Annotated in this window: 57 protein-coding genes (1 of these 57 cut by a window edge); 41 read left to right on the top strand and 16 right to left on the bottom strand. The window is 49.5% G+C overall.

Features of this window, described 5'->3' with window-relative positions:
* The 9 genes from EHW58_RS15820 to EHW58_RS06015 form a co-directional block, all read left to right on the top strand.
* On the top strand, nucleotides 1–100 hold a 100-nt coding region (locus EHW58_RS15820; protein WP_152795353.1), incomplete at its 5' end, for a glycosyl transferase.
* On the top strand, nucleotides 97–366 hold the full coding sequence (locus EHW58_RS06050; protein WP_152795351.1) for a DUF6161 domain-containing protein: 270 nt from the start codon (nucleotides 97–99) through the stop codon (nucleotides 364–366). The genes EHW58_RS15820 and EHW58_RS06050, both read left to right, overlap by 4 nt.
* Before the next feature lie 140 nt (nucleotides 367–506).
* Nucleotides 507–998 (top strand): hypothetical protein, encoded by a 492-nt coding sequence (locus EHW58_RS06045; RefSeq protein WP_077650276.1) that lies wholly within the window; start codon nucleotides 507–509, stop codon nucleotides 996–998.
* Nucleotides 999–1,363: 365 nt separating this feature from the next.
* Nucleotides 1,364–1,843 (top strand): lecithin retinol acyltransferase family protein, encoded by a 480-nt coding sequence (locus tag EHW58_RS06040; protein WP_152795349.1) that lies wholly within the window; start codon nucleotides 1,364–1,366, stop codon nucleotides 1,841–1,843.
* 202 nt (nucleotides 1,844–2,045) lie between these two features.
* Nucleotides 2,046–2,762 (top strand): class I SAM-dependent methyltransferase, encoded by a 717-nt coding sequence (locus EHW58_RS06035; protein ID WP_152795347.1) that lies wholly within the window; start codon nucleotides 2,046–2,048, stop codon nucleotides 2,760–2,762.
* 143 nt (nucleotides 2,763–2,905) lie between these two features.
* On the top strand, nucleotides 2,906–4,045 hold the full coding sequence (locus EHW58_RS06030; protein WP_370517831.1) for a YbfB/YjiJ family MFS transporter: 1,140 nt from the start codon (nucleotides 2,906–2,908) through the stop codon (nucleotides 4,043–4,045).
* Nucleotide 4,046: 1 nt separating this feature from the next.
* Nucleotides 4,047–4,649, top strand: coding sequence for a glutathione S-transferase family protein (locus EHW58_RS06025; RefSeq protein WP_152795343.1), 603 nt, complete (start codon nucleotides 4,047–4,049; stop codon nucleotides 4,647–4,649).
* Between the two features lie 13 nt (nucleotides 4,650–4,662).
* Complete coding sequence (locus tag EHW58_RS06020) at nucleotides 4,663–5,142, top strand: GNAT family N-acetyltransferase (protein WP_152795373.1); 480 nt, start codon at nucleotides 4,663–4,665, stop codon at nucleotides 5,140–5,142.
* A 62-nt stretch (nucleotides 5,143–5,204) separates the two neighbouring features.
* Nucleotides 5,205–5,714, top strand: coding sequence for a GNAT family N-acetyltransferase (locus tag EHW58_RS06015; protein ID WP_152795341.1), 510 nt, complete (start codon nucleotides 5,205–5,207; stop codon nucleotides 5,712–5,714).
* 13 nt (nucleotides 5,715–5,727) lie between these two features.
* Here EHW58_RS06015 and EHW58_RS06010 read toward each other — a convergent pair whose 3' ends face one another.
* Nucleotides 5,728–6,555, bottom strand: a complete 828-nt coding sequence (locus EHW58_RS06010) for a TauD/TfdA family dioxygenase (protein ID WP_152795339.1) — start codon at nucleotides 6,553–6,555, stop codon at nucleotides 5,728–5,730.
* Nucleotides 6,552–6,803 (bottom strand): hypothetical protein, encoded by a 252-nt coding sequence (locus EHW58_RS06005; RefSeq protein ID WP_025739952.1) that lies wholly within the window; start codon nucleotides 6,801–6,803, stop codon nucleotides 6,552–6,554. The genes EHW58_RS06010 and EHW58_RS06005 overlap by 4 nt, the downstream gene beginning before the upstream one ends.
* Nucleotides 6,804–6,987: 184 nt before the next feature.
* On the opposite strand from EHW58_RS06005, the gene EHW58_RS06000 reads away from it, so the two are divergent.
* Nucleotides 6,988–7,308, top strand: a complete 321-nt coding sequence (locus EHW58_RS06000; protein ID WP_152795337.1) for a HigA family addiction module antitoxin — start codon at nucleotides 6,988–6,990, stop codon at nucleotides 7,306–7,308.
* A 57-nt stretch (nucleotides 7,309–7,365) separates the two neighbouring features.
* Here the strand turns inward: EHW58_RS06000 and EHW58_RS05995 are convergent, their stop codons facing one another.
* Nucleotides 7,366–7,602, bottom strand: a complete 237-nt coding sequence (locus EHW58_RS05995) for an RNA recognition motif containing protein (protein ID WP_074212824.1) — start codon at nucleotides 7,600–7,602, stop codon at nucleotides 7,366–7,368.
* A gap of 117 nt (nucleotides 7,603–7,719) precedes the next feature.
* Entirely contained in the window at nucleotides 7,720–8,163 is a 444-nt protein-coding gene (locus EHW58_RS05990; RefSeq protein WP_152795335.1) for a MarR family winged helix-turn-helix transcriptional regulator, read from the bottom strand.
* A 181-nt stretch (nucleotides 8,164–8,344) separates the two neighbouring features.
* Here EHW58_RS05990 and EHW58_RS05985 point away from each other — a divergent pair, with 181 nt between their 5' ends.
* Nucleotides 8,345–8,773 (top strand): organic hydroperoxide resistance protein, encoded by a 429-nt coding sequence (locus tag EHW58_RS05985; RefSeq protein ID WP_069361329.1) that lies wholly within the window; start codon nucleotides 8,345–8,347, stop codon nucleotides 8,771–8,773.
* Nucleotides 8,774–8,978: 205 nt separating this feature from the next.
* Nucleotides 8,979–9,476 carry a GNAT family N-acetyltransferase gene (locus tag EHW58_RS05980; protein WP_152795333.1) on the top strand — a complete coding sequence of 166 codons (498 nt, stop codon included), beginning with the start codon at nucleotides 8,979–8,981 and terminating at the stop codon, nucleotides 9,474–9,476.
* Between the two features lie 11 nt (nucleotides 9,477–9,487).
* On the opposite strand, the gene EHW58_RS05975 is transcribed toward EHW58_RS05980, so the two are convergent.
* Nucleotides 9,488–11,647: a sensor histidine kinase gene (locus tag EHW58_RS05975; RefSeq protein WP_152795331.1), complete on the bottom strand. Its 2,160-nt coding sequence runs from the start codon at nucleotides 11,645–11,647 to the stop codon at nucleotides 9,488–9,490.
* 144 nt (nucleotides 11,648–11,791) lie between these two features.
* Between EHW58_RS05975 and EHW58_RS05970 the strand changes: the two genes are divergently transcribed.
* The 4 genes from EHW58_RS05970 (at nucleotide 11,792) to lhgO (ending at nucleotide 17,926) form a co-directional block, all read left to right on the top strand.
* Complete coding sequence (locus tag EHW58_RS05970; protein ID WP_152795329.1) at nucleotides 11,792–13,141, top strand: sigma-54 dependent transcriptional regulator; 1,350 nt, start codon at nucleotides 11,792–11,794, stop codon at nucleotides 13,139–13,141.
* A 294-nt stretch (nucleotides 13,142–13,435) separates the two neighbouring features.
* Complete coding sequence (locus tag EHW58_RS05965; RefSeq protein ID WP_152795327.1) at nucleotides 13,436–14,446, top strand: TAXI family TRAP transporter solute-binding subunit; 1,011 nt, start codon at nucleotides 13,436–13,438, stop codon at nucleotides 14,444–14,446.
* An 83-nt stretch (nucleotides 14,447–14,529) separates the two neighbouring features.
* Nucleotides 14,530–16,683, top strand: coding sequence for a TRAP transporter permease (locus tag EHW58_RS05960; protein WP_077666338.1), 2,154 nt, complete (start codon nucleotides 14,530–14,532; stop codon nucleotides 16,681–16,683).
* Between the two features lie 7 nt (nucleotides 16,684–16,690).
* Complete coding sequence (lhgO, locus tag EHW58_RS05955) at nucleotides 16,691–17,926, top strand: L-2-hydroxyglutarate oxidase (RefSeq protein WP_152795325.1); 1,236 nt, start codon at nucleotides 16,691–16,693, stop codon at nucleotides 17,924–17,926.
* Between the two features lie 59 nt (nucleotides 17,927–17,985).
* On the opposite strand, the gene EHW58_RS05950 is transcribed toward lhgO, so the two are convergent.
* On the bottom strand, nucleotides 17,986–18,630 hold the full coding sequence (locus EHW58_RS05950; protein ID WP_152795323.1) for an NAD(P)-dependent oxidoreductase: 645 nt from the start codon (nucleotides 18,628–18,630) through the stop codon (nucleotides 17,986–17,988).
* A 210-nt stretch (nucleotides 18,631–18,840) separates the two neighbouring features.
* Here EHW58_RS05950 and EHW58_RS05945 point away from each other — a divergent pair, with 210 nt between their 5' ends.
* The 8 genes from EHW58_RS05945 to EHW58_RS05910 all read left to right on the top strand — a co-directional run bounded on the left by EHW58_RS05945 (nucleotide 18,841) and on the right by EHW58_RS05910 (nucleotide 23,252).
* On the top strand, nucleotides 18,841–19,428 hold the full coding sequence (locus EHW58_RS05945) for a GNAT family N-acetyltransferase (RefSeq protein ID WP_152795321.1): 588 nt from the start codon (nucleotides 18,841–18,843) through the stop codon (nucleotides 19,426–19,428).
* A gap of 19 nt (nucleotides 19,429–19,447) precedes the next feature.
* Nucleotides 19,448–19,984 (top strand): GNAT family N-acetyltransferase, encoded by a 537-nt coding sequence (locus EHW58_RS05940; protein WP_152795319.1) that lies wholly within the window; start codon nucleotides 19,448–19,450, stop codon nucleotides 19,982–19,984.
* Entirely contained in the window at nucleotides 19,984–20,532 is a 549-nt protein-coding gene (locus tag EHW58_RS05935; protein ID WP_152795371.1) for a hypothetical protein, read from the top strand. Before EHW58_RS05940 ends, EHW58_RS05935 begins: the two co-directional genes overlap by 1 nt.
* 140 nt (nucleotides 20,533–20,672) lie before the next feature.
* A complete protein-coding gene (locus tag EHW58_RS05930) occupies nucleotides 20,673–21,194 on the top strand; it encodes a GNAT family N-acetyltransferase (protein ID WP_152795317.1) in 522 nt (173 codons plus the stop codon).
* On the top strand, nucleotides 21,187–21,762 hold the full coding sequence (locus EHW58_RS05925) for a GNAT family N-acetyltransferase (RefSeq protein ID WP_227486468.1): 576 nt from the start codon (nucleotides 21,187–21,189) through the stop codon (nucleotides 21,760–21,762). The genes EHW58_RS05930 and EHW58_RS05925 overlap by 8 nt, the downstream gene beginning before the upstream one ends.
* The gene (locus EHW58_RS05920) at nucleotides 21,762–22,226 is read left to right on the top strand and encodes an NUDIX pyrophosphatase (RefSeq protein ID WP_152795315.1); all 465 of its coding nucleotides are present in this window, start codon (nucleotides 21,762–21,764) and stop codon (nucleotides 22,224–22,226) included. Before EHW58_RS05925 ends, EHW58_RS05920 begins: the two co-directional genes overlap by 1 nt.
* Before the next feature lie 188 nt (nucleotides 22,227–22,414).
* On the top strand, nucleotides 22,415–22,630 hold the full coding sequence (locus EHW58_RS05915) for a VF530 family DNA-binding protein (protein ID WP_046073336.1): 216 nt from the start codon (nucleotides 22,415–22,417) through the stop codon (nucleotides 22,628–22,630).
* Nucleotides 22,631–22,778: 148 nt separating this feature from the next.
* Nucleotides 22,779–23,252, top strand: a complete 474-nt coding sequence (locus tag EHW58_RS05910; protein ID WP_152795313.1) for a 2TM domain-containing protein — start codon at nucleotides 22,779–22,781, stop codon at nucleotides 23,250–23,252.
* A gap of 67 nt (nucleotides 23,253–23,319) precedes the next feature.
* On the opposite strand, the gene EHW58_RS05905 is transcribed toward EHW58_RS05910, so the two are convergent.
* From EHW58_RS05905 to EHW58_RS05890, 4 genes are all read right to left on the bottom strand, one after another.
* Nucleotides 23,320–24,018: a gamma-glutamyl-gamma-aminobutyrate hydrolase family protein gene (locus EHW58_RS05905; RefSeq protein ID WP_152795311.1), complete on the bottom strand. Its 699-nt coding sequence runs from the start codon at nucleotides 24,016–24,018 to the stop codon at nucleotides 23,320–23,322.
* On the bottom strand, nucleotides 23,994–25,001 hold the full coding sequence (locus EHW58_RS05900; RefSeq protein WP_152795309.1) for an amidoligase family protein: 1,008 nt from the start codon (nucleotides 24,999–25,001) through the stop codon (nucleotides 23,994–23,996). Before EHW58_RS05900 ends, EHW58_RS05905 begins: the two co-directional genes overlap by 25 nt.
* 129 nt (nucleotides 25,002–25,130) lie before the next feature.
* Nucleotides 25,131–27,110 (bottom strand): hypothetical protein, encoded by a 1,980-nt coding sequence (locus EHW58_RS05895; RefSeq protein ID WP_152795307.1) that lies wholly within the window; start codon nucleotides 27,108–27,110, stop codon nucleotides 25,131–25,133.
* Nucleotides 27,103–28,329, bottom strand: a complete 1,227-nt coding sequence (locus EHW58_RS05890; RefSeq protein ID WP_046073332.1) for an acetyl-CoA carboxylase biotin carboxylase subunit family protein — start codon at nucleotides 28,327–28,329, stop codon at nucleotides 27,103–27,105. The genes EHW58_RS05895 and EHW58_RS05890 overlap by 8 nt, the downstream gene beginning before the upstream one ends.
* A gap of 325 nt (nucleotides 28,330–28,654) precedes the next feature.
* Here EHW58_RS05890 and EHW58_RS05885 point away from each other — a divergent pair, with 325 nt between their 5' ends.
* On the top strand, nucleotides 28,655–29,902 hold the full coding sequence (locus EHW58_RS05885; protein ID WP_077606264.1) for an FAD-binding oxidoreductase: 1,248 nt from the start codon (nucleotides 28,655–28,657) through the stop codon (nucleotides 29,900–29,902).
* An 87-nt stretch (nucleotides 29,903–29,989) separates the two neighbouring features.
* Here the strand turns inward: EHW58_RS05885 and EHW58_RS05880 are convergent, their stop codons facing one another.
* Nucleotides 29,990–30,919 (bottom strand): DMT family transporter, encoded by a 930-nt coding sequence (locus EHW58_RS05880; RefSeq protein WP_152795305.1) that lies wholly within the window; start codon nucleotides 30,917–30,919, stop codon nucleotides 29,990–29,992.
* A 90-nt stretch (nucleotides 30,920–31,009) separates the two neighbouring features.
* On the opposite strand from EHW58_RS05880, the gene EHW58_RS05875 reads away from it, so the two are divergent.
* The gene (locus EHW58_RS05875) at nucleotides 31,010–31,903 is read left to right on the top strand and encodes a LysR family transcriptional regulator (protein ID WP_152795303.1); all 894 of its coding nucleotides are present in this window, start codon (nucleotides 31,010–31,012) and stop codon (nucleotides 31,901–31,903) included.
* Between the two features lie 81 nt (nucleotides 31,904–31,984).
* Here EHW58_RS05875 and EHW58_RS05870 read toward each other — a convergent pair whose 3' ends face one another.
* Both EHW58_RS05870 and EHW58_RS05865 read right to left on the bottom strand, forming a co-directional pair.
* Nucleotides 31,985–35,077 (bottom strand): efflux RND transporter permease subunit, encoded by a 3,093-nt coding sequence (locus tag EHW58_RS05870; protein WP_152795301.1) that lies wholly within the window; start codon nucleotides 35,075–35,077, stop codon nucleotides 31,985–31,987.
* A gap of 10 nt (nucleotides 35,078–35,087) precedes the next feature.
* Nucleotides 35,088–36,122 carry an efflux RND transporter periplasmic adaptor subunit gene (locus tag EHW58_RS05865; protein WP_227486467.1) on the bottom strand — a complete coding sequence of 345 codons (1,035 nt, stop codon included), beginning with the start codon at nucleotides 36,120–36,122 and terminating at the stop codon, nucleotides 35,088–35,090.
* Between the two features lie 292 nt (nucleotides 36,123–36,414).
* Here EHW58_RS05865 and EHW58_RS05860 point away from each other — a divergent pair, with 292 nt between their 5' ends.
* From EHW58_RS05860 to EHW58_RS05840, 5 genes are all read left to right on the top strand, one after another.
* On the top strand, nucleotides 36,415–36,999 hold the full coding sequence (locus EHW58_RS05860; RefSeq protein ID WP_152795297.1) for a nucleoside deaminase: 585 nt from the start codon (nucleotides 36,415–36,417) through the stop codon (nucleotides 36,997–36,999).
* A gap of 12 nt (nucleotides 37,000–37,011) precedes the next feature.
* On the top strand, nucleotides 37,012–37,452 hold the full coding sequence (locus tag EHW58_RS05855; protein WP_152795295.1) for an N-acetyltransferase: 441 nt from the start codon (nucleotides 37,012–37,014) through the stop codon (nucleotides 37,450–37,452).
* 556 nt (nucleotides 37,453–38,008) lie between these two features.
* Nucleotides 38,009–38,521, top strand: coding sequence for a prolyl-tRNA synthetase associated domain-containing protein (locus EHW58_RS05850; RefSeq protein WP_152795293.1), 513 nt, complete (start codon nucleotides 38,009–38,011; stop codon nucleotides 38,519–38,521).
* Nucleotides 38,522–38,674: 153 nt separating this feature from the next.
* Complete coding sequence (locus tag EHW58_RS05845; protein WP_152795290.1) at nucleotides 38,675–40,762, top strand: TonB-dependent siderophore receptor; 2,088 nt, start codon at nucleotides 38,675–38,677, stop codon at nucleotides 40,760–40,762.
* A gap of 144 nt (nucleotides 40,763–40,906) precedes the next feature.
* A complete protein-coding gene (locus EHW58_RS05840; RefSeq protein WP_152795288.1) occupies nucleotides 40,907–42,541 on the top strand; it encodes an acyl-CoA synthetase in 1,635 nt (544 codons plus the stop codon).
* A gap of 42 nt (nucleotides 42,542–42,583) precedes the next feature.
* Here EHW58_RS05840 and EHW58_RS05835 read toward each other — a convergent pair whose 3' ends face one another.
* The gene (locus tag EHW58_RS05835; RefSeq protein ID WP_152795286.1) at nucleotides 42,584–43,057 is read right to left on the bottom strand and encodes a peroxiredoxin; all 474 of its coding nucleotides are present in this window, start codon (nucleotides 43,055–43,057) and stop codon (nucleotides 42,584–42,586) included.
* A gap of 293 nt (nucleotides 43,058–43,350) precedes the next feature.
* Between EHW58_RS05835 and EHW58_RS05830 the strand changes: the two genes are divergently transcribed.
* From EHW58_RS05830 to EHW58_RS05815, 4 genes are all read left to right on the top strand, one after another.
* Complete coding sequence (locus tag EHW58_RS05830; protein ID WP_172969936.1) at nucleotides 43,351–44,592, top strand: outer membrane protein transport protein; 1,242 nt, start codon at nucleotides 43,351–43,353, stop codon at nucleotides 44,590–44,592.
* A 13-nt stretch (nucleotides 44,593–44,605) separates the two neighbouring features.
* Nucleotides 44,606–47,047, top strand: a complete 2,442-nt coding sequence (locus tag EHW58_RS05825) for a VolA/Pla-1 family phospholipase (RefSeq protein WP_152795369.1) — start codon at nucleotides 44,606–44,608, stop codon at nucleotides 47,045–47,047.
* 182 nt (nucleotides 47,048–47,229) lie between these two features.
* Entirely contained in the window at nucleotides 47,230–47,592 is a 363-nt protein-coding gene (locus EHW58_RS05820) for a DOPA 4,5-dioxygenase family protein (RefSeq protein ID WP_152795285.1), read from the top strand.
* Nucleotides 47,589–47,915 (top strand): DUF4144 family protein, encoded by a 327-nt coding sequence (locus EHW58_RS05815; RefSeq protein ID WP_152795283.1) that lies wholly within the window; start codon nucleotides 47,589–47,591, stop codon nucleotides 47,913–47,915. Before EHW58_RS05820 ends, EHW58_RS05815 begins: the two co-directional genes overlap by 4 nt.
* On the opposite strand, the gene EHW58_RS05810 is transcribed toward EHW58_RS05815, so the two are convergent.
* A complete protein-coding gene (locus EHW58_RS05810) occupies nucleotides 47,912–48,691 on the bottom strand; it encodes a TerC family protein (protein ID WP_152795281.1) in 780 nt (259 codons plus the stop codon). The genes EHW58_RS05815 and EHW58_RS05810 overlap by 4 nt on opposite strands.
* A gap of 241 nt (nucleotides 48,692–48,932) precedes the next feature.
* On the opposite strand from EHW58_RS05810, the gene EHW58_RS05805 reads away from it, so the two are divergent.
* From EHW58_RS05805 to EHW58_RS05785, 5 genes are all read left to right on the top strand, one after another.
* A complete protein-coding gene (locus EHW58_RS05805; protein ID WP_370517135.1) occupies nucleotides 48,933–49,466 on the top strand; it encodes a lipocalin family protein in 534 nt (177 codons plus the stop codon).
* A gap of 12 nt (nucleotides 49,467–49,478) precedes the next feature.
* Nucleotides 49,479–49,772 (top strand): hypothetical protein, encoded by a 294-nt coding sequence (locus tag EHW58_RS05800; protein WP_077577859.1) that lies wholly within the window; start codon nucleotides 49,479–49,481, stop codon nucleotides 49,770–49,772.
* Between the two features lie 72 nt (nucleotides 49,773–49,844).
* Nucleotides 49,845–50,555, top strand: coding sequence for a DUF4336 domain-containing protein (locus EHW58_RS05795; protein ID WP_370517830.1), 711 nt, complete (start codon nucleotides 49,845–49,847; stop codon nucleotides 50,553–50,555).
* A gap of 16 nt (nucleotides 50,556–50,571) precedes the next feature.
* Complete coding sequence (locus EHW58_RS05790; protein WP_152795277.1) at nucleotides 50,572–51,003, top strand: VOC family protein; 432 nt, start codon at nucleotides 50,572–50,574, stop codon at nucleotides 51,001–51,003.
* A 72-nt stretch (nucleotides 51,004–51,075) separates the two neighbouring features.
* On the top strand, nucleotides 51,076–52,737 hold the full coding sequence (locus tag EHW58_RS05785; protein ID WP_152795275.1) for an acyl-CoA dehydrogenase family protein: 1,662 nt from the start codon (nucleotides 51,076–51,078) through the stop codon (nucleotides 52,735–52,737).
* A gap of 60 nt (nucleotides 52,738–52,797) precedes the next feature.
* Here EHW58_RS05785 and punC read toward each other — a convergent pair whose 3' ends face one another.
* The gene (punC, locus tag EHW58_RS05780) at nucleotides 52,798–54,003 is read right to left on the bottom strand and encodes a purine nucleoside transporter PunC (RefSeq protein ID WP_152795273.1); all 1,206 of its coding nucleotides are present in this window, start codon (nucleotides 54,001–54,003) and stop codon (nucleotides 52,798–52,800) included.
* Between the two features lie 106 nt (nucleotides 54,004–54,109).
* Here punC and punR point away from each other — a divergent pair, with 106 nt between their 5' ends.
* Nucleotides 54,110–54,119 carry the beginning of a DNA-binding transcriptional activator PunR gene (gene punR / locus EHW58_RS05775; RefSeq protein ID WP_152795271.1) on the top strand. 890 nt of this gene lie beyond the right edge of the window, so only the first 10 of its 900 coding nucleotides appear in the window; the start codon lies at nucleotides 54,110–54,112; its stop codon lies off the right edge, out of view.

Genomic DNA, 54,119 nt, shown 5'->3' with positions numbered 1-54,119 from the left:
AAAGCAAGAGAAGAGTTTCAAAGCCGGCATTCAACGCAAGCGAATGATGTGCGCGATGGACCAAGAGTACCTCGCGACCGTGCTGGGAAGCCTTTCATGACGGGGATGTTCATGCGTTTTCCGTGGGTAACAAGGCTTTCCGCCAAAATTTTTATTTCCAATCTTCATCTGCGTACGGACGCGGATGAACGTGTGACAATGATTCAGACATATTTAGCGCTATTGAGAGAGGGATCAGGGCCTATGGACGAAGAAAGGCAGTTGATTCTGCAGACCCTATTTAGGCCAAGTTCAACCGGCTTTATCAAGGATGATGGACCGAGTTCATTTCATGAATTAGTCACCAATGTCTTGAACAAAAAATAGATATAACAAGGCCTTCCAGCGGAAGCAGTCGCTAGCGCGGCTGCTCCGCTGAAGGCAGCGTTAGGTTTTTTATCAGGACTTGGTGCAAACTTCAAAAAATATTTTAGTCTTTTTGCTTATCCGTAATAAGGAGGTTGTGTGTGAGTAATTTAATAGGTCTAGTCTTGGGTTTTGTGTTGGTAATGCCATTGGCCGTGCTACTTCATGAGTTAGGACATGCAACTCCTCAATTAATGACAGGTCAGTCGGTAGAAATTCGATTGGGAAGTGGAAGTAATGCTAAGGAATTTCGGGTTGGTAAATTAAAGTTATTAATCACACCATTGTCGATGAATGTTGGCTTTGCTTCAATAGAAAGAGATGTGAGCAAAAATTTGCAAGTTGTTTCGTTGTTAATGGGACCTGTTGTATCTCTAATTTTATGTATCGGGTTATATTTACTTAGTCGCTATGAATTACCGTATCTAGCTCAATATTTGGTAAATTTTGGACTGTACTTTTCACTGTTTCAATTTTTATTTACAGCAATGCCCATATACTATCCAAGTTACTTTGGTGCGTATGAGGGTATGCCTAGCGATGGGAGGCAAGTGCTAGAGTTACTTGGCTTAATGAAAGGTCAAGGGGCATAAACCTAACAAATATGAATAAGTATCGCGCAGCCGACACTTTATTTGGGTGCTGAATAAGCCCGTTGCTTTATTAAGTAAATAGCTCGAATGCGCATAGGTAGGCGCTGCGTCTGGCACTTTTTTCAGCGCGAACGCAGCCAAGAAACAAGCGGATACATTGTTATTTAAAAAGTGATGCTTGGTGAAATAAACACTACAAAATAATTGATTAGACATGGTTACCTCCGCTATTAAAGAGCGCAACTAAGTGTGGCAGATCCTAGACAGGGGGGATCTATGTTATTAGTTATATCTATGCAACTACTTGAAGCGATAAAATATTCATACATATTGATGTCGTCAATTAATTAAATATAGGATTACATATGTCAATTCAAAACCTAAATGCTGGCGATATTGTCGTCAGCAACTTCGGTGTTTATCAGCACTGGTCTTTAGTTTCAGACGCTTTGTGTGAAAAGGGTCTGCCTATGCTCATTTCTGCAACTCAGCGAAATGGTACCGTTCAAGAAGAAAACTGGGATGTAGTAACCCAAGGTAAACATACCTATCCAGCTAAAGTTACTTACGACCGCCCAGTATCAGAGGTGCTCGAACTCGCTCGTTCTCAAATTGGACAGTGGAAATACTCATTAACAGACCGAAACTGTGAGCATTTCGCTAAATGGGCAACAGGATTAAAAATGTCTTCGACTCAAGTTGTTGCTGGTGCAACTGGTGCTGTTTTGGGTGCAAGTTTAATTGGTTTATACTCAGAAAATCCGAAGTTTGCTAAATTTCTCGGTGGTTCATTAGCTCTGGGTGGTTTAGCCGTTTTAGCTACTAAAGCCGTTGAGGAAAAATAGGTAAGACAAACGGCTATTTCGCCAATCACTAGAGGATGGCGAGGCTTTTACCCCACATCATTCCTCCTCTGAGCATTGAGCCTAAGCTCACGTTCATCATACGTACAAAGGCAACAATGGCGAATATTGCTCATCTTCGTTAGGCGTTAGTGACGCTAACACTTATATCAATTTTTAATTAAAAACACTATGGAAAGTAATAATGAAATATAACAACCCCATCAACCCAAGTTGTATAGATAACTTGCTGGGTGAACTATGGCTCAATGAGGACTCTTTAGTCTTAGATGTTGGTTGTGGTAACGGCGAATTAATTAAAAGCGTTTTAGAAAAGTTTAACTGTCGGGCGGTAGTCATTGAAATTGATGAAAGGGAGATTGCTAAAGCCAAGGAAAACTTGGAGCCTTATTTAGATAAAGTCACCTTTCATAATGCAGCATTCAAAGATGTGGAACTGCCTAGGGGCGTATTTGATGCGTGCTTTAGCTTAGGCTCTACTCATGCTTTTGGCGATGTTGGTGAAGCTTTAGACCATGCATTGTCTGACATGAAGGCTCTCATAGCGTCTAATGGCTTAATTGTACTTGGGGATGCGTATTGGCGAAAAGAACCAGATAAAGAGTACTTACTCGCAACAGGTATTGACCCGATAGAGTTACGCTCAAACCTTCAAAACATAGAAGCAGGAAATCAACTAGGCCTTGAATGCGCTTATGTCGTTCATTCTTCTTATCAAGATTGGGATACGTTTGAAAGCTCGTTTTGGCTAGCTGCTGAACGCGAGTTGTTGCTAGATCCTGAAAATATCGAGCTATTGGATAAAGTAAAAACGAGACGACATTGGAAAGATGCGTATTTGAGGTGGGGGCGAGAAACAATGGGGTTTGCTCTATACCTATTCATTCACGCTACACCCTAAAGCATCTAAAAAATGAGTCTGAGGCTCTCGCAGTCTGAATAAGGCTATGAGCCTGGCACACTCAGCGCCATGGAGGGCATAACAATTTGAGACCGAGCAGATTCAATCTCTCTGCGTTGCTCGTTGGGGCGATGGCAACATTTGTGGGAATAGGCGTAGCGCGATTCGCCTACACACCAATTATTCCTGCACTCGTAGAAGCCAACTGGTTTACGGCCACGGAAGCGGCATACTTGGGGGCCGCGAATCTGCTCGGCTATCTCGGTGGAGCGATTGGCGCGCACACCCTCTCTGAGCGATACAAACTCCGTTATATGCTTGGCGGCGCTTATATCGCAGTCGCGTTAAGCTTCTTTCTTTGTCTGAGCCCGATCGGCTTCGCGTGGTTCTTTATCTGGCGATTTGTGTCTGGTTTTGCCGGTGCAACCTTGATGGTTGTCGGTCCGTCTCTGGCTCTCTCAAGTACGCCAGCGTCACAACGACCAGCTACTGGAGCGATGGTTTTTACCGGTATCGGAATTGGGGCTTTTTTGTCGGCCACCGCGATTCCGTTATTGTTAAATGTAGGGCTTGTTTTAGCCTGGGTTGGGCTCGGCGTACTTGCTGCTGCGGCTGGTCTTGTCGCTGATAGGGCGCTCGCAGGCTTGAACGCTTTACCAGCAACTCCCCCGTCAGGGAATGGGGCAGAGAGCTTAACCGCTGCACAGAAATGGAGCATCGGAATAGTCATGGTGGCGTATGCGATGGATGGAGTCGGCTTTGTTCCCCATACGGTTTTTTGGGTAGATTATCTTGCACGTGAAGTCGGTATGGGGCAGACCATCGCGAGTTTCCAATGGGCTGTTCTGGGTGTCGGTGCTGTTTTCGGACCTTTCATTGTCGGGAGGGCGGCTAAAAAGCTCGGTTGGCACGGGGCTCTGCTGTCAGGGTTTCTGGCAAAGTCCATCGCTACGGCATTACCGGTTATATCGGTATCGATGGCTAGTATTACCGTTTCATCCTTTGTCGTCGGAGCCATGATCCCCGGCATTGTTGCGCTCACAGCAGGACGGCTTTCAGAGATTATGGGGCCTGCTGGTCACAAAAAGATATGGGGTATGGCCACAGCCATGTTCGCTGCATTTCAAGCAGCAGGTGGGTACGCTCTGGCATTTGTCTACGGCTTTCTTGGTACCTATGAACCTTTATTCAGCATTGGTGCCGTTATTCTGGCGAGCGGCGTCCTCTTGCTATCAACCCGATATCTTATCGTTCGAAAAGCCACACAGATGGAGAACAATTGATATGGAACTGTATCTGAACACAACGTCGCCTTATGCAAGAGTTGTCCGAACCTGCGCGATTGAAAAGCAGTTAGATGATGTGAAGCTCATCTGGGTAGATCCTTGGGCGGATGACAATGCGTTGCTCACCGTCAATCCCAACGGAAAAATTCCCGTGCTTGTAACGGATAGGGGAGAGGCTTTATCAGAATCCCTTCTCATCGCGTCATACTTGGACGGGCTTTCTTCGACGAACAGCTTGCTTGGTGCACCCAACTATACCGATGTCCTTGCTCTCTCGGGGCTTAGTCAGGGCCTTACCGATGCAGCTTTTATGACGGTTATTAATCGGAAGCACTTTGGGAAAGAGAGCGATAGTACAGTACTCGGAGTTCGTCGACAGAATGCCATTGTTAGGTGCCTTCAGACGCTGGAGGATAGGGTGAATACTGATGTTATGCAGTCCGACATTAACCTTGGCCAGATTGTTACTGGCGTTGCGCTGAGCTATATCGATTTTCGATTACCGGAGTTGCAATGGGGTGAAAGCCAGCCACTCCTCGCTGACTGGTTAACGAGATTTTTAGAGCGTTCAAGTGTCAAAGAAACGGCCTTCGCGGTTTAATCCGCATACACCCATGCACCTGACTTTCCGTCCCATCAATCTTGAAACCGATTTTGCTTATTGCGTAGCTGCACGTCGGGACGCTTTTGTGTGTAGCTTTGGCTCCGATGAGGGGTTTGAAGACTTTCTAACTGGCTATTATGAACGGGTGAGTGAACGCATGAATCAGCCCGAGTGGTTTTATCGGCATATTTTTGTCGATGGAGAATGGGCTGGGCAGCTTGAATTTCGCAGCACGTCGCCGGAGCCTGAGACGGGTTATGTGCATCTAATCTACCTTACACCTGTTTTTCGTGGTCGAGGGTTTGCCCCTTTGCTGCAGCACTATATCGAAACCACCTTAACAAACGCGGGGTGCCGCCGAGCAATGCTTTCTGTAAGCCGTGATAACCATCGTGCGTTAACCTTTTATCGCCAGCACGGCTGGGAATTTGTTCGCGCCAACCCCAAACATGCGAAGACCGATTTTTATCAGTGTTGGTTGCCGGCGTAGATACTTATTCGCGCCAATATGCGATTATGGCGCGATAGAAGGTTTCAGTAGGCGAGTGGTTTATGACACTGATATGCCAGTCAAAAAGGCTCAATGTGCGACAGTTTACACTCGACGATGCGCCATTTATTGTTGAGCTGCTTAATGAGGCGTCGTTTATACGCTATATCGCAGATAAAAAGGTGCGTACTGAACAAGATGCAGTAGAGTATCTCCGTCACGGGCCGCTCGCGAGTTATCAAGCACATGGCTTCGGTTTAAATCTGGTGGAACGGCGGGAAGATGGTGAGCCCATCGGTATGTGCGGTGTGCTTAAGCGCGATGAGTTGGCATATCCAGATTTAGGCTACGCGTTTTTATCGCGTTCTACCGGGCAAGGATACGCCACAGAAGCCGCCGAGGCGGTGCTTGAAGCAACCCTGTTAGCGAGCGGACTAAGTACTGTTCAGGCGGTTACCTTACCGGACAACCAACCCTCAAACCGCTTGCTTGAAAAGTTAGGGTTTCGGCTGCAAAGCCAAATCATGCTTTATGGGCATCGCAACAATCTGTATCAATATACCCGCGTCTGAGCGCCATGAGATGTTACTGAGCACTGTCACCCTGAACGGTGACGCGGTGCAATCGTCTGGGCGCGTCACCATAATCGGTTATCGCGTAGTGCTGGGTAGCGCGATTATCCCAGATTGCCACCGAGTGCTTTTGCCAGCGAAAGCGAACGTGATATTTCGATTGGCGTGCTTGACTAAACAGTGTCGCAAGCCGTTGTTGGCTAGCCGCCACTGGCCAATCGGCAATCGCGCGAGTAAATTGCTCGTTAATAAATAGCACGTCTTGGCCGGTTTCAGGGTGGGTTTGCACCATGGCACGGCGAATGGGCGGGTAGTCTTGAGCGCGTTTCGAGACAACACTCTGGCCGTCGGCGTCTTGATGATCGTAACGGCTGCCTTCAAAGGCGTGTAGCGCGTGAATGGTGTCGAGCTGGCGTAGCTCGGTTTTTTCTTCGTCGGTTAGATCGGCCCATACTGCTGCCATGTCACACCAAATCGTATCCCCGCCATGTTCTGGTACATATTGGGCGTGTAAAACCGAGCACTTGGGCGGCACCGCTTGCCATGTCATGTCGGTGTGCCAATAGCTTTGGCTGGGTGGATTACCGCGGCTGGTTTCAATCACGACCACTTGCTCGTTGTCGGGCAGGTGCGGAAAAAACGGGTGAGGTGGCTCAAGCTCGCCGAAGCGTTTTGCCAGTGCGACATGGTCGTCGGTCGAGAGAGGCTGCTCGCGAAAGAAAAGCACTTTGTAGCGTAAAAATGCTTGATACAGCGCCGCAAACTCAGCCTCGGAAAGCTGGGGTAGGTCGATATTATCGACTTGCGCCCCTAACGTGTCGCCTAACGGGGTTATCTTCATTTGAACCATACCTTACCGCCAATGAATTTGTAGGCTGGTGTGCCTCGCACCAGGGTGTCACGCGCAAAGGGCTGTTCGCACTGAGGGCAGTGACACGGCGTGGTGGTGGCATCCTCAACAATCCTTTCTTTAAAGCACTTCACCAATGCACCTTTGCCGCCTTTGCGGTATTTAAACAGTGGCGCATTACAGCGTTTACAGAAAATATCGATGGTTTTGGTGGGGCCTTTTTTATTCGGTTTTGCCATTTTTACTGCTCGAGCGTCATTACATGCCGAAAACTTGATAGTGACGAGTCGGGCGTAGGCTGTCAATCAGCTATCGTTTGATGACGCTTTACGTTATTAACGCAATGCGTTACTATTGGAGGGATGATTCGATCGTTTAAGTGCAAAGATGTCGAAATCGTTGATTATCACTAGGAGGTCGCTCATGCGTACTGTAGAAGCTGTCACACCGGGCGAGTTGCTAAAAGAGGAATTCCTGACTCCCATGGGGATTTCGCAATATCGTTTGGCTAAAGAAATCGGAGTGCCCGCACAGCGTATTGGTCAAATTATTGCTGGTAAACGGGCTATAACGGCTGATACAGACCTGCGTTTATGCCGTTTTTTTGGATTATCGAAGGGCTATTGGCTGCGTGCTCAAATCGCCTATGATACTGAAATTACTGAACATGAGCTCGAAGATCAGCTGAATAGTATTCGCCCATGGACAGAAGTCTCGATCATAAACAAAAGCCAGCACGTATGATCGTGTTGGCTATCGTTCCCGCCCCATAGCCGATGTAAGTGCAAGGGGGCTTTTTGCTTAGTTCGCGATTTTCACGCGGATTTTGCTTTTCGCAACACTGGTGAGGTTTAAGGCGGCCATTGCGGCTTTGGCTTGTGTCTCGTCAGGCATGGTCACAAAAGCAAAGCCTTTGGATTCGCCAGTCTCTTGGTCCAGCACCAGAGTGCATTCGGTGACATCGCCGTGTTCAGAAAACAGCTGACGGAGTTGGTGTTCGGTGGTGGTGCGTGCAAGGTTGCGAGCTAAAAGTTTCATTGTTGTCCGTTTATATCGAGGTAACAGCGCCGATTGTGTCAGTAAAGAGGGCCACGACCAAGCAATAGTTTGCCTTTGTTGCCGATGCGTCTTGCGCAGGCGCCGTTTTCCTGACGGTTATGCGTCACTTTCTCCTAAGTCGTGGTTAATCTTATCCAGCAGCGCAATCAGGTGCTGGGCTTGCTCATCATCAATGCTGGGAAACTTGCAGCGGATTTTCTCAGGGATAGCAGCGGCTTGGTGCTGCAGCTCAATGCCTTTGCCCGTGAGGGTGACCCATCGCTTTCGCTTATCGTCTTCGTCTTTCACGATGGTGAGCAAGCCTTTATCGCTCATCTTTTTCAAAATCTGCGTCATTGCGCCACCGTCGATCCCCGTCTTCTCGACTAACGTGGCGATCGATAGTTGATTTTCTTCCCACAGCGCCATCATCACCACATATTGCGGATAGGTGAGATCAAGCTCGCTCAACCAGGTTCGGTAGGCGCGCGAAATCCCATTAGAGGCTTTATACAAGCGGTGGCAAATTTGGCTATTGAGCTGTAATTGGGGATAGGTCATGGCTTGTCATTGTCTGTGTGTCTAATGAGCATTTTATTTTGTACGCAAAGTATTTGCAATGCTGGGTCATGCGATCTAGTATTTTGCATGCAAAATAAATAAACCTGATGCAAGCGGCTTCACCGCACCTGCTGGGTGCGAAGCAGTGAGCCGCAAGCGGACTGGAACACAGGAGAGTGAAATGAAAGAGCTACAAAGTGTTGCCTATACAGCAAAAGCGACCGCTACGGGAGGCCGCGAAGGGTCTGCAAAATCCGATGATGGGCGTTTAGATGTTGCGCTTTCAACCCCCAAGGGGCTCGGCGGGAACGATGGTGAAGGCACCAACCCTGAGCAGCTCTTTGCTGCCGGCTATGCGGCCTGTTTTATTGGCGCGCTTCGTCTAGTAGCGGGTAAAGCAGGCGTCACCTTGCCGGAAGACACCCACATTAACTCAGAAGTGTCGATTGGTCCCATTGATGGCGGTTTTGGTATTGCGGTGAAATTGGCGGTATCGGTTGGCGATCTGGATAAAGAGACCGCGCAGTCATTGGTCGAGCAAGCACACCAAGTATGCCCGTATTCCAATGCCACGCGTGGCAATATTAAGGTTGAATTGTCAGTGATTTAACCTAACTGGCACGCTATGATAGGGAGCGCTGTGTAGCAGGGCTCCCTTTTTTATGCCCGCTTTTTTATGGAAGCAGCACGTTGTTCGGTGCTCCCTAACTTCGAGTGCTCAGCATTGACCGCAAAGGCTATTGACCACGAAGACTATTGACCACGAAGACTAACGCGCAAGCCCTATACCAATAACAAGGATGATGAAAGTTAACATGCCAGACGCCACCACCAGTAAGCTTATCGAGATAAGTGTCGCCCCGCTAACGAATGAAGACACAGAGGGAGTTCGCCAGATATCGTTACCTGACCAACAAGTAAAGTTTGCAGGGACTGCAGACGAATTTCTTGCCGAGGACAGTGAGACCATTCACCGCCATGTGATCAAGCGAGCGGGCAAGACGGTAGGCTTTTTTAAACTCGATATCGACTATGCGTCTCAGTATGACTTTTGCCCGCCAAAGACGCTGGGTCTGCGCATGTTTGTGGTGGATGCGCGGTATCAAGGGCAGGGATTAGGTACCGGTGCGGTTAAAGCCTTGCTGGCGTATTTACCCTTTGCTTATGGTGATTTCAATTGGGTATATCTGACCGTTAACTGTCGAAACCCGGCCGCTAAAGCCTGTTACCAAAAAGGTGGCTTCACCGATACAGGCGAGCTGTATTGGGGCGGTGCGGCTGGCCCTCAGCATATTATGTCGGCCGCACTGTAATTGCGCGCGGTTTAGTGACCAGGGATGACTGACTGAAAAGTAAGTGTGAAGGTCAGTCCACTCTGGGCATTAGGGGCGACGCTTATCTGTCCATTTATATCTCGCACGTTATTGGCGGTAATCGCGAGCCCCAAACCCAGTCCGTCGCCGATTTTTTTAGAAGTGACAAACGGCTCGAACATGGTCTCAAGAACGTCTGTTGAGGCACCACAGCCGTTGTCACTGACCGTCAGCTCGACTGTCCTTTCGGCAGGCGTGACCACAAACACCAAGGTCGGCGCCGCGGTATTTGCCATCGCATCGCACGCGTTAGACACCAAGTTCCCCAATATTTGTAATAGTCGTTGTCCTTCACCCTCAATCAGGGGCGTGTCGTGAGGCATCCGCACTCGCACATCAATGTCTGCCAACTGAGCTTGATACACACGCAAGGTCTCATTGAGGGCATCAGCCAGCGACACGGGATGGAGATGCTGTGGTTTGCTGTAGGCAAAGGTTTTTAATTGGCTAGTCATATTGGTCATACGATCAATCAGCTTTTGCACCAGCTGGTTGTTGGCTTTAACTTTTTCTGTCTCGCCGCGCTCAGCAAGCAAGGTGTTGGTGGTGAGTAAGGTACGAAGGCCGGTAAGTGGCTGATTAAGCTCATGAGTAATGGCGCTCGACATTCTCCCTAAGGCGGCCATTTTGCTGGTTTCAATCAGTTGCGCTTGTGCTTGTTGCAGCGCTTGGGTGCGCTCTTCCACGCGTTCGGTAAGTGCTTGGTTCATCTGCTGCAGTGACTGTTCGGCTTTTTTACGTTTGCTAATGTCAATCAACGTCGCCAGGTAGTATTGCTCATCATGCCAAGGAAAGCGGGTGAGCGAGAAAAGCGCTGGAAAGACGCTCCCGTCGCTGCGACGCGCCATGGTTTCAACCGCATTGAGCTCGGCCAGTTCATTGTGCTGATCGAGGTTTTTGAGCAAGGTGAGGGTGGTGGAATGGGGATTGCCGGTATCAAATAATTCCCAAGCAAAAATGCGGTGATGATTGTTTTCTGGCAAGCCAAATAACCGCTTGGCCATCGGGTTGAGATCAAACAGCGCTCCTTGCTGATCAATTAACAGTAACCCGACTTGTGTTTTATCGATCATTTGTTTAAGTCGGCGCTGCGACTCTTGCAATAAGCTTTGAATACGCTGCTGGTGACGGTGTTTTTGCCGGCGTTGTTGACCGATAATCAACAGCAGAATGACCACGAGCAGTGCGGCGGCCACTCCCCATGCGAACAGGCTTGCCGCGCCTTTGATAGGCTTGTAGGGCGTAAGGTAGCTCACTGACCACTTTAGATCGTCCAGTTTTACCGTGTGGCCAAGAAAGGAGGTGGCATTCAGCCGCCACTGACTGGTGGCGGTACTGTTGTAGAGATAACGCGTTTCCCTGTTAACCGTCTGTGTCTTATCGTGTTCTGGCGTTTGTGTCGCGTTCTGTTGAAGTGCGTTCTGTTGAACTGCGTTCAGCTGGGCTGCATTCAGCCAGTCTGCGTTGTACTCGCTGCTGCTTGAAAGGAAAAAGCGCTGTTGTCGATTTTGCAGCAGAATGATGTCTTGACTGGTAATGGGTTGTTCGGTGAGAAAACTCAGGTCAATCTGCACCACCACGATAGCGGCGATGTTAAGCCCCTCAAAAACCGGGGCGGATAAATAGTAGAGTGGGCCATAGCCTTTGGTTTTATTTACCAATGATACGCCTTCACCTTGGTGCAATACTTGCTCGACGATCGCCAATCGATCGGGGCGGCTAAAGCGTTCATCAATCAAGCTCGACGCCAGCACATCGCCTGATGTGGAGAGCAGTGTCCAGCCTTCGGTATTGGCCGCTTTGTCGAGCTGTGTGAGTTTTGCTTGGAAGGCGGCGGGGTCATGCTGCTCGCCCTTTACAATCGCCAGTGTGTCAGGATGGTTGGTCAGCAAATAAGGCAGATGATAGAAGCGTCTTAATGCACGGCGGACCTCACCGATGTAGTCCAAAAGCTTGTTCTGCACCTCAGTATGATGTTGTACGCTTAACCACTGATAAGCCGCTTCACGGCTGATGCCATATGAGAAAATCACCAGTATGCCGACGAATACTAATCGAGCCCATGTCGTCTTGATGCTGGTTTCTTGGTGGCTGTGGTGATCCTGATGCATAACACACTCTCATTCTTATTCTGTTTTAGACTGCGGTGCGCCGAAAAAATGTTAAAGCAGTGTGATGAGAAAGTGAGAGCTAGCTCCTTTTCTGATCGGTGGCTTTTGCTACCGTAATGAAAAACGTATCACGGATGAACCCTCATGATTGCTGAAACACCCCCACGCATTGCCTTGATTGAAGATGACGATATTGTTCGCCAGACCACCTGCCAGTGGCTAGAGCTGGCAGGGTTTGAGGTGGCAGCATTTAGTCATGGGAAAGCCGGGTTGGATGCCGTGCTACAGCACCCGTTTGATGCGGTGGTCAGCGACGTCAAACTCCCTGATGTTGATGGATTATCGATCCTGAGTGAGCTTGAGCAGCACCAGGTGGCCACGCCTGTGTTGTTTATTACCGGACACGGTGATGTTGATATGGCCGTGGGGGCGTTGCAAAACGGGGCGTTTGATTTTATCGAAAAACCTTTTGAGCCCGAGCGTTTGTCTCAGCGTGTTACCGAGGCGGTTGATACTTATCGCCAGCAAGCATCGACGCAAGAGCGGCAAGCGTATTTAGCACGCATCAGCGGGTTAGAAAAGGTATTGATTGGGCAAAGTCGTGTGATGCAACAGTTACGTGAGCAAGTGGCAAAACTGGCACGCATTGACACGAATGTGATCATTTATGGGGAAACAGGCTGTGGCAAAGAGCTGGTGGCGACCAGCTTGCATAATGAGAGTGTACGTCGTGGACAACGCTTGGTGCCGATTAACTGCGGCGCGATCCCAGAAAACTTGTTTGAAAGTGAGCTGTTTGGCCATGAAGCGGGGGCGTTTACCGGTGCCAATCAGCGTCGGATTGGTAAGCTCGAATACGCGCACAAAGGCACCTTGTTTTTTGATGAAGTAGAGAGCATGCCGATGAGCATGCAAGTAAAGGTTTTACGTGTGCTTCAGGAGCAAAGGGTTGAGCGAGTGGGAGGAAATCAGTCAATAGCGATCGACACGCGGGTGATTGCGGCAGCGAAAGAAGATCTCAGTGGTCATGAAACCTTTCGGCAAGATTTGTACTACCGCTTAAACGTGGCACAAATTCATATTCCGCCCTTGAGAGAGCGTGACGATGATGCGTTAATCTTGTTTGAACACTTTACCCGTCAGACCAATCCGGAGACACGCTTGGGCAGTGAAGCCGATCGGCACGCCATTTTGTCTTATTCATGGCCGGGTAATATTCGCGAGCTGCGCAATGTAGCAGTGCGGTTTGCCTTGGATGACAGTATTTCAGTGATGGAAATCTTATCGAATCGTCCCTCATCGACCATGGAAACCATCCAGTCGGATGTCCCGCTTTTAATCCAATTGCATAATTTTGAGCGCAAGGTATTGCATGAGTGCTTGGTCGCCCATCGAGGGCGAATTCATGAAGTGATGGTAGCTCTCGATTTGCCTCGCCGTACCTTGAACCAAAAAATGAAAAAGTTTGGCTTACACCGTGCTGATTATACCTAGATGAATCGGCAAAAAATTGCTCAAGGCGAAACGCGCCGCGTTTAAGCGTTGATCACACTTTGGTTACATTTTGTGATGACTGACTGCCTAGTGAGGCGCTATCATCAGCAAGATTTTGCTTATTGGCCCAGCCATAAATGAGAAAAATCTTGCTGATTATCCATGGCCTCTTCTTATATTTCCTTTTATAACAGGGACATAAGATTTGGCACTCCCTTTGCTATCCATGCTTTGCTGTTAACAAATCGTTTTATTTGTGTAAACCAATAATACAGCCCTACATGGAGAGTAAAGATGAAGATCAATCAGCTATTTAAAGCACTGACGTTTGCCGCGGCCTCGTTTAGCCTCGCCTCGACCGCTGTCGCAGAAGACCGAAGCTATATCCTCGCAACGGCTTCAACCGGTGGCACCTACTATCCCGTTGGTGTCGCCTTGGCGACGCTGAGTAAGGTCAAGCTGGCGCCTAAGCACCATTTTTCGTTGTCGGCAATCAGCTCCGCTGGCTCCGGCGAGAATGTGAAGCTACTGAACGAAGATGAAGCGCAATTTGCGATCTTGCAGGGCTTATATGGCGCATGGGCCTGGTCCGGCGAGGGGCCATATGCTGAAAGTGGCCGCCAAGATCAACTGCGCTCTGTGTCTATGCTTTGGCAAAACGTTGAGCACTTTATTGTGCGCAGTGAGCTGGCAGAAACGGGCACCGTGAGTGATTTGAGTAACCTTGAAGGTGAAAAATTTTCGATTGGTAAGAAGAATTCAGGTACCGAAAACTCAGGTCGCCAAATTATGAAGGGACTCGGCGTGGATCCGGAATCCTTTAATTTGGCTTACATGGGTTATGGTGGCAGTGCCAGCGCACTACAAAATGGCACCATTGATGGCATGAATACCCCAGCGGGGGTGCCAGTTGGCGCGGTTACCCAAGCGTTCGCTGCACTGGGAAATGATATCTCTATCCTGTCTTTTACTGACGAGCAAATCAAAGCGGCTAACGGTAAATACAACCTTTGGACCAAGTACGAAATTCCTGCTAATACCTATCCTGAGCTGGATAAGCCGGTCACCACCATTGCTCAACCTAACTTCTTGGCCGTGCGTAAAGATCTTTCCGATGAGGATGTGTATCAGCTCACCAAGGCTATTTACGAGAACTTGTCTTTCCTTCAAGGCATTCATAAAGCCACCAAAGCGATGGCGATTGAAAAAGCGATCGCTGGTTTGCCTGTGCCGCTACATCCAGGTGCAGTACGCTATTACCAGGAAGTTGGTATCGATATCCCGTCTGAACTGGTAATGGAATAAGGCGATAGCGCTCCGGGATAGCTCGGAGCGCCTATCGAGATCAAATACTGCATGGAAACGCGGATACTGCTTGGAGTAAAGGGATGAGCGAGCCAAGAGAGCACGAGCCTGTTGAGCAAGGGCCTGATGAAACAGCGCTGGAGAAATTTGAATTACCCACGCGCGATGATTTTCCGTGGGTGACCACCACCATCACTGTGCTGGGCGTGGTGTTGTCTGTATTGCATATTTGGTTCAATACGTTATCTACACTACCGGAGTTATGGATTTCGGCGACCCACTTTGCGGGGTTTGCGGTGATTTGTGCACTTTGGTACCCGGCACATATCTCTTTGAAGCGGAATAAAATAGCGCTGGCGGTCGATATTTTTATTGCGTTAGGTGCAGTGGCTTGTCTGTTGTATATCCCTTATGCCGAGGACGCGTTGTACGCGCGTGGGGTAAAATTTGTCACTGCCGATTGGGTGTTCGCCAGCTTAGCGATCATCATCGTGGTGGAGCTGATTCGTCGTACCATGGGATGGTTTATTCCCATTCTGATTATGGTGTGTTTGAGCTATGTCGTGCTGTGGGGCGAGTGGGCGTCGGGGATTTTTCACTTTCCCGGATTGAGCCTTGAAACCCTTTTATATCGCAGTTACTACTCCTCGGAAGGCATGTTTGGCGCGATTACCCGGATTAGCTGGACGTTCGTGTTTATGTTCATTTTATTTGGCGCCTTTCTTGTCCGCTCTGGGGTTGGAGATTATATCATCAACGTGGCCCGTGCGGCCGCGGGTAAGATTATTGGCGGGCCGGGTTTTATTGCGGTGATTGGCTCTGGGTTAATGGGGTCAGTGTCAGGCTCGAGCGTAGCGAATACCGTATCGACCGGGGTGATCAGTATTCCTTTAATGCAAAAAGCCGGTTTTCCGTCGCGCTTTGCTGCTGGGGTCGAAGCATCGGCTTCAACTGGGGGGCAATTAATGCCGCCCGTAATGGGGGCGGGGGCGTTTATCATGGCCTCGTACACCCAAATTCCTTACGTTGACATTATTGCTGTATCACTGGTTCCTGCGCTGATCTACTTTCTCTCTGTGAGCTTTTTTGTGCGCATTGAAGCAAAGCGCAGTGGCGTGCAAAAGATTGTCACCACCGAGGACTCTTTATTGATGGTGCTTCTCCGCGGTTGGCATAACCTTATCCCGCTTGCGGTGCTTGTCACCTTGCTGATTAAAGGTTTCACACCCACCTATGCTGCCGGCATTTCGATTATTTCTGTGATTTTCGCTTCCTGGTTTTCCAAAGAGCACCGGATGGGGCCGAAAGCGATCATCGAGGCCTTGGCGCAAGGGGCAAAAAATATGGCCACCACTGCCATCTTACTCGTGGGCATTGGTTTGGTGGTGAATGTGATCAGCACCACGGGTATCGGCAATACTTTCTCGCTGATGATTGATGGTTGGGCGAACGGTGATCTGTTTATGATGCTGGTGCTAATTGCTATTGCCTCGTTAGTGTTAGGGATGGGATTACCAGTGACCGCTGCCTATATCGTACTGGGCACCTTGTCGGCACCTGCTCTGTATAAGCTTATCGCTGAAAACCAATTGTTGGAGCTGCTGGTATCAGGCCAGCTTCCCGAGCAAGCCAAGGCGATATTTATGTTGGCTGCCCCAGACAAACTCGATCTTTTAAATGCGCCAATGACCATGGAAACCGCGCAGCAAATGGTTGCCTTAGTGCCGGCTGACTTTATGGAAACCTTGTTAGAGCAAAGCTTAGGGCTGGAGGCCGTCAGTTTGGCCCTGCTCGCCGCCCACTTAATTATTTTTTGGTTATCGCAAGACAGTAACGTGACCCCGCCGTTTTGTTTGACGGCATTTGCCGCGGCCACCATTGCTAAAACCCCACCGATGCGCACGGGGCTGATGGCGTGGAAAATTGCCAAAGGCTTGTATCTCGTGCCTTTGCTCATTGCTTATACCAGCCTGGTCAGCTGGGATATCGTCTCGGTGTTAGAGGTCGGCTTTTTTGCCATTATTGGCACGTATGCCTTAATTGGCGCGATTGAAGGGTATCTTGAAGGCCCGATTAACTGGCTAAGCCGCCTTTGCTTATTAATGATTGGTGCTTTGTTAGTGTGGCACGATATCCCGTTGTGGCTTCGCTTAGTGAGCGTCGTTGGGTTTGTGGGCCTGTTTATATACAGTGGGCGCAAGTATCAGTTGCAACAATCTCAACTGCCAGTGTCATGAGGCGTATATGAAATCTGTTTATGATTATGTGATTGTCGGTGGTGGTATTGTTGGCGCATCCACAGCCTGGCAATTAAAGCAGCGATACCCAGATTGCTCCGTATTGCTGGTGGAAAAAGAGGCAAGCGTTGCCCAGCATCAAACCGGGCATAACAGTGGTGTGATCCACGCGGGTGTCTATTATCCACCAGGCAGTTTAAAAGCCGATTTCTGTAAACGAGGAGCGGCGCTGACCGTTGAATTTTGTGCCAAACACGATATTGCAGTGGAGAACTGTGGCAAGCTATTGGTCGCCACCAACGAGCAAGAGATGGCTCGGATGCGGGCGCTCTATGAGCGATGCTTAACCAATGATATCGACGTGCGCTGGCTGGATGCGGCGGAGCTTCATGCTGAAGAGCCCAATGTTAAAGGCTTAGGTGCCATTGCGGTGCGCGCGACCAGCATTGTTGACTATCGGCGGGTGACAGAGCAAATGGTGTGTGAGTTTGAAGCGCTCGGCGGTGTCACCCAACTCAGTACAGAAGTGATTGGGGCCAGTGAAGCGGCTGAACAAGTCACTCTCCATTGCCGAGCAAGCGGGGAGCCGCTAACGATTCATTGTCAGTTTGTGGTGACATGCAGTGGGTTGATGGCAGATAGAATGACCAACATGATGGGGATCCCAACTGCGTTTCAAATTATCCCTTACCGCGGGGAATACTATCAACTTGCGAGCCAGTACCAAGGCTTTGTTAATCACCTTATCTATCCGATTCCCGATCCCGATTTACCTTTTTTAGGCGTTCATCTCACGCGGATGATAGACGGCTCCATTACGGTTGGACCTAACGCGGTGCAAGGCTGGAAGCGTGAAGGCTATGGCAAGGTGAATGTCAGTCTAAAAGATACCTGGCAAATGCTGACCTTTGCTGGGTTTTGGAAAGTCACCATCAATAATCTAAAAGCCGGCTTGGTTGAGCTGAAAAATTCCTGGTGGAAGCCGGGTTATGTCAAGCAGGTGAACAAGTATTGCCCAGCGATAAAAGCTAAGGATTTGACTCCGTATCCAGCGGGGATCCGTGCTCAAGCCGTGTTAAATGACGGCACCTTGGTCCATGACTTTCTGTTTGCTGAGAGTGCGCGGAGTTTACACGTGTGTAATGCGCCATCGCCAGCCGCCACCTCTGCGATGCCGATTGGTGAATACATTTGTGACAAGGTGACGCAAAAACAGCAGTGGCTCAGCAATGATGCTGATTAGCGCTACATATCGGAAAGTGAAAGCCAGCGCCTACACTCGGCCGCTGGCTTTTGCTTTGATTACTGATAACCGACTGTGAATGCTTGCTGCAGATGCTTAGGTGTTTCGGCTTCATCAAGCATAGCGACCGCGAAGTCTTCCATCGAAATGCGAGATTGTCCGTCACTATCTGTCACTAAGGTGTCTGTCCCCAATGTGTACTGACCGGTGCGAGTACCAGGTGCGATCATGGCGGCAGGCGAGAGGTAGCTCCAAATCACATCTTGGCTGGCTAAACATTGCTCATATTGCACTTGGCACGCGCGTGCAATCTCAACGGCTGAGGCGGGGAGAAAGCCCTTTGCGTTTAACACGGTTTCACCGTCAGTGCCCGGAATCATCAGTCGAGCGGCACCGCCGACAATCAGAACGCGCATTTGATGATGTGCTGCGCCTTGGACGACGGCTTGGGTTAACACGGGTAACTGTGCTTCTTCGCCTGTCGGTGGGCGTAACGCCGTAATGGCAAGATCATGATCAGCCATTACCGATGCCACCTTGTCCGCATCGTTCAAATTGACGGCGACAGGCGTTACGCCGTCGGGTAGCTTGCTGAATGCTGCCTCGTTACGTGTCACTGCCGTGACCTTATGCCCGCGTTGCAACGCTTCTGCCACAATTCGACTGCCAATATCGCCCGTGGCACCAAATACGATTATATTCATTGTGTTAGTTTCCATGTCATGACTCCTGTGTGTCCTTGTGCCGCGCGATAACCAGTAAAAGGATGCGGCTGTCATACGGTTGTGGTTAAACCATGCTGAACTGATTAAGTTATCATTAATTATTTATCTTAATATAAAGATAAATACCATTAATCTTTACGTCAAGATAAATGTGTGGTTTTTTTATCTAGGAAAAAACTGGGGGATCCAATGGATATAGCGATCCAGCAAGGATGGCCGCTTGAGCAAGCACAAAAAGTGGCTGAGCTCTATGAGCAGGCGTTTGGGATGAAGTTCGCACGGGCAATCCCTAATCAGGCAGCGCGCGTGGCGATGCTATCCCGATGTTTTGTCCCAGACTTTTCGTTTGCTGCTATGCAAAACGGCAAGGTGGTGGGGTTGGCCGGGTTTCAAACCCAAGCCGGCGCGTTGACACAGGGTATGGGCGCAAAACAACTGATCGATAGCTTGGGGCTCATCAAAGGTACTTGGGCCTGTGCAGTATTGGCGCTGTTTGAGCGTAAAGCGGCACCCAATGAATTGGTGATGGATGGCATTGCTGTTGATAGCGCGGTACGCGGGCAGGGGATTGGCTCCCAATTATTGGATGCCATTATGGATTATGCCCAATCGCATGGCTTTGAAAGCGTTCGGTTGGATGTGATTGATAGTAACCCCAGAGCCCGCAAGCTTTATCAAGCCAAAGGCTTTGTCGCCACTAAAGAAGAGCGCTTTCCGCACCTAAAATGGTTAGTCGGCTTTTCAGGCGCCACCACCATGGTCAAGGCGCTGAACTAAAAAAACAAGAGAGACAAGGATGTTTATGATTGAAACACGTCGACTAGTGCTGCGTGACATGCAGCCAAGCGATGAAGAGGCGTTTGTTCACTTAACGCAACACCAGAAGTACCAGCGTTTTTATAGCGAAACGGACTGCCAGCCAGAGACATACCGATACTTACACGCGCGCTTTATCGAACAAGCCAACGCAAATCCACGCGTGGCTTATCAGTTGGCGGTTATCTGCAAGCAATCAGAAAAATGTATTGGCACTGTCGGTTTAAGGCTTGAGGACAACCATCAAGCATCCATCGGGTGCGGCTTAGCTGTGGAGGCGCAAGGCGCGGGGCTAATGAGAGAGGCGGCTGTCGCACTGGCCAACTTCGGTTTTGAGTGTCTGGGCGTGCATCGGTTATACGCTGAGACCATTTACGATAATCTCGCTGCAACCAAGCTTTGTCGTTCACTTGGCATGCGACAAGAGGCCCATTTTCATCAGCATCGTTTCTTTAAAGAACGGTGGTGGGATACGGTGGTTTACGCCATATTACGACACGAATGGGAGCAAGGATGATGAAAAAAGCACTGCTTGGCGCACTGATGGTGACACTGCAAGCGTGTACCAGTGCGCCCGTTGATAATGAAACGACCGACGCTGCAGAATGTGTCGGTAGCACGGCTTTGCCAAGCGCATGGGCAGATAAGTTTGTAGCCGTGGACGATCCAGCGCTACTGGCGGCGTCGCTGGGTCAGCCATTGGAAGGGAAGCTTTGCCAAGGCAAGGTATATCAGGCGACTGAAGGGGTAACAGTGTATCGTGCGTGGAATAGCACCAACCCGCATAGTCAGTTTGGTCACTGGTGGGCGTTATCACAACCGTCTGGCTTGGTGGCGGATTATCGCCAAGACTATGAGATTTGTTATCAATGGTCGCCGCTCGATAAATTGGTACAGTGCACCTTGCAACCAGGCGCCAAGATTGTGGTGGGTAATGGTCAAAGCGCGAAATGTTCCGAGTATTTAACCTATCCAACCTCAAGTGCCCAGCAAGTTTATCTGCAAGAGGCGGAGCAAGCGGTTCAACATTGTCAAACGTTTGATGCGGTGATGCGTTGGCAGTGATGCGCGGCAATCAACCATTCAATCACTCCTGTGTGGCGAGCAGGGCGCGCTAAGGCGGCGGATGATAGGCGGCCAATAAGTGTTTATTTTTCAATATCAATGAGATAGCCTAGTTCTATTATAGGACTTGGAACAAGCACATGGAATTAGTCGTCCCCGCACTCAATCACCAAGCAGCCTTTACACGTTTTTATGATGATTTTGTTCAGTTTGACCCCGACAATGCCGATTACTATCGGCCGGGGAAAGACGATTTCCCCACTTACGTGACTCGGTTAACGGATGAGTCGTTGGGTAAAAACCTTCGTAAAGGGTATGTGTCGTGTAGTCATTTTTGGCTGCTTGATGCTGAGCAACAAATCATTGGCGCGATTCGGATCCGTCATCACATCAATACGCCATTTCTAACCCAAGAAGCTGGACACATTGGCTACGACATTGCGCCATCATATCGTGGGCGCGGATGTGGCAAGCAAATGTTAGCCTTAGCACTGCCCAAGGCGAGAGAGCTAGGGATCACTCGCGCTCTAATTACCGCGAATGAAGACAATATGGCATCGCGCAAAGTAATTGAAGCCAATGGCGGCACGTTGGAAAACATCATCAATGGTGAAGTGTTCAATGAATTATTGGCGCGGTACTGGGTGGATATTAATGGATGATTCCCCGCGCGTAGACCAACTGGACAGCGATCGTCTGTTGCTGGTGGCACCCAATATGACCCATCAGCCTTTCATTTTAGAAGCCGTGTTGGAAAGCCAGCACACCCTTGCGCCTTTTATGGATTGGCTTCCGCACGCGTTGACCGAATCGAGCTCGATTGAAAACACCCAACAAGCGATTGATGACTTCGACATGTTTATCAATGAGCTACGCTACTCGATTTTTGAAAAATCGACGGGGCAATTGGTGGGTGTGATCAGCTTAATCATCCGCAACATCGCGATTCCTTATTTTGAAATAGGCTATTGGCTGCGGAGCTCCAAAGAAGGCCTTGGCTATATGAGCGAAGCGGTGCGAACGCTAGAGCAGTACGCGTTTAATGACCTTAATGCCAAGCGTGTCGAAATCAAAACTGCCTACGAAAATACACGTAGCCGAGCGGTAGCCAAGCGCTGTGGGTATCATCAAGAAGCGATACTTATCAATGACCGTATCCTGCCGAGCGGCGCGATTTCTAGCACTGTGGTTTATGCAAAAGTGGCGGCATTTGAAACAGAGGAGAAATAATGACCCCTGTGAATACTTCCGTGGTCTCGGGCGTAGCGCTCTCTCGTATTGACGGGGAGACAAAAATGCTACTGATGAAGCGAGTGAAAGGTGGCTTCTGGTGCCATGTTGCGGGTTCGATTGAAGCGGGTGAGACCGGAGTGGACGCCATCGTCCGTGAGTTTAGCGAAGAAACCCAGATTGCGGCGGCTGATTTATATAACGCGCAATTTTTGGAGCAGTTTTACGAAGCATCGGTGAATGTGATCGAGCTTATCCCTGTATTTGTGGTGATGTGTGATGATAATCAAGCCATCACGCTTAATGAGGAACACACCGAGTTTCGCTGGTGCTCACTTGATGAGGCAAAAGCCTTGGCGCCGTATCCAAATCAGCATGCCGTATATGATCATGTTTGGACTTACTTTGTTGATCAGCCCGTTAACCCGTTATATCGCGTCAACTTGCCTAACCATCAGGAGTGAACCATGAGAATGGAACGCTTTTTTACTCAAGATGACACCATATTGCACGGTGACACGGTTTCCTTGATACCAGCTAAACCTTGATTATAAGCTGGCGCGCTACCGTGGTTAAATTCGCGTTTTGCAATATCGTCACGTAAAGTAGCGCTTTTATTGACGAGCGCGTGCTCGAGTTGCTGAGAACCCTTATGGATACACAACCCAATAACCCGCTGCACGGGTTAACCCTACAAACCATTTTGACCCGTTTGGTTGAACACTATGGTTGGTCAGGCCTCTACCAACATATCAATGTGAACTGTTTTTCTAATGATCCTTCGATGAAATCATCGTTGAAATTTTTGCGTAAAACGCAGTGGGCGCGCGATAAAGTCGAAGCCTTGTATATTGATACCTTTTGCTAAGGGTAAAATACACGGATTGGCTATCGGTCGGTGTTTATTTTTAAGTGATTGATTTTAAGTAACTTTCGTTAAGGTGTCGGGGTGCTGTCGTGGTAATGTCGCCCCCATTTTGCATAGTGTCGCTAGGGAAGAGCACAAAGGAGCAAGGATGAACGTGAAAGCACTCAGAGTTCAAAAAGGGTGGTCGCAAGACCAATTAGCACAATTTAGTGGGTTAAGTGTTCGAACGATTCAACGTATCGAACGCGGCCACAAACCCGGATTGCAGTCGCTGAAATCGTTGGCTGCTGTGTTTGATATCGACATTAGTGATTTGCAAAAGGAGACAGACATGCAGGCAGATACTTCAATGAGTCCAGAAGAAAGAGCGATTGCCAATCGCGTCCGTGCCCTCGGCGGGTTTTATTCTCATTTGACGCGCTATGTGGTCGTGATGGCGATTTTGTTTATTATCAACTGGCAAACTAACCCAGGCTATTATTGGGCTTGGTGGGCAGCAATGGGATGGGGGATTGCAGTGGTCAGCCACGGCGTCAGTGCTCTGGGCATTGTCGATCTCTTTGGTGATAAGTGGGAAAAACGTCAGATAGAGAAGCGACTGAACGCGCGGTCAAAGCGTTAGTCGCTACCTGATAACGCCGAGCGAATGTGCCTCGGCGTTTTTGTTTTTCACCAACAAACACACATCTTTACTGAGATGCCGCTTGTCGCTGCTGGAAGCGCGTTGCGTGCTCGACTAGGCCCTTAAACAGCGCACGCTGACAGCGAAGATAAAGCAAGAATTCTGGATGCCACTGTACCCCCAGTGTATAAGGGCGGTTGGGCGACTCAATGGCTTGTACAATGCCATCTAAATCACGTGCGCTTACCGTCAAATCCTCGCCTAACGCGTTAATCGCTTGGTTGTGTAGGCTGTTTATTTTGCGTCTGCCTTGCCCCAACCGTTGCTGTATATGGCCGTTGACATCACGCAATATACACAAGGTTTTCATCGGGAACACTGTCCAGCGATGAGAGGTTTTTTTGCGTTGCTCGCGCAAGCTTTGGTGCAAGGTGCCGCCCAAACAGATGTTGAGAAGTTGCGCACCACGGCAAATGCCCAGCAAGGGCTTTTGGCTAGCCAATGCGCTTTTGATAACTGCGCTCTCTAGCGCATCGCGTTCAGAGTCGTAGTTGGGTTTCACTTCGGGCTCGGCGGCGTACAGCACAGGCTCGACATCGTGCCCGCCAGTAATCACCACGCCTTGATATGCGTTTGGATCCAGCGCGGTGCCGGGGTGTAACTGTAACGGTTTGCCACCATAAAGTTTGACTGCCGCGGCGACAAAAAAACGTGGCAGCCTTGCGCCTTTGCTCGGGCCGGTTATTGCGATGACGGGTTTATCCATAAATTGTGCACCTTTTCCGCCCAATTATTAACGATACGCACCAATGGGTCGTTGAGATAGCCCAAATAGGCTTTGCAGCATGTTTCCAGTCGTGCAGGATCGGCGGCGAGTTTTTCGACTTCCACCCAATCGTTCCATGCTTCGTGAATGCCCCAATGGGGTCGGCTGACTTTGCTGTCCGGCAACCGATAATGAAACGTTGGCCGCGCTTGTGTGAGCCCATCATCAATCACTTTATTCACTCGCTCAGCATCAAGGTGAGTGAATAAGGGCAGCATATCTAGCGCACGGTTGCGTGTAGGATTATCAATCAGATAGTCGTCGATTAGGGTATCGAGATCCGGCCAATAATCAGCGGCTAGCACGCGTTCAATATATGCTTTCGGGAAAGGGTCGACATAGTTGGTTAGACGCCGCGATAAATCAATGTCGGCCCGTTTTAAAAGCCAGTCATACAAACATAAGAATGCTTTTAAATGAGCACAAATCGTTTTGGCGGTTAAATCAGGCAGCTCTGGGTTGAGCTGCATGCCAAACGCATAAACTGGGCTGTCTTCGGTTCCTTCGGCACCTTGTTGACGCAGATGAGCAATGAGTTGGTCAACCTCTTGCAGGCGGTCAAGTGGCAGAGGAGGGCCGACAATTTCCACGGGGACAAAGGCTTTTGCCGCCCATGCCAATAGATCTTCGGCGGATTGATCCAGTCGGTTGGTCACGGTGTTTTCACTACGATCGCTTTGTCCTAAGCGCTTTAGCTTGGCATAGTCGAGTTCTACTACCCAGTCTCCGGCTTTGTCTCCGCTCAAGCGGCGATCATATCGACCCCCTCGCTTGATGTGTAGGGAGAAAAAATCCGCCACTAAACGCGTAATGGTATCCAGCTCTAAGCCACTGAGCTCTATCTCAACGCCTACGCGACGCGTTTTCCCCTCAGCGTTGGTGATCTGAGGCGGTGTTTTCAGTGATGAATCTGGCGCATCCATGGTTTTTTAAGCCTCATTTTTATCAACGATAGGTAAGAGGTGGGGATAAACCTTTGACACTTAAAGGTCTGAGGGGATAAATAATAAACACCTGTTCAGTGGTGTCGAGACCACTGAACAGGTTGATGCTTAGCCATTAACAACGGCATCTGTGCTGTTTTCTATGCGTTCTTGTGCCCAGCTCTCAAACGCCATGCGCTTGATTTCATTGAGAGCTTCGCTGGGTAGAGGACTCTTTATACCAACTTGAATCGTGTCATCATGGTACAGATATAGTCGAGATAAAAATTGCTCAAAGGGTAAGGAAGCTTCCCCGTATTGCTCTCCTTTCCCTTGCGTTGACACCACCACATCGTGTCCCCAATCTTGACCACTATCGTTATTGGGGTTGTAAAAATAAACCCGCATCACGCTGTCTTGGTCAAGGGCGATACGTATCAAGGTGATCGCGTGCCAGCCGACAAATCGGCCCTGGCTGCTGGTGACTGCGATCCCAACCGGCTGGGGGTGTATAACGGGAATATTGCCGTTATAAAGCGGATGATAACTGCGATAGAAGCGCTCGATAAAACTATCAAACTCTTTCAGTTGTCCTGTTTTAACGTCAACGGCAATCATGAACTCACGCCCCACGTACCAACCATGAAATTCTGGATTGATCCACTTATGGGGGTCTTGCTCTCGGTTGACACAAAGCCGGCCCATTTCGATGTAAAGTTTATCCAAATGCGGCACCAGAACGACTGACACAGGGTCAGTATCGAATGGCAGTGCGGTACTCAGCCCCTGTAAGAGGGTGTGAGAGTCTAACGACTGTCCTTCAAAATGCATGCGTAGGCTCTGATTACAAGCAACTTGAACGATACAGTTGAGTAAGTAATCAGGATCATTATACGCCCACATGGATATTGCACGTGCCGATTGGCAAGTCGGGTTGTTGCCTTGGGCCACACCTAGCGGCTGGCCAAGCACTGACATGACACCCGCTAACAGATGAACGCGAGCGGGGAGTTGCTCACCAAAGGCCAAGGTCAGTGTATGGGCGACGTCTGGGTGTAGGTTGAGATGAATCTGACGCCACAGACTCGGGGCGACAGGCGCATCGAACAGAACACCCCGTTCAAGCATCATTGCCAAACCATACACAGCTTGCGCGGTTTGCGGATAAATGGCTTCCTGGATCAGTGTGTGCACCAGCTGACGATAGGTCACTAGGCAGTCTAAGCCAGTATTACTTAAACCTAGCGCGGTGGGGAGAGTGTCGCTTCCCTCATTGTCCAGTAACCATCGTAAAAATATGGCGTGGTAATCAGATGCTAAACCGACATCATGCATCGCACGTGCAAATCCCAACGCCTCTTGTTGTAAAGCATTGCCGTCCATTGCATTCAGACGCTCACAGTACGCGTCCAACCCCGGGTCGTCATAGCAGCCCTGGGTTGGGCCGTATAACGCACTGACAAGACGATCGATGCCGAGCTTAGCTTCACCGAGGTTAATCTGCTCCTGCGACACCAAAATAGAGATCTGATTGATCATCGCCTTAATTGGATTGACCTGAATGGGGCGCTGCGCGAGTACACGCCAAACTTCATCAACCAGCTCACTGAGAATGGTTTCATAGCCCAAGTGGCTGAGAATAAAACGATATAAAGTACTAATAGCGGGCGCCGTTGCACCGAGTCGAATACGGTTCGACTCATCGGTAAGACCCATTACGAGTGATAAATTGAGGCTTAATACTCTGGCAAGAAATTGATGTGCTTCTTGTTGGGAAAAAGGCGGGGAAGAGAGCTTCCCCTCGACGATAGCCAGCATTCGAAGCTGGCTGAGACAATCTAGCACCACGGTGGCTTTGTCGGCATGCGCGAGGGTATCTGGCACGAGATTCGGTACGAGATACTCGGGCTGCCCCCAATCTGTTCCCTCAAAAAGGCCTGCCTCAGTGAGAGTGACAATCCGTGAGTACAGTTGATTAATGCCGTCATCCTGTGCCAATACACGCCCACAAATATCAATCACGTGAAATTGGTGGCGTGCCTTGGCGATGGAGCTTACTTGATCAAGTTGTTCAACGGCATGATCAAGCTTATTGAGTAAGCTAGACATAGAAATCAAGGTCTTCCTGTGCTTTTAATAAGTCACGCATAACATGCGGGTCGTCACCATAAAAGTGTAGCAAACCCCAGTGTGTGCCAAATGCACTTCGTTTAGGCACTTTCCCCTCCATAGGCGACTGCAGCTCATGAAACTCAAAGTACTCGTGATTCTCGGTCTCTTCAGGTATGGCCAGCTGGCTTACCACTCGGCGTCTTGGATATACCCCAAAGGTACCGGCGACGCCTTTGGCATCTTTGATAGGCGTTGGGAAGAAAGCGTTGAGTTCTTCGTCAGTTGTTTTAGGGTCAAACGCTACCACCATCGCTTGATAGCAGTTAAAGTCATAAACACGTTCAATAATTTCAAAGCCTTGGAAACCGGGTGGGCGGTAGGCTACTTCACCGAAGTACATCTGGCCATCGTTAGTAACAAAGTACTCTGGATGGATAAAGCCGAAATCAATATCAAACGCTTCGATCAGCTTCTCGATTTCCTGGGTTACTTTTTCCCGATATTTTTCCAACTCGGGGGAGGCCGGGACGAAAACAGAGTAGCCGAGGGTGACGTACTCGGAGATGTTTAAAAACTGGATTTTGCGGTTTTTAATGAATGCTTCGACAGCAAACTCCCAACCATCGAGGTGGCTTTCCATTAATAGCGGGAACTCTTCATCGGAAACACGATCGAGATCATCAGGCTCACGCACCATCCAATGGCCTTCGCAGCCTGCTTTGTCAAAGGCCTTGAGATGGATTGGGTCATTTGGGTCGCCGTCAAGTTTCAGCAAGGCTTGGTTAACCCGGCGCAGGAAACGTACCACGTCGGATTTATCTTGCGCTTCTTCAAAGATCCCAACCCGAATACCGCCGATTTGTGCACGGCGTTTCATTAAGGATTTATCGCGGAACAGAAGAGACTGTCCCATCAGCTTAGGGTTTTTGAGCAGCACGGCGTTAATGGCGCCGGCCCACTCTACGGTTTCTTCGAACAGAGGAATCGCCACATCGACCCCCATTTCTTGCAGGGTGGTGGCAATTTCAAAGGAACGGTCATTGAGGCGCTCAAAGTCCCAAGGAAGGTAGGGGATATCATGCTCTTTGGCATACTCTTCTGCCCATGTTGGGGCAACAACGACATATTTACGATCGAAACGGCTAATCGCATCAATTGCATTGAGGCTCCATCCTAGAATGGCGACGAAGCCTTTGTTTGGATCATAGTCAGCCATATTGCTTCCTTTTACGTCGAATGTGTTTTGTCACTCTCACATAGCTAGGTCTAAATAGTAACCACTTGCCCCTGTTCCTCTGCTGGAAGTGTGCGCTAGCTAGCTGGGATCAGTAAGAACAATGAATTGTTTCATTGACAAAGACTTATTTGCTTGAGCTCGTCTGACAGGGGCGGGGGTGGTCGAAAAAGTGTGAGATTGATTGTTAAATACCTCTACCTGCATTGGTTAAAAGCTTGTAACTTATGAGCAAAAAGCACATAACGTCATAATGACAAGCAAAGTACAATAAAAACATAATTTCAAGTTATTCAGGGAGTGAAGTATGGCAAAGCGGGTAGTGGTATTAGGTGCAGGCATGGTAGGTGTCTCTGTGGCATGGCACCTTTTAAAGCGCGGGTATGAGGTCATCGTGGTCGATAGGGTAAGCCCCGGACAAGAAACCTCATTTGGTAATGCCGGGATTATTCAGCGAGAGGCGGTTAGACCCTACGCATTTCCTCGCGACCTTGCCACCTTATTGCGCGTATTGCCGAATCGCTCGGTCGATATTCGTTATCGTCCTACGAGCGTTATCCGAGCCGCCCATCCGTTATTACAATACTGGCATTATTCCAGTGAGAGTAAATACAAACAATTGGTGCCAGAGTACGCGGCGTTAATTATGCAGTCGTTAGACACTCATGAGGAAATGATTGCCTCCGCGAACGCAGCGTCCTTGATTCGTAAGGAAGGTTACCTCAAGCTTTTCCGCACGCAAAAAGCCTTAGATGATGAATGCACGCGTGCCGCCGCAGATCGTGCCAACTATGGCGTTGACTATGAGGTGCTAAACGCAGCACAGATCGCGGCGATGGAGCCAAATTTAACGACTTCGCTGGCGGGCGCGATCCACTGGAAACAACCTTGGACAGTCACTGACCCAGGCGCTTTGGTCAAGGCCTATGCTGACGATGTGATTGCTAAAGGCGGCGAGATTAAACGCGCGAACTTGCAGGCATTGAAACAAGCAGGCGAGCAGTGGGTTATCGAAACCGATGACGGTCAGTTACATGCTGACCAAGTCGTAATGGCAATGGGCCCTTGGTCCTCTTACTGGTTGCGTCAACAAGGTCTAGAAGTCCCTTTGTTTACCAAGCGTGGCTATCACATGCATTACCAATGCGATGAGAAAAAGCCACTTAATCACTGGATTATGGATGCGGAAGTGGGGTATTTGCTGGCACCTATGCGTGCAGGTATCCGCTTGACCACGGGCGCAGAGTTAACCGCCTTGGACGCCCCCACGGATCAAAGCCAGCTGCAAGCAGCAGAGCATGAAGCGAAGGCTTTATATCCTATTGGCGCGCGTATTGATGAAACGCCGTGGAAAGGTGGACGTCCGTGTATGCCGGACATGAAACCGGTGATAGGTGAGGCGCCGCAACGTAAAGGGTTATGGCTTGCCTTTGGTCACGGCCACCAAGGGTTTACGTTAGGGCCGGTCACCGGGAAATTATTAGGGCAAATGATGGATGGGGAGGCCACGGATGTGGATATGCAACCCTATCGTGTCACCCGATTCGGCGGGTAACCCTATGATGAGGCATGAGTTGCACGCGATGAAAACGCGTCACCGCGCGCGACCCATGATGCACTCAGAGGCATAATAGCGACACCGCTAAGCAGAGCGTGCAACGCGCCAGTGGCGTGGGTGAGGGAGGCGCGGCAGCAACAGTCCTGCGATTACAATGACAATGCCCACCACCTGAAGTTGGCTCACGGCTTGTCCCATCAAAAACGCGGTGAGTACCGCGAACACAGGCACAAAGTTAAAAAAGAGTGCTGCATTGGCAGAGCCGAGATGGCGCACGCCGTTGAGCCAGAGTAAGTAACCGGCGACGGTACCCAGCACACCGATATACAGGAGTTCGGAGACGGTCAGCGGACTTGCAGTCAAGACTTCGCCAAATGGATGAACCTTTGGGGTAAGTGCACACATGATGCCAATCACAGTCGCACCACTGAGCATGCCCAAAAACGTGTAGGGGATCACCGGCATCCAGCGGCCAATACCTTGGCTGAAGAAGGTGTACGCACTCCATGCAAACATGCCAGTGAAAATCATCTGATCGCCTTGGTTAAAGTTTAATTGGCTGAGCATCTGCCACTGCCCATTGGTGATCACCACGAGCACGCCCGATAAACTCACCACCAAGCTGAAAACTTGTCCCTTACGCGGCAATGCGCGAATCGCGATACAGGCGATAAGTGAAGTCACCAACGGGCTGAGCGCCATGATTAATGACCCATTGGTCGCTTGGGTATACTCGAGTCCGGTGAACAAACAGAGGTTAAGGCCGCCAATCCCCACAGCGCTGACGGTGGTTGCCCACAGCCATTGTTTAGCGCTGAGTGTAGGGATGCGGGTACGGGTGAGCTTGAGATAAAAGCCTAGACAAATCGCGGCGACGGCAAAGCGCCAAAAGACCAAGGTGAGCGCATTCACTACATTTAGCGCATCTTTACCTATTGGAAACGTGCTACCCCAAAAAAAGGCACATAAAATGAGAAGGGCAACGGCTTTCCACAGTGAAGCAGTAGTTGTCATAGCAAGACCTGACTTGTTGAGTGATGGGCGCTAGTGTATAAGTTTCAAAATATGAATAAACCGGCAATATCAGAACGGTAGATTCCAAATATGAAACCTAGCTATTCGTTAGACGATTTGCGCTGTTTTTGTACTGTGGCGCAGTTGGGGAGTTTTAAAGCCGCGGCGCAGCAGCTTGCCATGCCGCAATCCACCCTAAGTCGTCGTATTCGCCAGCTTGAACAAGATCTTGCTCTGCGTTTACTCAATCGTGATGCACATCGTATCTCGCTGACTCAAATTGGTCATCGCTACTTTGATCGTGCCGCAGGATTGTTCGATGAGTTGCAGGCACTCAATGATGATCTCGTCAGTGAGAAACATCACCCCCAAGGCAAAATTCGTATTAGCGCACCGATCAATGCCGGTAAGCAGTTTTTACGCCGCGTCTTTTTCGACTTTATGCGTGAGTACCCCGAGATTCAACTGGATCTTAACTTTTCCAATAGCTTGATAGATATTGAAGCGGAAGGCATGGATGTGGTGTTTCGGGTCGGGAATCCGGTAGTAGAAAACTGGATTGCACGGCCGCTCACCGATATTCACTTCATTCTGTGTGCCAGTCCTGACAGTGATTATCACGACGTGCGCTCACCCAATGATCTGAGTGGTCAGCCGGTGGTGATTTGTCATCCGATGACGGTTTGGGAGCTCACACACCATCAAACGGGGGAAGCGTTTGATTATCAAGCCACCACGGGCATACGTGCCGAAGTGGATGAAATTCAAATGTTAACCCATGCCGTGCAAGCCGGATTTGGCATCGGCTATATTCCTGATTATTCCGCGCTACCTTTGATAGAACAGGGCGAATTACAGCGCGTGTTGCCGCAATGGTGCAGTCGAGCGCGTACGCTATTTTTGCTCTATCGAGACCGAGAACAGGTGCCTTTGCGCGTTCGATTGCTGGTGGAATTCGTCCTCGCGCGTTTTACATCCTCTTAGCGCGTAATCAGGCATAAAAGGACTGATTTCCGATATAAAAGGGGCCACGTTTCAGTGGCCCCAATGGGTACGATTTACCATTTAATCACCATGATGCGTGTGCGCTGGCGACAACTCGGTGGATGCCGGCGTGATGGTTTTGGCCAAGAACAGATACATGGCAGGCACCACGAACAGGGTGAACAAGGTGCCCAATGTCATCCCACTGGCAATCACCAGCCCCATAGCAAAACGGGCGCCAGCGCCGGCGCCTGAGGCAATCAAGAGCGGGATCATGGCAAGCACCGTCGCTGCCGTGGTCATCAAGATAGGGCGTAAACGGATGGCGGTCGCTTCTTCAATCGCCTCACGTTTGGTCCGTCCTTCTTGCTGGAGCTGATTGGCGAACTCGACGATCAATATCCCGTGTTTAGCAATGAGACCAACGAGAGTGAGCAAGCCAACTTGAGTGTAAATGTTCAAGGTAGTAAACCCTAGGCTGATAAATATCAGCGCGCCACAGACACTCATTGGCACGGTGACCAAAATAATGATCGCGTTTTTAAACGACTCAAACTGCGCCGCTAAGATCAAGAAAATCACAATCAAAGCAAAGAAGAAGGTCACGACCAGTTGCTGGCCCTCGCTCATAAACTGACGTGACTGTCCGGCATAATCAACACTAAAGCCTGCTGGCAATTCTGTCGCCGCAATCTCTTCGAGCACACCCAGGGCTTCCCCTAAAGGCACGCCAGGGCGAGGTACACCGGAAATTTTCACCGCATTCAGCTGCTGAAAACCGCGTAATGCTTGAGGCTGCACACTTTCTTCTAAGGTCACTAACGTTGACAGTTGAACCAATTCGCCGTCTTGGTTGCGGGTATAAAACTGGCGCAATTGTTCCGGTGTGAGGCGTTCATTTCGCGCCACTTGGGGGATCACTCGATAAGAGCGGTTTTCCAGTGAAAAGCGTCCCGCATCCGCCCCGGATAACAATGAGCCCATATCCGCGGCGAGCTGTTGCATATCGACGCCCATCAAAGCCGCCTTTTCACGGTCGATCTTGACCGTTTGTTTGGGGCGGTCAATGCTCAAATCGGTATCGACAAAGATAAACCGCCCCGTTTGCATTGCTTTGCCCACGATATTGTTCGCCACTTCATTAATCGCTTCAAAGGGTTGTGTTGAGCCGATAATAAATTCAACCGGTGTGCCGCCGCCCGGAGACGGCAGTGAAGGGGGCACCAAGGCAAAGCTACTTAAGCTCGGTTGGCTGTCCATAAAGGGCTGAATTTCGTTTTCCAAGATCGCTTGAGTGCTGCGCTCTCGCTCATCCCATGGCGCAAGTACAATACCCGCGATTGCGTTATTGGTGCCGCCAGAGCCATTGATAATAAAGACGTTGTCGATTTCTGGTACATCGTCAATCAGACGGTTTAATTCATCGGTACTGGCAGACAACGCATCCAGCGTGGTTTGACTGTCGGCTTCGAGTATGGAGAACACAAACCCTTGGTCTTCGGCGGGCTCAAGCTCAGAAGGACTGGTGATAAACAAGAAATAGCAAGACACTAAAACAATCGCGCCAAACGTGAGGATCACCGCATTGGTATTCAACAAGCTATGGAGTGTGCGTTGGTAGCGATGATGCAATCGGTCAAACTGCTTATCCAGCCAATGCTCAAGGGAGCGTTCTTGGGTCGCTTTGTCCGCTTGATAGGGCTTGAGCACATAGGCACACATCATGGGCGAGAGCGTAAGCGCCACCACGCCGGATAAGATCACCGACGCGGCGAGGGTAAAGGCAAATTCAACAAACAACACCCCGGTTAAGCCACCGACAAAGCCGATGGGCAGGAACACCGCGACCAAGGTAGTCGACATGGTGATAATCGGCCACGCCAGCTCGCGCGCGCCTTCCAGGGCGGCTTGTGTTCGGCTTTTACCTTCTTCGATATGGCGGTGCACGTTTTCAAGCATGATAATCGCATCATCAACCACCACACCAATCGCCAGTACCATGGCAAGTAGTGTCAGTAGGTTGATGGAAAATCCTAACAGCCACATTAAAAAGAAGGTGCCGATGAGCGATACGGGGATCGCGACCGCAGGAATGACCACCGAACGTAACGACCCTAAAAAGCCATAAATCACAAAGACCACTATGGCTAAGGCGAGAATAATCGATATCACTACTTCATCAATGGCGTTATCAATATACTCGGTTGAATCATAGGCGATATACGCTGACAACCCTTGAGGTAATTGGGTGGTAATGTCGGCATCCCACACCTGATTCACCGCCTCAATTACATCCAGCGCATTGGCATCTGGCGAGACTTCGATGCCGATAAAGGTGGCATCGAGCCCGTTAAAGTTCACCGACGTTTGGTAACTTTCCGCGCCGAGCTCAACGGTCGCCACATCACTCAAACGCACAACAGATTGGCCATCACTGCTGATCACCAAATCTTCAAATTGTTTCACGTCATGAATGTCAGTGGCGGCGTTCAAATCAATCGCCACGTCTTGGCCTTTGGTGCGCCCTAGCGTCGCAAGCACATTATTGCTGCGCAGGGCGGTAATCACATCCGTACCGGTGAGATCGTACGCGGCCATTTTGACCGAGTCGAGCCAGATTCGCATGGCAAAACTACTGGCACCCAACACATCAGCACGCTGCACGCCGGGAATCGTCGACAGTTGTGGTTCGACCACCCGGACCAAGTAATCGGTAATTTGATTATCAGTAAGGACCTCAGAATAAAACGCAAGGTACATCGCTGCGACCGTTTCCCCCACCTGCAGGGTGACGACGGGCTCGCGGGCATCATCAGGGAGCTCCGAGCGCACCTTATTCACCTGAGCGGCAATTTGCGTGAGTGCTTCATTCGGGTCGTAATCAAGGCGTAAATAGGCCTCGATGGTGCTCACACCGGCAGTTGAAGTCGAGACTAAGTAATCAATCCCTTCTGAGGCAGCGATTTCACGCTCCAGCGGCGTGGTGATAAAGCCTTGAATCAGGTCGGCATCTGCACCGATATAAGTGGTAGAGACACTGACCACTGCATTTTTGATCTCGGGGAATTGCCGCACATTCATGTCGGTGATGGCGCGTAAGCCGAGCAAGATAATGAATAGGCTCACTACGGAGGCCAAGACGGGTTTCTTGATAAAGACGTCGGTAAATCGCATCGAATCGCTCCTATTGATTCACAACGTTGGGATCAAGATCTTCGCTCGGCTGAACACGCTCATTGTCACTGACCTTGATGTTGCTACCGTTACGGAGCTTTAGGAGGCCGGAGGTAACGATACGGTCACCGGGTTGAAGGCCGTCTTTAATCACAATCATGTCACCGCGGCGCGCGCCCGTTTGCACAAAGCGCTGTTGTACCGTCAATGCATCGTCTTGCTCTTGGATCACGAATACCGCGTTGCCATACGGATTAAATTGAATCGCGCTTTGTGGTGCCAGCAAGACATTTTGCGTTTCTTCACCTTGATCAAGGCTCACGCGTGCGAACATACCTGACCGTAAAACGGCATCTGGGTTATCAAAGGTGGCTTGAATGTCGACACTGCGACTCGATGGCGTCACAACCGGTGAAATTGCAGTCACTGTGCCGGCAAAGACCTCGTCAGGCTGTGCGCTAATCGTGGCAGAAACGGTTTGACCATTTTTCAGCGTGCTGAGTTGCTGCTCGGGTAGGGTAAAGTTTAGGTGAATCGGGGTCACCGACGTGAGTGTCGCAACCGCTGTCCCCGGGGACATTAATTGGCCAAGACTGACGTCTCTGATCCCAATGATGCCGTCGAAAGGCGCGGTTAATGACTTTTGCTCAATGCGCGCTTTTTGGCTGTCGACAGCGGCAATCGCTTGTTTGGCTTCACTTTCTTTACGTTTTAGCTCTGACTCGGAGATGTTTTTATCTCTAAATAGCCGCTGATAACGCCGCAGTTCAAGTTGTGCCAGTTCTGCCACGGACTCGAGTCGACGTAATTCTGCCTCATCAACGCTGGCATCTAGCGTGAGGAGCAATTGTCCCTTTTTCACCGATGTCGCGTTATCGAACATAATATCGTTGACAATGCCGCTTGCCTCGGTGGTTAGCTGGGTTTCATTAATGGCCGCAAAACTGCCAATAGTGGTCTGTTGTTCACGCCAAGGGTGGGTTGAGACTGTGGTGGCCGTCACGGTGACCGTAGGGGCAGGCATGTTGTCAAAGAATTGGTTCATAAAATGATTGCCTACTGCTTTGTAGGCAAAAATTCCCCCAAAAACGAGCCCACATGCGACTAACATAATAATCAAACGTTTTATCATAAAAATCCCTGAACAGAGTTGCTATCACCACCCTTGGCTAACAAGTACAGACGAAGGCGCAAAAGGTCGATTAAACCAATAACAAATATCGAACTGACCAATACAAACCTTATCACTGTTTGGTTCATTAATTGCGAGTAAATTGATGATCTTGTGGTATGACGCAGCTTAACGTTATCTGTCAGATGGAATAAGGAGAGAGCGGATGCTATTAAATGCAAACAGTACGGTGAACGAAGCGGCGCTGCGTGCCATGGCGCATATGCCAACGCGCAGTTTGCCGGTGCTGGTGGATAACAGCTTCAGCCAAAAACTAACGGATGCGGACTTGATGCGCATTGCGGTGCTGCTAGCCCAAAAAAGCGCTGAGGAAGGAGGATGCCCCATCGGCGCGGTGATTATTGACAATGAAACACGTCATATAGTGGGTAAAGGACACAACACCTTGGTGCAAGAAAATCATCCCTACAACCACGGTGAAACGGCCGCGATACGTGATGCCGGGCGAATCGACTTCAGCCAAACAACTTTGTTTACCAGTTTAAGCCCATGCGATGTGTGCGCGGCATTGATCGGCATGCGCGGTTTCTCTCGAGTGGTGGTAGGGGATATCACCAGTGCGAGCGGTAACGAGACGGCGCTGCAAGAGAAAGGGGTGACGGTTGATGTGCTGGAAGATCCGCAGGGCATTGCGCTGTATCAGCAATTTCGATCCGAGCACCCCGAACAAGAGTTAGAAGATTGGCAAGGTGTAAGTGCCGTTAAAGCACGTTTAGCCAAGCGTGGATAAGAGGAGAACGACATGGATGTTGCGATTGGTCCGACAACGGATGCGAATTACAGCCAAAAGCTGATCCAAGAGAATATGGCCCCTTACTATGAAGCGAGGAAAATCGCTTGGAATCCACAGATGTTTATGGAAAGTTGGCGAGTTTTTGATAATTATGAAATTCGCCATGAGCGAAAGCGTTGTGGCGTCATTCGCTTGAAGGCAGACGGTGAAACACTTTTTATCCGTGATTTACAGATTGAGCCGAGTGAGCAGCGGCAAGGGATCGGCCGCGAGGCAATCAATTGGGCGGTCGCCTATGCGCAAACGTCTGGCTATGCGCACTTAGCGTTGCGTGTTTTTGCAGAAAATCCAGCCGTTTCATTGTATCAAGCGCTGGGATTCGTCGAGACAGGGCGCAGCCGAGATGCGGTTCTAACGCTTTCGTTGCCGTTAACCGCAACGTCTGAATAACGAGCAAAGCGCCTGCGCATGTCGATAGAGATGACATGCTAGTCTTACGAAAGCATTTCATGCTCAAGTCAGCCGATATGCGCCACAAGCGAATGACTTAGTGGCGCAGATTGACGCGTATTTGGACAGTGCGGCTCAACGTGGTGAGTTACAAGCGCTCCGTGCACAGTACTTTCAGCCAGTTACCTCGCAGCCCCAGCATCAACCTAAGTCGGAGTAATGCGTTATCGCGTGCTACGCACAGAGGGTAGAGGGCGCTTGGACCAGCGTGTAGGCAGCTTGGTCGTCGCTAAGTGAGCGTGTAGCGTTTTAGCATGTCGATGATAGGTCACTTGACGACCCGAGTGAAAACTCACCTTGAGTACCATGTTTCTCTCCTTGTGATTAACGTTGCGATAAAGTTATATTTTTATTCTAAATAAGTGTATTTAATTATTCTTAAGTCACATAAGAAAGCCTAATAATGAATATGGGCTTGCTGGGCGTACGATAAAATTAACAGTCTGTGCCTGTAAGGGACGGATGGAGACGAACTAGCAAACTAATAAGGAAGATTATGACAGGGACGCCACCACTTTCAGGTCAACAGTCTGCGCTGCTTCAAAGCCTCAAAGCGCACGGTATTTCAGTAAAAATATACCGCCATCAGCCTATCTATACATGTGAACAAGCAGACGCGCTCGGTTTGCATACTGATGCAAACCCGACCAAGAACTTACTGTTGAAAGACAGAAAGGGTAAACAGTTTTTCTTGGTGGTGTTACCGGGCAAAGCTACCGTCAACTTAGCCGGATTGAGTGAAGCCTTGGGCACGTCTCGCCTATCGTTTGCGTCGTCGCAGCAACTCGACACCTATTTGCAGGCACAATCAGGTGCCGTATCGGTATTTGATGTAATGAACGATCCTGAGCATCGCGTCAGTTTGGTGATCGCGAATGCGATATGGCAGGTTCAAGCGGTGGAATGCCAGCCTTTTTGTCATGATCAAACTTGGGTCATAGCCACGCAAGATCTCGCCCGCTGGTTACGCGCTATAGGCCGAGATTATCAAACAGTGGATCATCAATAAGCTGATGAAAATTAGCGTCCTTGTAACATAATCCATACAAGTCTGGCCAAGAAATGTGCAATCAGTTGCGTACAGGTGAAAACAAATAGAAATGAGACTGGTTATCGTTTATTTTCCGGTGCGTTCAAATAATCGTTAGCTACAGGAAGTCTCATGTTGAAAAAACACCCCCTTGCCGTTTTTGTGGCTGTCGCGCTGTCACCCCTAGCCAGTGCAGCTGCAACTAACTCGACAGAACCGGTTGATGAAGTCTATGTGGTTGAAGGCCATCAGGCTCGTTTCAACGCCAATAGCAATGAAACAGCGATGCGCATGGATGTTAGCCAACTAGAAACAGCGGGCCAAGTGGCTGTGATGGATCAAACGCTGATTCAAGAGCAAAACGCCACGACACTAGGAGATGTGTTGGTAAATGACGCCAGCATTGGTGTAGGTGGTACGGACCGCAATCGTGAGATTTTCATGCTACGCGGCTTTGAACTTGATACCGGAACAGGCTACCTGCGTAATGGCCAGCAGCAATGGTCTTATTATCGTCATCCTGTTGAGCTGATGGAACGCGTTGAGGTATTAAAAGGACCCGCAGGTTTGCTCTATGGCAAGTCCGCACCGGGTGGTTTGGTGAATATGGTCACTAAACGTCCAACAGCAGCGTTCCAAGCGTCAATCAGCCAGAAAGTCGGTACTAACGATTATCAACATACGGTCGCCGATGCATCGGGTTCTCTCAACGAGAGCGGCACCTTACGTGGTCGGGTGGTGCTATCGAAGCAAAGCGAGGGCTCATCACGTCGCTATTTAGATGGCAGTGAACCTGAGCTCGACCGTCAAATTGCAGGCTTGATGCTAGATTATGACATCACTCCCGATACCCAGCTTTCTCTTCATTATGATCGTGTGATTGATGACAGTAGCAGCGATAACGGCGCCAACATTATCAATGGTAAACCGCAACTGGGTAGCCAATTTATCTGGGAAGCGCCTTGGTCGTTCATGGACATTGATGTCGAGAACTACGGAGTCGATATTGTCAGCCAATTAACGCCGGATTGGAAAGTCAAAGCAGGTTACAATCGCCAAGACTACAAACGTCATTACCACGAAGGATTTGGACAGCGTGAAACCTATGACGCCAATACCCAATCGTTCAAATACTTTGCCATGGACCGTCACGACAATTGGGTACTGGATACGGCTTATATTGATGTCACCGGTGCATTTCAGTTCGGGAATATCGATCACCAAGTGCTGATTGGTTCCAATGCGCTGCGTAATGACTATGTCGGTCAGCGTGTGATGGAGAAAAACCAAACCGCCGTGATTGGTGGTGCGTATCCGGAGCCGGACATCCATTATGGCACAGCAACTCCGCGTGATCCTGATCCTACTGATTCAATTGGCTTTTATGCGCAAGACTTAATGACATTGAATCCACAATGGCAGCTGCTTGCAGGACTTCGCTATGACCGCGAGGATAACGAGACGGACACGTATTATAACGTGCTGCCTAAAGCCGCGGTGATGTATCATCCGTCACCGGAACAAACGCTTTACGTGACCTATTCCGAGAGCTTTGAACCGAAAAACCCGGTGGATAGTGATACCGATATCAATGACGGCATGGCGCTAAAACCGGTAAAAGGTAAGCTGTACGAATTCGGCTATAAACAAGCGTTATTGAACGACCAAGCGTTATTCAGTGCCGCCTTGTTCCAAATTGAACAAGAAAACAAAGTGGTCAAAGAGGCGATCACCGGACAAGGCAGTCTCACTTCACGCACTACGCAATTAGGTAAACAAACGCATAAAGGGGTTGAAGTCAGCCTTGCCGGTCAAGTGACTGATCGTTGGTCTGTGCATAGCTCAGCGACGTATTTAGATGCACGTATCGAAGACCCATTCAACCCGGCGAACGATGGCAAACAGCCTGCTGAGACACCAGAGTGGGGCGCCAGCATTTGGTCACGTTATGATGTCGATAACCAAACCTATGTGAACGTGGGTGCGCGTTATGTCGGTGATCGTTATGGCGATATGAAAAACACTTATCATAAGCCAGGTTACACCACAGTGAATGCAGGTGTGGGCCATACTATCAAAGCCGGTGAACAAACGGACTTGAAACTGAGTGTGAATGTTGAAAACCTCTTCAACGAAAGCTATCTCGCCGGTGGTGTACAAAATAAAACCACGTTGGGCGAAGAGCGCAAAGTTGTGCTTGGCGCGTCATTGCACTTTTAACCCGACGGAACATTAATCACAAGGCTCAGCATTGCTGGGCCTTTTTGCGTTCTCGCCACCATATCGACTTAAGTTGTATAGCGTAAGCTTGATGACATGCTAGGTTGATCTAGTTATCTAGACAAGGTCAGCAAGGAGCGCGTTATGTCAGCCAGCAACATCTATGAGCTTGGCTTGGACAAAAGTTCAGCCAATCATCAAATACTCAGCCCACTTTCTTTCCTCGAGCGAGCCGCTAGCGTCTATCCAGATTATCCGGCTAGCGTTCATGGTCATCTATGTTGGAGTTGGCAGCAAGTGGATCAGCGATGTCGCCAATTTGCCTCGGCATTAAGCCAGGCCGGCATTGGATTGGGTGATACGGTATCGGTGATGGCCCCCAATCTGCCCGAAGTCTTTGAGTTGCATTTTAGCGTGCCGATGACAGGTGCCGTTCTCAATACCATTAATACCCGGCTAGAAGCGGAAACCGTCGCATTTATTCTCGAACACGCGGAAAGCAAAGTCTTTATCGTCGACAAGGAGATGACAGCAGTCGCAAAGCGGGCATTAAAAATGATCAAACACCGTCCACTGGTGATTGCGATTGATGATCCGCTCTATCCACATGGCGAATGTATCAGTGAAATTACGTACGAGACTTTTTTAGCACAAGGAGATTGTGATTATCAGTACGCATTGCCAGACGATGAATGGCAAGCTATTTCACTCAATTACACCTCAGGCACGACCGGCAATCCAAAAGGGGTGGTCTATCATCATCGTGGCGCCCATCTGAATGCGGTGAGCAATGTGTTGTCTTGGAATATGGATGCGCACCCTGTGTATCTTTGGACGCTACCGATGTTCCATTGCAATGGTTGGTGTTTTCCATGGACGGTGGCTGCAACGGCGGGGGTGAGTATCAGCCTACGGCATGTGCGGGCAGAGCCTATCTTTGATGCGATAAAAACCCATAAAGTGACCCATTTCTGTGGTGCGCCGATTGTGCTGAACATGATGAATAACGCAGATCCGGCGCTAAAAGCTGAGATTCACCATACGGTTAAAGCAATGACCGCAGGGGCGGCACCACCGGCTTCTGTCATTGAAGGGATGGAAGCGATGGGGATTGAAGTGACCCACGTTTACGGTCTCACTGAAACCTACGGCCCTTGTGTGGTGTGTGAATGGCAACACCACTGGGATCAACTCTCGCAACAAGATAAAGCACGGATGAAAGCGCGCCAAGGTGTACGGGCCCCAATGCAAGGTGGACTGATGGTTGCCGATCCGGTGACGTTTAAACCGGTGGCAAAAGATGGTGGCACGCTGGGTGAGATTTTTGTTCGCGGTAACATTGTCATGAAAGGCTACCTAAAGAACCCGAGCGCGACGGAAGATGCCATGAGTAACGGCTGGTTTCGCACTGGCGACTTAGCGGTATGGCATGCCGATAATTACATCGAAATCAAGGACAGACTCAAAGACATTATCATTAGTGGTGGGGAGAACATTTCCAGTATCGAAGTGGAAGACGTCCTGTACCGACACCCTGATATTGAAGAAGTGGCGGTGATTGCGATGCCCGATGAAAAGTGGGGTGAGGTCCCCTGTGCGTTTGTCAAAACGACCGAAGCATCAGCCGTGACCGAAGCCGAAATTATTGCTTTTTGTCGAGAACAAATGGCGCACTTCAAGGCACCGAAAAAGGTGATCTTTACCGCGCTCCCGAAAACATCGACGGGCAAAGTGCAAAAGTATGTACTTCGTCGTAAAGTCAATGAGAAGTCAGTGTAAATAACGAAGCGGTGGCGAGAAAACGCCACCGCCAGCTAACCGCTACAGCAGGGCGAGAACCGCCTCGGCACTGGAGACGTCAAAGCTTTTTGGTGCTTCAACGTTCAAATGCGTGACGATGCCATTATCAATCACCATCGCATAACGCTGCGAGCGAATGCCCCCAAACTTACCTGAGTCCATTTCCAAGCCCAGCGCTTGGGTAAAGCTGCCATCACCGTCAGCCAGCATATGAATCTGATTGGCGTTTTGTGCTTCGCCCCACGCCTGCATCACAAAGGCATCGTTGACGGAGACGCAAGCAATCATATCGACGCCTTTTGCTTTAATCTCATCCGCTTTCACCACAAAGCCCGGTAAGTGTGACTCTGAACAGGTCGGGGTAAAGGCACCCGGCACCGCGAACAGCACAACCTTCTTGTTGGAGAAAAGGGCAGGGATATCGTGGGTTTGCATTCCTTCAGCAGTGAGTTCGCTGAGTGTGGATATGGGTAAGGGTTGTCCTTGCTCAATCATGGTGGCTCCTTGTTAAGTCATAGCAAAAAAGCACAATCTACCACGACAGTGTACGCTTAACGCTTTGATAAAAATACCGACAATAACTACGGTTTTTTCGCAATTTTGCCTGCAAAGCCGCCACTTTTTGGCTGAACTGGTCTTACCAATTAAGTTCTCCTTTATCTCACACTTCGGCCCTCTATAATCCGCCCTCTTTAACACCTTGTTGTAATCGACTGATTTGACAAGGTGTTTACCAATAATTAACATCTGTAACTCAATATTAAAACAAGACCTCGGAGGTCTGACTAGTGAACAAGAAGCAGTATTCTCTCATTGCGCTCAGCGTATTTGCAGCAACCCAAGCCTACGGTGCTGGGTTTCAAGTATCCGAGCAATCAGCGTCAGGGCTAGGACGCGCTTTTGCAGGTGACGCCGCGGTTGCTGACAATGCCGCGGTATTGGCACGTAACCCTGCGGCCATGATGCGATTTGACCGCGCCCAATTATCTGGTGCATTGACCCTGATTGATCCCGATGTCGATGTAAAAGATCGCACCAACAATGAATATGCCAAAGATGTGGCGCCAATGAAGGTCGTGCCAGCGGGCTTTTATGTCAGTCCTCAAGAGGGAAAATGGACGTGGGGGATTGGTCTCTTCACCACCTATGGTATTGCGACCGATTATCCTGATGATATTCAAGCAGGCGACTTGGCCGGCGACACCGATTTGCTCTCAACTAACTTAAACCCGGCGATTGCATATCAAGTTACCCCTGAATTAAGCCTCGGTGCGGGCGTCAACCTCACCTATGCTAAAGCAACACTGACTCGCCATAAGGGACCTTTGGACCCGACCAGTCCATCCGAAAAATTGCTGGGTCTAAAAGGTGAAACCTTTGGGTACGGTTGGAATCTTGGAGCGTTGTATGAAATCAATGAAAATCACCGTTTTGGTGTTGGTTATCGCTCCAAGGTGGATCTCGATTTTGATGACGGCACATTTGAAGATGGGACCTTTGATGGCAACAACGGTATGTTTGCTAACGCAGCGTCGGTTAAAGGACGCCTCGAGCTATCTTTGCCCTCTTACTGGGAAGTTTCGGGCTTTCACCAACTGACCGATGCGTTTGCCGTCCACTATAGCTATCAACACACCAATTGGAGCAGCTTTACTGAGCTGCGCGCCACATCTGATGAATGTACTGACAATAACGTGTGTTTTGTTAAAGACGAGTCGTACAAAGATAACGATCGTTGGTCAATCGGCTCGACGTATCAGTTTAATCAACACTGGACGGGCCGCCTTGGCTTTGCCTATGACGAACAAGCCGGTGAAGCCACGCTGAGTATCCCAGACGCTGACCGTTATTGGTATGCCACAGGTTTGACCTACCAATACGATAACGATCTCAGCATTGATGCCGGCTTTGCCATCGTGCGTAGCCGTGATGGCTCATTCACAGAACAAAATGCGCTGAAACAAAACCTCGAGTTTGATTCTAACGGAACCGCTTACATCAGCTCTGTGCAGCTTAATTACCAGTTCTAACCGGGATATCATGATGCTTAAAACACAGTTAAAATTGTCAGTCTTGGCAACTGCGATCATCTTGGCTGGGTGTGGCGATGAAAATGCCAGTGATACCAACACACCTCAATTTGAAAGTTATATTCAAACCGCCATTGATCGACCCACTTCGGTCGACTTCACCTTGGTGGATGCTAAACCGACTATGCCTGTTCCTACCTTTTTGCTGATGGACAGTGAAGATGGGACGCTAAAAATACCCACGGAAGGTGACAACGCGCTTACCAACCCAAAGGCTGCCATGAATACCATGGATGGTTGGTCAACCTCGATGCCTTTGGTATTTAATTTCCGTGGCGCGGGCCTTAATTCAGGGCTTGTAAGTAATGGGGTTTATCTCATTGAACTGACCGAATCAATGACGGGAACACCTAACGTTAAAGCCGTGCTCCAACAAGGTACCGACTTTCAAGTACTGAGCGATGCGGCCAGCGATACACTGACGGTGTTACCTATTGCGGATCTCAATGCCAGCAGTGAGTACATTATTGCTCTAACCGATGATATTCAGGATGTAAACGGCGATCCGATTGGCATGCCATCGAGCTATGCGGGATTAAAATCCCAGACTGTCACTTATGAGGACTCGCTACTTGAAGCACCAGAAGCGGTGATTCAGGGAGTTGAAAAACTGGTAGCTGCCGCACAAGGTGTTGAACCGACCAAAATCGTCTACTCCACCTGGTTTTCAACCCAATCGGTGGGTGACAGCTTAAACTACACCAAGCTAGCGACGGCAAATGGCTTAACTGCAGGGAACCTTGCTGCTGTGTGGAAAGCGGGCGCCAACCCCAATAATGCTGATTTATCGGATGCCTACACCATCGATATTACCGGCACTCAGGATTACGATACGGCATTGGACGCCGATGCCCAGTTTACCAAGTACTTCGATCCCAATGATGCCGATAATATTAAGGCGAAGCTTAAGGCAGCGTTTAACGGCGTCAATGTTAATGTGAGCAAAGGTACCATCAAGCTACCTTACTATCTGGAAACGGATAGCAATTGGAACAGTCAGCCGTTTGAGTCAGCTACCCCTAGCTTGGTCAAGGTACTGAATGCGCTGCAAGACCCTGAACAGCAGGCGACCATCACCGCTCAGTTGACAGGCGCGGGTGTCAACGTCGCTGTGTTAACGGGTAACGATAAATCACAGATCGTCAACGAGCTGTTCAAGCTGGCAGGTGTGACGCTAACCAAAGCTGACGGTAGTCAATTAGACCCTGAGCGGATTATTACCCGTTATAGCCCTGTGCCGCAGATAAAATCGGTGCAAGAGGTACCTTTCTTGCTGTTTACGCCAGCAACGGTTGATAGCGATACCCAACTCACGGTTTATCAGCACGGGATTACCTCGGCAAAAGAAAATGCCTACTTCTTTGCGCCTAACTTTGCCAATGCAAATCAAGCCATTATGGCGATTGATTTGCCGCTTCATGGTCAGCGTAGCTTGGATGCGAAGCGTTCTGCTAACGTGGATGTGACAGCGTACCTGAACCTTAGTAACTTGGCCGTGGCGCGTGACAATGTGCGCCAAAGTGAGTTGGATGTAATGGGTTTGCGGGCAGGTTTGACTCGCACCCAATTGGCGGGGGGATTCGCGGGGACGCCATTAGCGACGATATCGTCTTTTGCTACTTCGGCACCACGCCTACTAGGTCATTCGCTGGGCGGTATTGTTGGTACCACTGCGTTTGCGGCGGCAAACCGTGACAATGCGGCGACAGGTGTTGGCCCATACTATGATTTCTCTGCGCTAAGCGTGGCGAATTCTGGGGGACAAATTGCCAACTTGCTCCTCGGGTCGGACTCGTTTGGTCCTTTGATTAAGCACAGTGTTGCGTTTAAAGGCAGTACCGCTTATCAGACCTTTGCCGGTGACAATTGCACGCTCGATAATAGCGCAGAAAACAATGTGATCTGCTACCAGACATTCGAGGCAACCGGCTCAGCAAGTGCAAGTGCCGAGGTTCAGGGTGTGATTCAGCAATTTAGCTATGCGGCCCAAACCTTACTCGATACTGTCGACCCATATACAAATGCTGCCTACATTGATGGTAATACGACATCAATTTATATGCAGCAAGTTGATAGTGATGACACGGTACCGAACGACGTCGCCTACACGGTTCCGGGCATTGTTGATAATTTCGCTGGTTCTGAGCCATTAGCGAGAAAGTTCCTTGGTAAAGGACCTAGCGAAGCAGTGGATACGGGTTCGCCTGTGCAGGCAGGGAGCAGTTCTTTTGTCACCTTTAAAGGGGAAAACGCGAGCCATAGCACCTTCATCTTCCCGCAATCGGAGGCAGTTGCTGAGCAAGCCGTGCACGCTGAAATGATCCGTCAAGCGGTTGAGTTTGGTGCTTCGGGTACCATCAATGCCGGGGGCATTAATGACTCAGTGGTAAACTAAGTGACCGTAACGGAATAACAGTATCTTTCAAAAGCGGCCTCGGCCGCTTTTTCTTATTATCCTTTTGTTAGGCAGCGTTGATTAGCGCCATGATTGAATAGCCACACCTTTGGTCACTATTTCTTTGCCTTGGTTTCACGTAAACTATTCTCAATTCCATCTTGTTGAATCGAATGATGCTTATGTCTTCTTTACACGCTTTTCCCAATGTTCATCAGGCTTACCACGCCCATGTTTACTATGAGGCCGATACCGAAGCGCAGGCGGATATTATCTATCAAGCAGCCGCTGCATCGTCACTGCCGATCGATCTTGGCCGCTTTCATCGCAAATGTGTCGGCCCACATCCAAAGAGGAGTTTTCAGATCGCCTTTGACAAAGCCGCGTTCGATGAGGTGATGGCGTGGCTTGAGGCGCACCGGGGTAATTTAACCGTGTTTTTGCATGGCGTGACGGGTGATGACTACATTGATCATACTGATCACGTCGGTTGGATGGGTTCGTCTGTTGAACTCAATTTGGCCATGTTTAAGCCCAAGCAATGAATGCGTTTCTTGAATATCCAGCGCTCCTGATTTGGCACGGCGATGACGAACTATCGTACGCGCCAGACTCGGCGTCGCTTGAAGCACTGAGTGAAAACGTGATCACAGAAGACGATCGGCTGGTGGATAGCCAAGGCGTTTGCTGGCTAAGCCAAGATGGCGGTCAGCACTGGCAGTCGAGTGGGCAAATCATGCCACTTGATCAGCTTGTGGGGCGTGTCCAAGCGCACTATGCGCAGCTGGGTCAATGCTGTGTGGGAAAAATCCAGTTTAAAGATAGGGCCGCCGCCATCAAAAGTGTGGCGACGGCCCCTGAGAATTAACGGCTGTCAGCAATCCGACGTGACACTTTCAACGAAAAGTGCGGACGAATACGCTTGATGTTCAAGCGCTGCTTGTTGCGCAATCGAATGTGGCAGAGCTCAAGTATCAAACCAAATGCCATCGCAACGTACACGTAGCCTTTGTTGATATGAATGCCAGCACCTTCGGCCATCAGCAGCAAGCCCAATAGCACCAAGAACAGCAAGGCCAAGGTTTTAAACCCAGGATAACGGCTGACCAGATTATTCACGGGTTCGGCCGCGATCATCATAATGATGGCGGCGGTTACAATGGCGGCGACCATCACAGGTACATCTTGGGTGAGACCGACCGCAGTGATCACTGAGTCCATCGAGAACACCGCATCTACTGCAACGATTTGCAGCAAAATTACTGCCATGCCGGTGCGAACTTGTGTCGAGTGGCTCACGGGTTCGCCATGGCCCAACCATGCCCACAGCTCTTTGGTACTTTTTAGCAGCAAAAAGCCACCACCAAACAGCATGATAAGGTCTTTACCGGTAACCGGTTCCGTACCAATCGTAAACAGTGGCGCGGTCAACGACATGACCCAAGCGATGGAGAACAACAAGCCAATCCGGCTGATCACGGCAAGACCAATACCCAAGGTACGCGCGAAGCGGCGTTTCTCTTTGGGGAGACGCTCACACAATACAGAAATAAAGACTAAGTTATCAACACCCAATACCACTTCAAGGGTCAGAAGGGTAAAAAAGACCACCCAAGTTTGGGGTTCCATAAAGAGTGTTAACATACGATTACCTCCTCGTTAAAGGAAGCGGGGGAGGGCATAACACGACATCGGTCGCTGTCCATGGATTGTGATTACCTCTGTGACTAAAGATCGCTTATATAAGCACCGGTTTGGCGCATTGGCAAGCAGAAAAACAGCGAGTTGACCAAAAATTGACAAAGCATGTAAACGATCAAACTTGTTGTTGAGTAAGACTCATCATGTTGGATTTAAAGAGGGAATAACAATGAAAAGACGCTGGATGATTGGGTTATTGTCCTTAATGTTAACTGGGTGTCTAGGCATGCCAAAACAGGTTACACCCGTAACAAACTTTGAGCTTAACCGCTATTTAGGCACTTGGTATGAAGTGGCGCGACTGGATCACTCTTTTGAGCGGGGTTTATCGGATGTCACCGCAACATACAGCTTACGTGAAGACGGCGGCGTCAAAGTGATTAATCGTGGCTACAGCCTTGAAGAGGGTCAATGGCAAGAAGCCGAAGGCAAGGCATACTTCGTTGAAAGTGATAAAACAGGGTACCTGAAGGTTTCATTCTTTGGGCCTTTCTATGGATCGTATGTGGTGTTTGAGTTGGATGACAACTACCAATATGCCTTTATTTCGGGGCCTGACCACGATTACCTATGGCTGTTATCGCGCACGCCAACCGTCTCGGAGTCCGTGAAGGAGCAGTTTATTGCAGCGGCGAAACAGCGAGGCTTTGCCACCGAAGAGCTGATTTTTGTCGAGCACAGCCGCACGGACCCCAAACACAAGAAAACCCAGCAGTAGAAGAGAAGCATCATGCGAAAAACAGACAAGAAGTATGACAAAGCTATTCGAGAAGCACTGACTGACGTCTGTGAGTTAACAATGGAAAAGGTCGAGGGGTTTGAATGGCTCACGCATGAGGTGAATTATCAACGCTTTCCACAAAGCTTAACCGTGCGGCTGATGTTTAAAGACAGGCAAACGCTAGCTAGCTTTGAGCAAAGTGATGACTACCAGCGCGCACTGGATGATATGCAATCTCGCCTTGCAGCTGCAGGGGTCACACTGAAAAACATTACGCGCCATGTCCAGTTAGGCACTCTGTAAGGCTGTGATTATTCGCACACTTACCGGTTGGCTGACACGCTACAGTGTAAAGTCGGTCATTAGGAGAGTGCTGTGTATCAACTCGATACGTCAATTTGGATAGCTGATGGCGAGGCTGTTCCCTTTTTCACGCTGCCCTACACCACACGTATGGTGGTGGTGAGGCTTGCCGATCAGTCCCTATGGATTCACAGCCCGATAAAGCTCACTGGCGCACTGCGCAGTGAACTGGCGTCGTTAGGGGCCGTTCGCTATTTAATCGCCCCTAACCAGTTGCACCACCTCTACTTAGCCGAATGGGTTGAGGCCTTTCCCGAGGCGCAACTTATTGGCACCCAACAAGTGGCGAAAAAGCGAAAAGATTTACGATTTGATTATCAGTTTGAAGATCTGCTTGAGCCCGCTTGGCAAGATGACATTGCCCAGTGTTTGATTACAGGGTCTCCAGTGATGACAGAATGCGTGTTTTTTCATCGGCAAAGCCAAACGCTGATTGTGACTGATCTTATCGAAAATTTTCGTCCAGAGGCACTTCCACCTTTTAAACGCAAAATTGCCGAGTGGTCAGGTGTGACAGCCCCCAATGGTAAGACACCACTTGATTGGCGATTAAGCTTTTGGTTTCACAAAGACGAATTAGCAACACACATTCGCACCTTGATTCATTGGGCACCACAGCGTCTTGTCATGGCACATGGCGAAATCATTGATGAGGCGGTGCCCCATTTATTGCGCGCTTTTTCATGGTTAGGTAAAGACAAACTGACCGCCCCAACGGATTAAACCAAGGAGCAACGGTATGGAAGCACGAATTAGTATCATCACATTGGGGGTTGCAGATCTCTCTCACTCTTATGATTTCTATCGCCAGTTGGGATTTCCCACGCATAGTCATCCCGAAGAGGGGATTGTGTTTTTTAGTACGGCAGGCACACGCTTGGCGCTGTACCCCATTGATGCCTTGGCTGATGACATTAAACCTGGCACAGCTGTGGCGGAGACGGGTTTTGGTGGCATTACGTTGGCGCATAATACGCGGTCCAAAGAGGAAGTGGATGATGTGTTGGCGTTGGCAGAGCGATGTGGCGGTCGTATTGTTAAACCTGCACAAGACGTTTTTTGGGGAGGTTACAGCGGCTACTTTGCCGATCCGGATAACTACCTTTGGGAAGTGGCTTATGGCGATTGTTGGCAGTTTGATGATAACGGCAGCCTTGTCTTGGACTACTGACAGTCATAAAGGTGAACGCGTCGTCTACTTACATGATGACTTTCGATAAAGACATGGAGAGCGCAACAAGCTATGGAAAGCAAGAACCGTCAAACGGATACACATGTTGTTTTTAATCAACCAAAGCCGTTGGAAAATTATAATGCCTTCACTGCGGACCGTATTTTACAGTATTGGGTTACACAATTTGGCGGGCAATGGGGAAAAGACCGTTTAACGTCCTTTGGTGAACGTATTGGCGGCGACCTGTTAGAGGCGGGTATGGATACGAATCAGTTTCTGCCCACTTTCCGGCCTGTTGACCGCTTTGGCTATCGAATTGATCAGGTTGATTATCATCCTGCGTATCATCAACTCATGGCACATGCTATCGAGCATGGCCATTGCGCCATGCCTTGGTGTGAAAAAAACTCGGGGTGTCATGTGGTTCGTGCTGCCATGGCATTTCTTCACACCCATGCCGATCCGGGCTCTGGCTGTCCGCTCACCATGACATTTGCCAGCGTACCCGCATTACAAGCTCAAGCAGATATCGCAGAAAAATGGCTGCCTAAAATCGTGAGTGGTCGCTACGATGGACGTAACATTCCTTGGTTTGAGAAAGCGGGTGTCACTATCGGAATGGCAATGACCGAAAAGCAAGGAGGATCGGATGTGCGGGCTAATACAACCTATGCAACGCCTTGTGAAGCGCCCGGAGGAGGTAAACGTTATTCACTGGTGGGGCATAAATGGTTTTGTTCCGCCCCCATGAGTGATGCCTTTCTTGTTCTCGCACAAACTGACCACGGTTTGTCCTGCTTCCTGGTTCCACGTTGGCGAGAAGACGGGAGTAAAAACCCGATTCACATTCAGCGTCTGAAAGACAAGCTAGGAAACCAATCAAATGCCAGTTCGGAAATTGAGTTTCGTGATGCGCAGGGGTGGCTGTTAGGTGAGCCAGGAAAGGGGATTAAAACCATTATTCAAATGGTGGCATTAACGCGCTATGACTGCATGATAGGCTCTAGTGCTCTTATGGCACAAGCCACCAAAGAGGCCATTTGGCATACAGCAGGGCGTGAGGTATTCGGTAAACCTTTGCACCATCAGCCATTAATGCAAAATGTTTTGGCTGATCTGGCCTTAGAGTCAGAAGCCGCGCTCGCGATCTCCATGCGATTGGCTCGGGCGCTTGAACAACTGGATAACCCACATGAAGCCGCCTTGGTTAGGATTGGCACGGCTATTGGTAAATATTGGATTTGTAAGCGCGCAGTACAACATACCTATGAAGCGATGGAGTGCTTGGGTGGGGTGGGTTATGTAAACGAAAATGTCGCCAGTCGGCTTTATCGTGAGGCACCTGTTAACGCCATTTGGGAAGGATCGGGCAATGTGCAATGTTTGGATTTACTCCGAGTGCTGACTCGAGAGCCGGATACTGTATCGGTCTTCATTGCAGAATTACGCTGTGCGACAGGGGCGAATGACGCTTTTGATAGAGCGGTAGATCTGCTGGAACGACACCTAGGTAATGCTGAGATGCTAGCTTATCGTGCTCGCCAAGTGATAGAGAAAATGGCGATACTGTGGCAAGCTGCGACACTGTTGCGTTATGGAGCACAAGACATTGCCGAGTCCTTCGTGCAAGCTCGTGTCGAAACGTCAGAATATCATCAATATGGTACGCTCCCTTCGCACATTGATATGACCGCGATCATCTCGCGCGCGATGCCGCAGTCCAGCGGATAAGCAAAAGACCACTTAAAGGCGTCTGGAAAGACGCCTTTTTAGTCTCTAAACCCCGTTGCCTTACGCGGCTGCTAGCGTTTGCGCTTGACGGTTTGCATGCCAGACCAAGCCAAAGCCAATAATCACCACCGCACAGGTTGACAGCATCACCGTGGTGACGGCGATCAAGCCGGAGGCTGCAAACGCAGACACCACCGCGCTCGCCACGAAGCAGACCATCATTTGTAAGAAGTTCAACAGCCCCGCAGCGGTCGCGCTACAGGATTTGAAATCTTCCAAGGCGCGATTGACGACCAGTGGATAGATGGCACCGTTCGCCGCCGCGAGGAAACAGAACGGACCTAAAATTACCCAGATGTTGGTAACATCGGTACGCCAGCTGATCAAAAAGATAACCACGACACTGATAACAAACAGCTTAAGCAGCCAAGGCAAGATACTGTGATCTTTAAGCTTGTTGAGGGCATGGCGACAGGCGTAGCCACCGACGACAAAAGCAATGGTTTGTGGAATATAGCTCAGACCAATATCCGCTTCGGTATAACCCATGGCGGACATCACGAACGGTGATCCTGTCAGGTAAGCAAAAAATGCCGCGGAACAACCCGCGAAAATGAGCATATTACCGATGAATTTTTTTGATTTAAAAACTTGTTGGTAGTCACTTTTAAGTTTATCAATAATTTTAGTGTCTTGTACTGGCTTAGCTAAGCTTTCTTTTTCACGTAGAGTAAGTGCAACGAAAACAAGTCCTAGTGCAAATAAAACCACAAAAATACTGCGCCAATCAAAATGCTGGAGTAAGTAGGCACCTAATAATGGTGCTAGAGCTGGAGATAAGGCAACTAATGGCATGATAGTGGCGAACACTTTCTGACCCAGTTTACCCTCATAGCGATCAATGACCACCGCTTGCCAAATCACAATCGCGCTACATGCGCCCAATGCTTGAACAAGACGTGCACCGAGTAGCAGATAAATATTACTTGCGAAAAGGCATACGACAGTCGCGACAATATAAAGAAGCAAGCCGATCAATAGCGCAGGCTTACGGCCAACGCGGTCGGACAGCGGACCATAAACCAGTTGACCGCAAGCCATACCAAGCAAAAATATACTTAAGGTCAACCCAATATTTGCGGACGATGTAGCAAAATCGACTTGCATGGCTTCAAAAGCAGGCAGATACATATCAGTGGCTAAAAAGCCCAGCATACTTAGCCCTGCTAGCCAGAACAGAGTGATAAACGGCACTTGTTTGTTCATTTTTTATCTCTTGATGTAAAGAATAGTGTAACAAGCAGTTTATGACTAACAATCTATGCTGTGAAACGCTATGATTTGAACATTGCTTTCAAAAAAATTGATTTGAATGTTTTCTT

Origin of the sequence: Salinivibrio sp. VYel1 (genome assembly GCF_009377945.1) — a bacterium.
GTDB classification, from domain to species: Bacteria; Pseudomonadota; Gammaproteobacteria; order Enterobacterales; family Vibrionaceae; genus Salinivibrio; species Salinivibrio siamensis.
The sequence above is the reverse complement of the archived record's forward strand: the minus strand, read 5'-3'. Positions and strand labels throughout refer to the sequence as shown.

What these genes read in the sequence shown, in the direction of transcription:
- EHW58_RS06050 (WP_152795351.1), top strand. Translation starts at nt 97, where the DNA reads ATGACGGGGATGTTCATGCGTTTTCCGTGGGTAACAAGGCTTTCCGCC.
- EHW58_RS06040 (WP_152795349.1), top strand. Translation starts at nt 1,364, where the DNA reads ATGTCAATTCAAAACCTAAATGCTGGCGATATTGTCGTCAGCAACTTC.
- EHW58_RS06035 (WP_152795347.1), top strand. Translation starts at nt 2,046, where the DNA reads ATGAAATATAACAACCCCATCAACCCAAGTTGTATAGATAACTTGCTG.
- EHW58_RS06025 (WP_152795343.1), top strand. Translation starts at nt 4,047, where the DNA reads ATGGAACTGTATCTGAACACAACGTCGCCTTATGCAAGAGTTGTCCGA.
- EHW58_RS06020 (WP_152795373.1), top strand. Translation starts at nt 4,663, where the DNA reads ATGCACCTGACTTTCCGTCCCATCAATCTTGAAACCGATTTTGCTTAT.
- EHW58_RS06015 (WP_152795341.1), top strand. Translation starts at nt 5,205, where the DNA reads ATGACACTGATATGCCAGTCAAAAAGGCTCAATGTGCGACAGTTTACA.
- EHW58_RS06010 (WP_152795339.1), bottom strand. Translation starts at nt 6,555, where the DNA reads ATGAAGATAACCCCGTTAGGCGACACGTTAGGGGCGCAAGTCGATAAT.
- EHW58_RS06005 (WP_025739952.1), bottom strand. Translation starts at nt 6,803, where the DNA reads ATGGCAAAACCGAATAAAAAAGGCCCCACCAAAACCATCGATATTTTC.
- EHW58_RS06000 (WP_152795337.1), top strand. Translation starts at nt 6,988, where the DNA reads ATGCGTACTGTAGAAGCTGTCACACCGGGCGAGTTGCTAAAAGAGGAA.
- EHW58_RS05995 (WP_074212824.1), bottom strand. Translation starts at nt 7,602, where the DNA reads ATGAAACTTTTAGCTCGCAACCTTGCACGCACCACCACCGAACACCAA.
- EHW58_RS05990 (WP_152795335.1), bottom strand. Translation starts at nt 8,163, where the DNA reads ATGACCTATCCCCAATTACAGCTCAATAGCCAAATTTGCCACCGCTTG.
- EHW58_RS05985 (WP_069361329.1), top strand. Translation starts at nt 8,345, where the DNA reads ATGAAAGAGCTACAAAGTGTTGCCTATACAGCAAAAGCGACCGCTACG.
- EHW58_RS05980 (WP_152795333.1), top strand. Translation starts at nt 8,979, where the DNA reads ATGCCAGACGCCACCACCAGTAAGCTTATCGAGATAAGTGTCGCCCCG.
- EHW58_RS05975 (WP_152795331.1), bottom strand. Translation starts at nt 11,647, where the DNA reads ATGCATCAGGATCACCACAGCCACCAAGAAACCAGCATCAAGACGACA.
- EHW58_RS05970 (WP_152795329.1), top strand. Translation starts at nt 11,792, where the DNA reads ATGATTGCTGAAACACCCCCACGCATTGCCTTGATTGAAGATGACGAT.
- EHW58_RS05965 (WP_152795327.1), top strand. Translation starts at nt 13,436, where the DNA reads ATGAAGATCAATCAGCTATTTAAAGCACTGACGTTTGCCGCGGCCTCG.
- EHW58_RS05960 (WP_077666338.1), top strand. Translation starts at nt 14,530, where the DNA reads ATGAGCGAGCCAAGAGAGCACGAGCCTGTTGAGCAAGGGCCTGATGAA.
- lhgO (WP_152795325.1), top strand. Translation starts at nt 16,691, where the DNA reads ATGAAATCTGTTTATGATTATGTGATTGTCGGTGGTGGTATTGTTGGC.
- EHW58_RS05950 (WP_152795323.1), bottom strand. Translation starts at nt 18,630, where the DNA reads ATGAATATAATCGTATTTGGTGCCACGGGCGATATTGGCAGTCGAATT.
- EHW58_RS05945 (WP_152795321.1), top strand. Translation starts at nt 18,841, where the DNA reads ATGGATATAGCGATCCAGCAAGGATGGCCGCTTGAGCAAGCACAAAAA.
- EHW58_RS05940 (WP_152795319.1), top strand. Translation starts at nt 19,448, where the DNA reads ATGTTTATGATTGAAACACGTCGACTAGTGCTGCGTGACATGCAGCCA.
- EHW58_RS05935 (WP_152795371.1), top strand. Translation starts at nt 19,984, where the DNA reads ATGAAAAAAGCACTGCTTGGCGCACTGATGGTGACACTGCAAGCGTGT.
- EHW58_RS05930 (WP_152795317.1), top strand. Translation starts at nt 20,673, where the DNA reads ATGGAATTAGTCGTCCCCGCACTCAATCACCAAGCAGCCTTTACACGT.
- EHW58_RS05925 (WP_227486468.1), top strand. Translation starts at nt 21,187, where the DNA reads ATGGATGATTCCCCGCGCGTAGACCAACTGGACAGCGATCGTCTGTTG.
- EHW58_RS05920 (WP_152795315.1), top strand. Translation starts at nt 21,762, where the DNA reads ATGACCCCTGTGAATACTTCCGTGGTCTCGGGCGTAGCGCTCTCTCGT.
- EHW58_RS05915 (WP_046073336.1), top strand. Translation starts at nt 22,415, where the DNA reads ATGGATACACAACCCAATAACCCGCTGCACGGGTTAACCCTACAAACC.
- EHW58_RS05910 (WP_152795313.1), top strand. Translation starts at nt 22,779, where the DNA reads ATGAACGTGAAAGCACTCAGAGTTCAAAAAGGGTGGTCGCAAGACCAA.
- EHW58_RS05905 (WP_152795311.1), bottom strand. Translation starts at nt 24,018, where the DNA reads ATGGATAAACCCGTCATCGCAATAACCGGCCCGAGCAAAGGCGCAAGG.
- EHW58_RS05900 (WP_152795309.1), bottom strand. Translation starts at nt 25,001, where the DNA reads ATGGATGCGCCAGATTCATCACTGAAAACACCGCCTCAGATCACCAAC.
- EHW58_RS05895 (WP_152795307.1), bottom strand. Translation starts at nt 27,110, where the DNA reads ATGTCTAGCTTACTCAATAAGCTTGATCATGCCGTTGAACAACTTGAT.
- EHW58_RS05890 (WP_046073332.1), bottom strand. Translation starts at nt 28,329, where the DNA reads ATGGCTGACTATGATCCAAACAAAGGCTTCGTCGCCATTCTAGGATGG.
- EHW58_RS05885 (WP_077606264.1), top strand. Translation starts at nt 28,655, where the DNA reads ATGGCAAAGCGGGTAGTGGTATTAGGTGCAGGCATGGTAGGTGTCTCT.
- EHW58_RS05880 (WP_152795305.1), bottom strand. Translation starts at nt 30,919, where the DNA reads ATGACAACTACTGCTTCACTGTGGAAAGCCGTTGCCCTTCTCATTTTA.
- EHW58_RS05875 (WP_152795303.1), top strand. Translation starts at nt 31,010, where the DNA reads ATGAAACCTAGCTATTCGTTAGACGATTTGCGCTGTTTTTGTACTGTG.
- EHW58_RS05870 (WP_152795301.1), bottom strand. Translation starts at nt 35,077, where the DNA reads ATGCGATTTACCGACGTCTTTATCAAGAAACCCGTCTTGGCCTCCGTA.
- EHW58_RS05865 (WP_227486467.1), bottom strand. Translation starts at nt 36,122, where the DNA reads ATGAACCAATTCTTTGACAACATGCCTGCCCCTACGGTCACCGTGACG.
- EHW58_RS05860 (WP_152795297.1), top strand. Translation starts at nt 36,415, where the DNA reads ATGCTATTAAATGCAAACAGTACGGTGAACGAAGCGGCGCTGCGTGCC.
- EHW58_RS05855 (WP_152795295.1), top strand. Translation starts at nt 37,012, where the DNA reads ATGGATGTTGCGATTGGTCCGACAACGGATGCGAATTACAGCCAAAAG.
- EHW58_RS05850 (WP_152795293.1), top strand. Translation starts at nt 38,009, where the DNA reads ATGACAGGGACGCCACCACTTTCAGGTCAACAGTCTGCGCTGCTTCAA.
- EHW58_RS05845 (WP_152795290.1), top strand. Translation starts at nt 38,675, where the DNA reads ATGTTGAAAAAACACCCCCTTGCCGTTTTTGTGGCTGTCGCGCTGTCA.
- EHW58_RS05840 (WP_152795288.1), top strand. Translation starts at nt 40,907, where the DNA reads ATGTCAGCCAGCAACATCTATGAGCTTGGCTTGGACAAAAGTTCAGCC.
- EHW58_RS05835 (WP_152795286.1), bottom strand. Translation starts at nt 43,057, where the DNA reads ATGATTGAGCAAGGACAACCCTTACCCATATCCACACTCAGCGAACTC.
- EHW58_RS05825 (WP_152795369.1), top strand. Translation starts at nt 44,606, where the DNA reads ATGCTTAAAACACAGTTAAAATTGTCAGTCTTGGCAACTGCGATCATC.
- EHW58_RS05820 (WP_152795285.1), top strand. Translation starts at nt 47,230, where the DNA reads ATGTCTTCTTTACACGCTTTTCCCAATGTTCATCAGGCTTACCACGCC.
- EHW58_RS05815 (WP_152795283.1), top strand. Translation starts at nt 47,589, where the DNA reads ATGAATGCGTTTCTTGAATATCCAGCGCTCCTGATTTGGCACGGCGAT.
- EHW58_RS05810 (WP_152795281.1), bottom strand. Translation starts at nt 48,691, where the DNA reads ATGTTAACACTCTTTATGGAACCCCAAACTTGGGTGGTCTTTTTTACC.
- EHW58_RS05805 (WP_370517135.1), top strand. Translation starts at nt 48,933, where the DNA reads ATGATTGGGTTATTGTCCTTAATGTTAACTGGGTGTCTAGGCATGCCA.
- EHW58_RS05800 (WP_077577859.1), top strand. Translation starts at nt 49,479, where the DNA reads ATGCGAAAAACAGACAAGAAGTATGACAAAGCTATTCGAGAAGCACTG.
- EHW58_RS05790 (WP_152795277.1), top strand. Translation starts at nt 50,572, where the DNA reads ATGGAAGCACGAATTAGTATCATCACATTGGGGGTTGCAGATCTCTCT.
- EHW58_RS05785 (WP_152795275.1), top strand. Translation starts at nt 51,076, where the DNA reads ATGGAAAGCAAGAACCGTCAAACGGATACACATGTTGTTTTTAATCAA.
- punC (WP_152795273.1), bottom strand. Translation starts at nt 54,003, where the DNA reads ATGAACAAACAAGTGCCGTTTATCACTCTGTTCTGGCTAGCAGGGCTA.